Origin of the sequence: Pseudomonas sp. L13, from assembly GCF_009935965.1 — a bacterium.
Taxonomy (GTDB): domain Bacteria; phylum Pseudomonadota; class Gammaproteobacteria; order Pseudomonadales; family Pseudomonadaceae; genus Aquipseudomonas; species Aquipseudomonas lactis.
The window spans coordinates 1-41,095 of record NZ_QODJ01000055.1; the positions used below are offsets into that span (position 1 = coordinate 1).

The 41,095-nt window shown below is 60.5% G+C and carries 40 protein-coding genes, 4 tRNA genes, 2 pseudogenes and 1 riboswitch; of the genes and pseudogenes, 21 read left to right on the forward strand and 25 right to left on the reverse strand.

Going from position 1 to position 41,095, the window contains the following annotated elements; translation table 11 throughout:
- Positions 1 to 282: 282 nt before the first annotated feature.
- From asd to leuC, 5 genes are all read right to left on the reverse strand, one after another.
- Positions 283 to 1,395, reverse strand: coding sequence for an aspartate-semialdehyde dehydrogenase (asd, locus tag DK871_RS22590; protein WP_161906689.1), 1,113 nt, complete (start codon positions 1,393 to 1,395; stop codon positions 283 to 285).
- Positions 1,396 to 1,459: 64 nt separating this feature from the next.
- Positions 1,460 to 2,542 carry a 3-isopropylmalate dehydrogenase gene (gene leuB / locus DK871_RS22595; RefSeq protein ID WP_003192555.1) on the reverse strand — a complete coding sequence of 361 codons (1,083 nt, stop codon included), beginning with the start codon at positions 2,540 to 2,542 and terminating at the stop codon, positions 1,460 to 1,462.
- Between the two features lie 53 nt (positions 2,543 to 2,595).
- Positions 2,596 to 3,360, reverse strand: coding sequence for a class I SAM-dependent methyltransferase (locus DK871_RS22600; protein WP_161906690.1), 765 nt, complete (start codon positions 3,358 to 3,360; stop codon positions 2,596 to 2,598).
- A 129-nt stretch (positions 3,361 to 3,489) separates the two neighbouring features.
- A complete protein-coding gene (leuD, locus tag DK871_RS22605; protein ID WP_161906691.1) occupies positions 3,490 to 4,134 on the reverse strand; it encodes a 3-isopropylmalate dehydratase small subunit in 645 nt (214 codons plus the stop codon).
- A 10-nt stretch (positions 4,135 to 4,144) separates the two neighbouring features.
- On the reverse strand, positions 4,145 to 5,563 hold the full coding sequence (gene leuC, locus DK871_RS22610) for a 3-isopropylmalate dehydratase large subunit (RefSeq protein WP_003192562.1): 1,419 nt from the start codon (positions 5,561 to 5,563) through the stop codon (positions 4,145 to 4,147).
- Positions 5,564 to 5,703: 140 nt separating this feature from the next.
- On the opposite strand from leuC, the gene DK871_RS22615 reads away from it, so the two are divergent.
- Both DK871_RS22615 and DK871_RS22620 read left to right on the forward strand, forming a co-directional pair.
- A complete protein-coding gene (locus DK871_RS22615) occupies positions 5,704 to 6,594 on the forward strand; it encodes a LysR family transcriptional regulator (protein ID WP_120248924.1) in 891 nt (296 codons plus the stop codon).
- A 66-nt stretch (positions 6,595 to 6,660) separates the two neighbouring features.
- A complete protein-coding gene (locus DK871_RS22620) occupies positions 6,661 to 9,960 on the forward strand; it encodes a PAS domain S-box protein (RefSeq protein ID WP_161906692.1) in 3,300 nt (1,099 codons plus the stop codon).
- On the opposite strand, the gene DK871_RS22625 is transcribed toward DK871_RS22620, so the two are convergent.
- The 10 genes from DK871_RS22625 to uvrB form a co-directional block, all read right to left on the reverse strand.
- Complete coding sequence (locus tag DK871_RS22625) at positions 9,920 to 10,879, reverse strand: tRNA-dihydrouridine synthase (protein ID WP_161906693.1); 960 nt, start codon at positions 10,877 to 10,879, stop codon at positions 9,920 to 9,922. The genes DK871_RS22620 and DK871_RS22625 overlap by 41 nt on opposite strands.
- Positions 10,880 to 10,934: 55 nt before the next feature.
- Positions 10,935 to 11,369, reverse strand: a complete 435-nt coding sequence (locus DK871_RS22630) for a thioesterase family protein (protein ID WP_161906694.1) — start codon at positions 11,367 to 11,369, stop codon at positions 10,935 to 10,937.
- Between the two features lie 38 nt (positions 11,370 to 11,407).
- Positions 11,408 to 12,241 carry an alpha/beta hydrolase gene (locus tag DK871_RS22635; RefSeq protein WP_161906695.1) on the reverse strand — a complete coding sequence of 278 codons (834 nt, stop codon included), beginning with the start codon at positions 12,239 to 12,241 and terminating at the stop codon, positions 11,408 to 11,410.
- Between the two features lie 15 nt (positions 12,242 to 12,256).
- On the reverse strand, positions 12,257 to 12,796 hold the full coding sequence (locus tag DK871_RS22640; RefSeq protein WP_161906696.1) for a TetR/AcrR family transcriptional regulator: 540 nt from the start codon (positions 12,794 to 12,796) through the stop codon (positions 12,257 to 12,259).
- Positions 12,797 to 12,979: 183 nt separating this feature from the next.
- Positions 12,980 to 13,055, reverse strand: a tRNA-Glu gene (locus DK871_RS22645).
- A gap of 81 nt (positions 13,056 to 13,136) precedes the next feature.
- Positions 13,137 to 13,212: transfer RNA gene (locus DK871_RS22650), tRNA-Ala, on the reverse strand.
- Positions 13,213 to 13,262: 50 nt separating this feature from the next.
- Positions 13,263 to 13,338: transfer RNA gene (locus DK871_RS22655), tRNA-Glu, on the reverse strand.
- A 79-nt stretch (positions 13,339 to 13,417) separates the two neighbouring features.
- A tRNA-Ala gene (locus DK871_RS22660) sits at positions 13,418 to 13,493 on the reverse strand.
- 147 nt (positions 13,494 to 13,640) lie between these two features.
- Positions 13,641 to 15,122: a glutamate--tRNA ligase gene (gene gltX, locus DK871_RS22665; RefSeq protein ID WP_032896132.1), complete on the reverse strand. Its 1,482-nt coding sequence runs from the start codon at positions 15,120 to 15,122 to the stop codon at positions 13,641 to 13,643.
- Positions 15,123 to 15,308: 186 nt separating this feature from the next.
- A complete protein-coding gene (uvrB, locus tag DK871_RS22670; protein ID WP_003192575.1) occupies positions 15,309 to 17,324 on the reverse strand; it encodes an excinuclease ABC subunit UvrB in 2,016 nt (671 codons plus the stop codon).
- A 343-nt stretch (positions 17,325 to 17,667) separates the two neighbouring features.
- On the opposite strand from uvrB, the gene DK871_RS22675 reads away from it, so the two are divergent.
- Positions 17,668 to 18,864: an amino acid aminotransferase gene (locus DK871_RS22675; RefSeq protein ID WP_161906697.1), complete on the forward strand. Its 1,197-nt coding sequence runs from the start codon at positions 17,668 to 17,670 to the stop codon at positions 18,862 to 18,864.
- Between the two features lie 101 nt (positions 18,865 to 18,965).
- A complete protein-coding gene (locus DK871_RS22680) occupies positions 18,966 to 19,175 on the forward strand; it encodes a hypothetical protein (RefSeq protein WP_161906698.1) in 210 nt (69 codons plus the stop codon).
- A gap of 106 nt (positions 19,176 to 19,281) precedes the next feature.
- On the opposite strand, the gene DK871_RS22685 is transcribed toward DK871_RS22680, so the two are convergent.
- On the reverse strand, positions 19,282 to 20,154 hold the full coding sequence (locus DK871_RS22685; protein WP_161906699.1) for a LysR family transcriptional regulator: 873 nt from the start codon (positions 20,152 to 20,154) through the stop codon (positions 19,282 to 19,284).
- 103 nt (positions 20,155 to 20,257) lie between these two features.
- Between DK871_RS22685 and DK871_RS22690 the strand changes: the two genes are divergently transcribed.
- Positions 20,258 to 21,652, forward strand: a complete 1,395-nt coding sequence (locus DK871_RS22690; RefSeq protein WP_161906700.1) for an aldehyde dehydrogenase family protein — start codon at positions 20,258 to 20,260, stop codon at positions 21,650 to 21,652.
- A gap of 51 nt (positions 21,653 to 21,703) precedes the next feature.
- Here the strand turns inward: DK871_RS22690 and DK871_RS22695 are convergent, their stop codons facing one another.
- Together DK871_RS22695 and DK871_RS22700 are read right to left on the reverse strand one after the other, a co-directional pair.
- Entirely contained in the window at positions 21,704 to 22,009 is a 306-nt protein-coding gene (locus DK871_RS22695) for a protealysin inhibitor emfourin (protein WP_161906701.1), read from the reverse strand.
- A 29-nt stretch (positions 22,010 to 22,038) separates the two neighbouring features.
- Positions 22,039 to 23,100: a M4 family metallopeptidase gene (locus DK871_RS22700; RefSeq protein WP_138762927.1), complete on the reverse strand. Its 1,062-nt coding sequence runs from the start codon at positions 23,098 to 23,100 to the stop codon at positions 22,039 to 22,041.
- A 136-nt stretch (positions 23,101 to 23,236) separates the two neighbouring features.
- Between DK871_RS22700 and DK871_RS22705 the strand changes: the two genes are divergently transcribed.
- The 4 genes from DK871_RS22705 (at position 23,237) to DK871_RS22720 (ending at position 27,369) form a co-directional block, all read left to right on the forward strand.
- Positions 23,237 to 24,166 (forward strand): DNA/RNA non-specific endonuclease, encoded by a 930-nt coding sequence (locus tag DK871_RS22705; protein WP_161906702.1) that lies wholly within the window; start codon positions 23,237 to 23,239, stop codon positions 24,164 to 24,166.
- A gap of 122 nt (positions 24,167 to 24,288) precedes the next feature.
- Positions 24,289 to 24,482, forward strand: a riboswitch (cobalamin riboswitch).
- Between the two features lie 114 nt (positions 24,483 to 24,596).
- Positions 24,597 to 25,607, forward strand: coding sequence for an ABC transporter substrate-binding protein (locus tag DK871_RS22710; protein WP_161906703.1), 1,011 nt, complete (start codon positions 24,597 to 24,599; stop codon positions 25,605 to 25,607).
- Positions 25,604 to 26,608, forward strand: a complete 1,005-nt coding sequence (locus DK871_RS22715; protein ID WP_161906704.1) for an iron ABC transporter permease — start codon at positions 25,604 to 25,606, stop codon at positions 26,606 to 26,608. Before DK871_RS22710 ends, DK871_RS22715 begins: the two co-directional genes overlap by 4 nt.
- Positions 26,605 to 27,369 carry an ABC transporter ATP-binding protein gene (locus DK871_RS22720; protein WP_161906705.1) on the forward strand — a complete coding sequence of 255 codons (765 nt, stop codon included), beginning with the start codon at positions 26,605 to 26,607 and terminating at the stop codon, positions 27,367 to 27,369. The genes DK871_RS22715 and DK871_RS22720 overlap by 4 nt, the downstream gene beginning before the upstream one ends.
- 171 nt (positions 27,370 to 27,540) lie before the next feature.
- Here DK871_RS22720 and DK871_RS22725 read toward each other — a convergent pair.
- A pseudogene (locus DK871_RS22725) lies at positions 27,541 to 28,469 on the reverse strand (alpha/beta hydrolase).
- On the reverse strand, positions 28,469 to 28,909 hold the full coding sequence (locus tag DK871_RS22730; protein ID WP_014719179.1) for a TspO/MBR family protein: 441 nt from the start codon (positions 28,907 to 28,909) through the stop codon (positions 28,469 to 28,471). The pseudogene DK871_RS22725 and the gene DK871_RS22730 overlap by 1 nt, the downstream one beginning before the upstream one ends.
- Before the next feature lie 191 nt (positions 28,910 to 29,100).
- On the opposite strand from DK871_RS22730, the gene chrA reads away from it, so the two are divergent.
- Complete coding sequence (gene chrA / locus DK871_RS22735) at positions 29,101 to 30,297, forward strand: chromate efflux transporter (RefSeq protein WP_161906706.1); 1,197 nt, start codon at positions 29,101 to 29,103, stop codon at positions 30,295 to 30,297.
- A gap of 18 nt (positions 30,298 to 30,315) precedes the next feature.
- Here the strand turns inward: chrA and DK871_RS22740 are convergent, their stop codons facing one another.
- Positions 30,316 to 30,882, reverse strand: a complete 567-nt coding sequence (locus tag DK871_RS22740) for a nucleotidyltransferase family protein (protein WP_161906707.1) — start codon at positions 30,880 to 30,882, stop codon at positions 30,316 to 30,318.
- Positions 30,883 to 31,310: 428 nt separating this feature from the next.
- On the opposite strand from DK871_RS22740, the gene DK871_RS22745 reads away from it, so the two are divergent.
- The 5 genes and pseudogenes from DK871_RS22745 to DK871_RS29320 all read left to right on the forward strand — a co-directional run bounded on the left by DK871_RS22745 (position 31,311) and on the right by DK871_RS29320 (position 34,398).
- On the forward strand, positions 31,311 to 31,541 hold the full coding sequence (locus DK871_RS22745) for a DUF6124 family protein (protein ID WP_161906708.1): 231 nt from the start codon (positions 31,311 to 31,313) through the stop codon (positions 31,539 to 31,541).
- Positions 31,542 to 31,835: 294 nt separating this feature from the next.
- On the forward strand, positions 31,836 to 33,011 hold the full coding sequence (locus DK871_RS22750; protein WP_161906709.1) for a MerR family transcriptional regulator: 1,176 nt from the start codon (positions 31,836 to 31,838) through the stop codon (positions 33,009 to 33,011).
- Positions 33,012 to 33,058: 47 nt separating this feature from the next.
- Complete coding sequence (locus DK871_RS22755) at positions 33,059 to 33,316, forward strand: YjhX family toxin (protein ID WP_161906710.1); 258 nt, start codon at positions 33,059 to 33,061, stop codon at positions 33,314 to 33,316.
- Between the two features lie 14 nt (positions 33,317 to 33,330).
- Positions 33,331 to 33,882: pseudogene (locus DK871_RS29315) on the forward strand (HD family hydrolase); the annotation flags it as partial.
- A gap of 9 nt (positions 33,883 to 33,891) precedes the next feature.
- Positions 33,892 to 34,398 carry a GNAT family N-acetyltransferase gene (locus DK871_RS29320; RefSeq protein WP_256677514.1) on the forward strand — a complete coding sequence of 169 codons (507 nt, stop codon included), beginning with the start codon at positions 33,892 to 33,894 and terminating at the stop codon, positions 34,396 to 34,398.
- Positions 34,399 to 34,690: 292 nt separating this feature from the next.
- On the opposite strand, the gene DK871_RS22765 is transcribed toward DK871_RS29320, so the two are convergent.
- Positions 34,691 to 35,206 (reverse strand): GNAT family N-acetyltransferase, encoded by a 516-nt coding sequence (locus tag DK871_RS22765; protein WP_161906712.1) that lies wholly within the window; start codon positions 35,204 to 35,206, stop codon positions 34,691 to 34,693.
- 120 nt (positions 35,207 to 35,326) lie between these two features.
- Here DK871_RS22765 and DK871_RS22770 point away from each other — a divergent pair, with 120 nt between their 5' ends.
- Entirely contained in the window at positions 35,327 to 35,821 is a 495-nt protein-coding gene (locus DK871_RS22770) for a GNAT family N-acetyltransferase (RefSeq protein WP_161906713.1), read from the forward strand.
- Between the two features lie 6 nt (positions 35,822 to 35,827).
- On the opposite strand, the gene DK871_RS22775 is transcribed toward DK871_RS22770, so the two are convergent.
- Entirely contained in the window at positions 35,828 to 36,061 is a 234-nt protein-coding gene (locus DK871_RS22775; RefSeq protein ID WP_057014716.1) for a hypothetical protein, read from the reverse strand.
- A gap of 160 nt (positions 36,062 to 36,221) precedes the next feature.
- Between DK871_RS22775 and DK871_RS22780 the strand changes: the two genes are divergently transcribed.
- From DK871_RS22780 to DK871_RS22790, 3 genes are all read left to right on the forward strand, one after another.
- Positions 36,222 to 36,764 (forward strand): GNAT family N-acetyltransferase, encoded by a 543-nt coding sequence (locus DK871_RS22780; protein ID WP_161906714.1) that lies wholly within the window; start codon positions 36,222 to 36,224, stop codon positions 36,762 to 36,764.
- A 33-nt stretch (positions 36,765 to 36,797) separates the two neighbouring features.
- Complete coding sequence (locus DK871_RS22785; protein ID WP_161906715.1) at positions 36,798 to 37,040, forward strand: hypothetical protein; 243 nt, start codon at positions 36,798 to 36,800, stop codon at positions 37,038 to 37,040.
- A gap of 722 nt (positions 37,041 to 37,762) precedes the next feature.
- Positions 37,763 to 38,128, forward strand: a complete 366-nt coding sequence (locus DK871_RS22790) for a hypothetical protein (RefSeq protein WP_161906716.1) — start codon at positions 37,763 to 37,765, stop codon at positions 38,126 to 38,128.
- 10 nt (positions 38,129 to 38,138) lie between these two features.
- On the opposite strand, the gene DK871_RS22795 is transcribed toward DK871_RS22790, so the two are convergent.
- Positions 38,139 to 38,858 (reverse strand): class I SAM-dependent methyltransferase, encoded by a 720-nt coding sequence (locus DK871_RS22795; RefSeq protein ID WP_161906717.1) that lies wholly within the window; start codon positions 38,856 to 38,858, stop codon positions 38,139 to 38,141.
- A gap of 185 nt (positions 38,859 to 39,043) precedes the next feature.
- Between DK871_RS22795 and DK871_RS22800 the strand changes: the two genes are divergently transcribed.
- Together DK871_RS22800 and DK871_RS22805 are read left to right on the forward strand one after the other, a co-directional pair.
- Positions 39,044 to 39,412: a cupin domain-containing protein gene (locus DK871_RS22800; protein WP_161906718.1), complete on the forward strand. Its 369-nt coding sequence runs from the start codon at positions 39,044 to 39,046 to the stop codon at positions 39,410 to 39,412.
- A 201-nt stretch (positions 39,413 to 39,613) separates the two neighbouring features.
- Positions 39,614 to 40,168, forward strand: a complete 555-nt coding sequence (locus tag DK871_RS22805) for a cytochrome b (RefSeq protein WP_161906720.1) — start codon at positions 39,614 to 39,616, stop codon at positions 40,166 to 40,168.
- 69 nt (positions 40,169 to 40,237) lie between these two features.
- Here the strand turns inward: DK871_RS22805 and DK871_RS22810 are convergent.
- Positions 40,238 to 41,095: DUF6396 domain-containing protein (locus DK871_RS22810; RefSeq protein ID WP_161906719.1), on the reverse strand; the 858-nt coding region annotated here is incomplete at its 5' end.

Sequence of the window (41,095 nt, forward strand, 5' to 3'; positions counted from 1 at the left end):
GCCGAGTGGTGGGGCAAGAGCGTTTTGCTTACTTTTGCGCTTTTTCAAAAGTGAGCCGCCGTCAGGGCGGAACCCTAGGTGGCCGTTACCTAAATAACGGATATGTACCCGGTCCAGCTGTGTTGACTGTTAGGCCGTCTTCGCAGGCAAGCCAGCTCCCACATTTTGACCTGTTAATACATTCAAGTGTGGGAGCTGGCTTGCCTGCGATAAGGGCCTCAAAGGCAACAAAAAACCCGCGCCTGTCACCAGAACGCGGGTTTCTGTTATTGCCTCAAGCGATCAACGCTCCAGCAAAATCCGCAACATGCGACGCAACGGCTCAGCCGCGCCCCACAGCAGTTGGTCGCCGACGGTGAACGCGCCGAGGAACTGGCTGCCCATGTTCAGCTTGCGCAGACGGCCCACCGGTACATTCAGGGTGCCGGTGACCTTGGTCGGGCTCAGCTCCTGCATGCTGACATCGCGGTTGTTCGGCACCAGCTTGACCCAGGGGTTGTGCTGGCTGATCAGGCCTTCGATATCGGCGATCGGCACGTCTTTGTTCAGCTTGATGGTCAGCGCCTGGCTATGGCAACGCATGGCGCCAATACGCACGCAGATGCCATCCACGGGGATCGGGTTCTTGAAGCGCCCCAGGATCTTGTTGGTTTCGGCCTGGGCCTTCCACTCTTCGCGGCTCTGGCCGTTAGGCAGTTCCTTGTCGATCCATGGGATCAAGCTACCGGCCAATGGCACGCCGAAGTTCTCGGTCGGGTAGGCGTCGCTACGCATGGCTTCGGCCACACGGCGGTCGATGTCGAGGATCGCACTGGCCGGGTCAGCCAGTTGATCGGCGACAGCGGCGTGGGTCGCGCCCATCTGCTTGATCAGTTCACGCATGTTCTGCGCGCCGGCACCGGAGGCCGCCTGATAGGTCATGGCGCTCATCCACTCCACCAGGCCAGCTTCGAACAGGCCGCCCAGGCCCATCAGCATCAGGCTGACGGTGCAGTTGCCGCCCACGTAGTTCTTGGTGCCGGCATCAAGTTGCTGGTCGATGACCTTGCGGTTGACCGGGTCGAGGATGATCACCGCGTCGTCCTGCATGCGCAGGCTCGAGGCGGCGTCGATCCAGTAACCCTGCCAGCCGGCTTCGCGCAGCTTGGGGAAGACTTCGCTGGTGTAGTCGCCACCCTGGCACGTCAGGATCACGTCGAGGCTCTTCAACTCTTCAATGCTGTAGGCATCCTTGAGCGGGGCAATATCCTTGCCCACGGACGGCCCTTGGCCACCTACGTTCGAAGTGGTGAAAAACACCGGCTCAATAAGATCGAAATCCTGCTCTTCCAGCATCCGCTGCATGAGCACGGAACCGACCATACCGCGCCAACCGATCAGACCTACACGTTTCATCGCAACTACACCTTGTTAAAAAGTGGGCCGCCTTGCAGCAACAACTGCAAGCGGGCCCGAGAGATTACAGATTCCGCAGCGCGGCGACTACTGCGTCGCCCATTTCTTGCGTCCCGACCTTGGTGCAACCCTGGGACCAGATATCGCCAGTACGCAGGCCCTGATCCAGCACCAGGCTGACGGCCTTCTCGATGGCGTCCGCGGCATCGCCCAGGTTGAAGCTGTAACGCAGCATCATCGACACCGACAAAATGGTCGCCAATGGGTTGGCAATGCCCTGCCCCGCGATGTCCGGCGCAGAACCGTGGCACGGCTCGTACATGCCTTTGTTGTTGGTATCCAGGGATGCCGACGGCAGCATGCCGATGGAACCGGTGAGCATCGACGCCTGGTCGGACAGGATGTCGCCGAACAGGTTGTCGGTGACGATCACGTCGAACTGCTTGGGCGCGCGCACCAGTTGCATGGCGGCGTTGTCGACGTACATGTGGCTCAGTTCGACATCCGGGTAATCCTTGGCGACTTCTTCGACGATTTCACGCCACAGTTGGCTGGAGGCCAGCACGTTGGCTTTATCCACCGAGCAGACCTTTTTACCGCGCACGCGCGCCATGTCGAAACCGACACGGGCGATACGGCGGATTTCGCTCTCACTGTACGGCAGCGTGTCGTAGGCCTGGCGTTCGCCATTTTCCAACTCGCGCACACCCCGTGGCGAGCCGAAGTAGATACCGCCGGTCAGCTCGCGCACGATGAGGATATCCAGGCCCGCTACCACTTCCGGCTTGAGGCTCGACGCGTCGGCCAGTTGCGGGTAGAGGATGGCCGGGCGCAGGTTGCCGAACAGGCCCAGTTGCGCACGAATTTTCAGCAGGCCACGCTCAGGGCGGATATCACGCTCGATCTTGTCCCATTTCGGCCCACCCACGGCGCCGAGCAGCACGGCATCGGCAGCCCGGGCACGGTCGAGGGTCTCGTCAGCCAGCGGCACGCCGTGCTTGTCGATGGCAGCGCCGCCGATCACGTCGTGGCTCAGCTCGAAGCCCAGGCTGTACTTGCTGTTGGCAAGCTCAAGAACCTTGACCGCTTCGGCCATGATTTCCGGACCAATACCGTCGCCAGGGAGAATCAGAATCTGCTTGCTCATGCGTTCCTCATTTCATCAAGCGACCCGCCCGTGGGCAGGTCGGGAAAAATCAATCAGCGTTCGGCGAAGACCACCAGCACATCGGTGCTGAAGGTGCCGTCGGCTTGAACTTCGTAATAATCGCGTACTTCCTGGCCCATCGCCTTTTGCAGCTCAAGGATTGCTGCACGCAGTACCTCTGGCGTGCGCATGCGCTCAACCCACGAGGTGTACTCCAGGCGCAAGCGCTGGCGACTGCTGTTGCGCACGTGCAGGCCGGCCTCACTCAACTGGCGCATCCACTCGGCACCGGAGTAATCACGCACGTGGCTGGTGTCGCGCAGCACTTCGACGGTTTGCAGGTAAGTGTCCAACAGTGGGCTGCCCGGTGACAAGACATCCACAAATGCCGCCACGCCGCCCGGCTTGAGCACCCGGCGCACTTCACGCAGGGCCAGGCCGAGGTCGCTCCAATGATGGGCCGAGTAGCGGCTGAACACGAAGTCGAACTCACCGTCAGCGAAGGGCAGGCGCTCGGCGGCGCCGTGCACGGTGCGGATGTTGGCCAGGTTGCGGTCTTTGGCGGCGGCGGCCACCACGTCGAGCATAGGCTGGGACAGGTCGTAGGCCACCACCTCTTTGACCAGAGGCGCCACGTGGAAGCTGACATGACCGGCACCGCAGCCCAAGTCCAGCAGTCGCGCAGCGCCCTGCCCTGCCAGTTCGGCTTGCAGCACGGCGAATTCGGTGCCTTGGGCGTGCACGGCACTGCTCAGGTAGGCCGAGGCTTGCTCGCCGAATTGTTTTTGCACGACTTGGGTGTGGGCGGGGGTGGTCATGGTGGCTTTCCTTGGGTTTGTGGTGGTTGCACTGGCGCTATCGCAGGCAAGCCAGCTCCCACAGTTGGAATGCACTCCAATGTGGGAGTCGGGCTTGCCCGCGATGGGGCCCGCACGGTTTACCGCAAATCAGGCATCGCGAAACAACCAGGGCTGGCTCGCCCGGTGCTTGGCCTCAAACGCAGCAATCGCATCGCCGTCCTGCAAGGTCAGGCCGATGTCGTCCAGGCCGTTGATCAGGCAGTGCTTACGGAAGGCATCCACCTCAAAGTGATACACCTTACCGTCCGGGCGGGTCACGGTCTGCGCGGCCAGGTCCACCGTCAACTGGTAGCCGACATTGGCTTCCACTTGCTGGAACAACTCGTCCACTTCAGCGTCGCCCAAGATGATCGGCAACAGGCCGTTCTTGAAGCTGTTGTTGAAGAAGATATCGGCATAGCTCGGCGCGATGATGCTGCGAAAGCCGTACTCTTCCAGGGCCCACGGGGCGTGCTCGCGGCTGGAGCCGCAGCCGAAGTTTTCCCGGGCCAGCAACACACTGGCGCCTTGGTAGCGCTCGGCGTTGAGCACAAAGTCCTTGTTCAGCGGGCGCTTGGAGTTGTCCTGGTAGGCGTAGCCCACGTCCAGGTAGCGCCACTCATCGAACAGGTTGGGGCCGAAGCCAGTGCGCTTGATCGACTTCAAGAATTGCTTGGGGATGATCTGGTCGGTGTCTACGTTGGCACGGTCCAACGGCGCTACAAGGCCTGTGTGTTGGGTAAAAGCTCTCATCGGGTTTTCCTCAGATCAATTCGCGAACGTCGATGAAACGACCGTTGACGGCAGCGGCGGCGGCCATGGCCGGGCTCACCAGGTGGGTACGCCCACCCGCGCCTTGGCGCCCTTCGAAGTTACGGTTGGAGGTCGATGCGCAATGCTCGCCCGACTCCAGGCGGTCCGGGTTCATCGCCAGGCACATCGAGCAGCCCGGCTCACGCCATTCAAAACCGGCCTCGAGGAAGATCTTGTCCAGGCCTTCGGCTTCCGCCTGGGCTTTAACCAGCCCGGAACCTGGCACCACAATGGCTTGCTTGATGGTCGAGGCCACCTTGCGGCCCTTGGCGATCACCGCCGCGGCGCGCAGGTCTTCGATCCGCGAGTTGGTGCAGGAGCCGATAAACACCCGGTCCAACTGGATATCGGTGATCGCCTGGTTGGCGGTCAACCCCATGTATTTCAAGGCACGCTCGATGGAGCCACGCTTGACCAGGTCGGCCTCTTTGGCCGGGTCCGGCACGTTCTGGTCGACGGCCAAGACCATTTCCGGCGAAGTGCCCCAGCTGACTTGTGGCTTGATCTGCGCAGCGTCGAGTTCGACCACGGTGTCGAACACCGCATCGGCGTCGGAGACCAGGTCTTTCCAGGCTTCGACGGCGGCGTCCCAATCGGCGCCTTGTGGCGCGAACGGGCGGCCCTTGACGTATTCGACGGTCTTTTCGTCCGCCGCCACCATGCCCACGCGGGCACCGGCTTCGATGGACATGTTGCAGATGGTCATGCGCCCTTCGATGGACAGGTCGCGGATTGCACTGCCGGCGAACTCGATGGCATGGCCGTTACCGCCCGCGGTGCCGATCTTGCCGATCACGGCCAGTACGATGTCTTTGGCCGTCACGCCAAACGGCAATTGGCCTTCGACGCGTACCAACATGTTCTTCATTTTCTTGGCCACCAGGCACTGGGTGGCGAACACATGTTCCACCTCGGAGGTGCCGATGCCATGGGCCAGAGCGCCGAACGCGCCGTGGGTGGAGGTATGGGAGTCACCGCACACCACAGTCATGCCCGGCAAAGTTGCACCCTGCTCCGGGCCGATGACGTGGACGATGCCTTGGCGCACGTCGTTCATCTTGAATTCGGTGATGCCGTACTCGTCGCAATAGTCGTCAAGGGTCTGCACCTGCAACCGCGAAACCTGGTCGGCAATGGCTTCGATGCCGCCCTTGCGCTCAGGGGTGGTCGGCACATTGTGGTCCGGCGTGGCGATGATGGAGTCGACGCGCCAAGGCTTGCGCCCGGCCAGTCGCAGGCCTTCGAACGCTTGGGGCGAGGTCACTTCATGGATGATGTGACGGTCGATATAGATCAGCGACGATCCATCATCGCGACGTTTCACTTCATGGGAATCCCAAAGCTTGTCGTAAAGCGTTTTGCCGGCCATCAGTCGGTCCTCATCAGCGGTGCTTCTATACGCCGGGCTTTTCAATAACCCTTTGGCTTGTGAGGCTGATGGTATGGCGCTACATTAAATAACTCAAATTCATATTTTTTATGCTTTGGATTACCAACTGGAATAGCACCATGGACCTGGCCAACCTCAACGCCTTTATCGCCATCGCCGAGACCGGCAGCTTCTCCGGTGCCGGCGAACGCCTGCACCTGACCCAGCCGGCTATCAGCAAACGCATCGCCGGCCTGGAACAGCAATTGAAGGTACGGCTGTTCGACCGCCTGGGCCGCGAGGTCGGCTTGACCGAGGCCGGGCGGGCTTTGCTGCCACGCGCTTATCAAATCCTCAACGTGCTGGACGACACCCGCCGCGCCCTCACCAACCTCACCGGCGAGGTCAGCGGGCGCCTGACCCTGGCCACCAGCCACCATATTGGCCTGCACCGTCTGCCACCGATCCTGCGCACTTTCACTCGGCAATACCCGAATGTGGCGCTGGATATTCAGTTTCTGGATTCAGAAGTGGCCTACGAAGAAATCCTCCACGGCCGTGCGGAAGTCGCGGTGATCACCCTGGCGCCAGAGCCCCACAACCTGGTGCAAGCTACCCGCGTGTGGGACGACCCGCTGGATTTTGTGGTGGCGCCCGAACACAGCCTGATCAGCAACGGCTCCGTCAGCCTGGCCGATATCGCCGGGCATCCGGCGGTGTTTCCCGGCGGCAACACCTTTACCCACCATATTGTCAGCCGCCTGTTCGAGGCCCAGGGCCTCACACCCAATATCGCGATGAGCACTAACTACCTGGAAACCATCAAGATGATGGTCTCCATCGGCCTGGCCTGGAGCGTGTTACCGCGCACCATGCTCGATGATCAGGTGGCAAGTATCGCTTTGCCGGGCATACAGCTCAGTCGCCAGCTAGGCTATATCGTGCACACCGAAAGGACGCTGTCGAACGCTGCGCGGGCTTTCATGAGCCTGTTGGATGCACAGGTCGATCTGCCAGGGTTACCGGCATGACACTGTGCGGGCCAGGGGTTTAGGTCAAACCGCGCGGTTTTCTCAATGAGCCAAGGCCCTTTGATAATGCGCAACCCCGTTGACCCGGTTCCACCCCTGCCCCGCATCTACGCCCTGGACCCTCAAGCGGCGGAACAAAGCTGGGACAGCGCCCCGCAACTGCTGACGGCCCTCAATGCCGCGCGGCTGGGTGCCTGGTCCTGGGAAATCGACACGGGAAGAATCAGCTGGTCACGGGGCACCCAGGCGTTATTCGGCTTTGACCCGCGCCAGCCTCTGCCCAAGGACCTCGACTACCTCGACCTGCTGGCCCCGCAAGACAGTGCGCGAGTGGTGCGCGGCTTTCATGCGGTGCTCGCCGGAGAGCCGCTCGACCGCGCCATGCACCACCGCATCCAATGGCCCGACGGCAGCCAGCACTGGCTGGAAATCAGCGGCAGCCTGGTTCCCGACAAAGCCGGACGGCGGCGCATGATCGGGGTGATCCGCGAGATCACGCACCAACGCGACCGTGAACACGCCCTCAGCCATTCGGAAAAGCGCTTTGCCACCCTGTTCCACCTGTGCCCGAACATGGTACTGCTGACGCGCCAGGCTGACGGCTTGATCAGCGAAGCCAACCAGTATTTCGAGATGCTGTTCGGCTGGCCGGTGGCCGATGCCATCGGTCGTACCACCCTGGAACTGGGCTTGTGGCGCCACCCGGAACAGCGTGCGCTGCTGGTCAAAGCCACGCAGCGCAAGGGTGAACCCATCACCATGGAAGTGCAGTTCTGCGCCAGCAACGGCCAGATCCATGACGGCACCCTCAGCGCGCAAAAGGTGGAGCTGGACGGCGAGGCGTACCTGATCAGCACCTTTCTGGACATCACCGAACGCAAAAACGCCGAGCAAGCGCTCAAGGAAAGCCAGGAACGCCTGGACCTGGCCCTGGATTCCGCACAACTGGGCACCTGGGATTGGCACATCCCCAGCGGCATGCTTTATGGCTCGGCGCGTGCCGCCCAGCTACATGGGCTGGAGCCCGCGCCGTTTCATGAGTCGTTCGATGCGTTTTTCGAGGGTATGTCCGATGAGGACCGCGAGGGCATGCGCCATGCGTACCGCAGTTTGCGCGAAGGCCCGGACGGCAACTATCAGCTGACCTATCGCGTGCAAATGGAAGACGGCAGCCCGCGTTATCTGGAGAGCCGCGCACGCCTGTATCGCGATGAGTCAGGCAAGCCCCTGCGCATGGCCGGCACCTTGCTGGATATCACCGACCAGGTCGAGCGCGAGCAACGGCTGACCGCCTCGGAAGAAAAGTTCGCCAGCCTGTTCCAGGCCAGCCCCGACCCGATCTGCGTCACCCGCATGGACAGCGGCGCCTTTATCGAAATCAACCCAGCGTTTACCCAGACGTTTGGCTTTACAGCCGCCGAAGTGCTCGACAAAAGCGCCGAACAAATCGGCCTGTGGGACGATTCCAGCAAGCGCCTGCAGCGCATCGAGCAAGTGATTCGCGAACAGGCTCTGAGCAATGTGGCTATCGTAGTGCATCACAAGGACGGCCAAAGCCTGACCTGCATGATTTCCAGCCGCTTGATCAAGGTCAGCGACCAGCCATGCATCGTCACCACGCTGCGCGATATCACCCAACAGCAACGCTCGGAAGCCGCACTCAAGGCCAGTGAAGAGAAGTTCGCCAAGGCGTTCCACTCCAGCCCCGATGCGATTTCCATCACCGAGCGCGACACCGGCCGTTATGTGGAGGTCAACGACGGCTTTTGCCGCCTGACCGGTTACCGCACCGAAGAGGCCATCGGCCTGACCCTGTACCAGATCGGTATCTGGGCCGACGAGAACCAGCGCGCCGCACTGTTGGCCGAGTTGCAGATCAAGGGGCGTATCCACCACCTGGAAATGCTCTGGCGCAACAAGCGTGGCGAGGTGCTGGCGGTGGAGGTCTCGGTGGAGCCGATCACCTTGAACGAAACCCCCTGCCTGCTGCTGACCGCGCGGGATGTGAGCCTATTGAAGAATGCCCAGGCGCAGATCCGGCACCTGGCCTATCACGACCCGCTGACCAACCTGCCGAACCGTGCGCTGCTGATGGACCGCCTGAGCCAGCAGATCGCCCTGCTCAAGCGCCATAACCTGCGCGGTGCCCTGCTGTTTCTGGACCTGGACCACTTCAAGCACATCAACGACTCCCTCGGCCACCCCGTTGGCGACACCGTGCTGAAAATCGTCACCGCCCGCCTGGAAGCCAGCGTGCGCATGGAGGACACCGTGGCGCGCCTGGGCGGCGATGAGTTTGTGGTATTGCTCAGCGGTCTGGAAGGCACCCGCCAGACGGTCAGCACCCAGGTGCAAGCGCTGGCCGATACCCTGCGCGAACTGCTCTCGGAACCGATGTTTCTCGACGGCCATCGGCTGCAGGTCACGCCCAGCATCGGCGTGGCGCTGATCCCCGACCACGGCACCACCCCTGCCGATCTGCTCAAGCGCGCCGATATCGCCCTGTACCGCGCCAAGGACTCCGGGCGCAACACCACGCAGATGTTCCACAACAGCATGCAAAAAACCGCCAGCGAACGCCTGCGCATGGAGACCGACTTGCGCCTGGCCTTGTCCCGCGGCGAATTCAGCGTGCATTACCAGCCCCAGGTGGATGCGCGCGGCAACCGGATAATCGGCGCCGAGGCCCTGGTGCGCTGGCAGCACCCACAATTGGGCGCGCAGTCGCCGACGGAATTTATCAAGGTATTGGAAGACAGCGGTCTGATCCTGGAGGTGGGTACCTGGATTCTCGATGAAGCCTGCGGCGCCTTTGCCCAGTTGATTGCCGACGGCCTGGTGGACCCGCTCAATTTCAGCCTGTGCGTGAACATCAGCCCCCGGCAGTTTCGCCAGAACGACTTTGTGGAACGGGTGGAGCACAGCCTCAAGCAACACGGCTTGCCGTTCAGCCTGCTGAAACTGGAAATTACCGAAGGCATCGTGATCCAGAACCTGGACGATACCGTGGTGAAGATGCGCCGCCTGAAAAAACTCGGCGTGAGCTTTGCGATGGATGATTTCGGCACCGGCTACTCATCCCTGACCTACCTCAAGCGCCTGCCGGTGGACGCGCTGAAGATCGATCAATCGTTCGTGCGCGACGCAACCCACGACCCCAATGATGCGGAAATCATCCGCGCCATTGTGGCCATGGCGCGCAGCTTGAACCTGGAAGTCATCGCCGAGGGGGTGGAAACCCTGGAGCAGCTGGCGTTCCTGCAAAAGCTGGGCTGCCATTTATTCCAGGGGTATTTGCACAGCCGGCCGTTGCCGATCGAGGGGTTCAGGCGGCTGCTGGATGAGGCATGCCCAGCAGGCGGCTGACTTGGCCCAAGTCCGTCTCGCGGCGCAGGGCCGCAAACAACTCCACTGCCTCCGGGTAGTTACGCGTGAGCATCGCCAGCCATTGCTTCAAGCGGCCAGGCGCCTGCTTTTCCGTCAGTTGCGCCACCGACTGGCGCCAGAACTTCTGAAGCATCGGCTGCATCTGCGCCCAGGTCATCTCGACCACCTCTTCGCCGGCCTTGGCCGCCACAATCTGCCGGGCCAGATCGGGCCGCGCTACCAGGCCACGGCCCAGCATGATGTCTTCGGCGCCGCTGATTTCGCGGCAACGCTTCCAGTCTTCGACGCTCCAGATATCGCCATTGGCAAACACCGGCACCTTGACCACGTCCTGCACCCGCGGGATCCACTCCCAATGGGCCGGCGGCTTGTAGCCATCGGCCTTGGTGCGCGCATGCACCACAATATGCGCCGCGCCGCCTTCGGCCAAGGCCGTGGCGCACACCAGCGCGCCATCCGGGCTGTCGAAGCCCAGACGCATCTTGGCGGTCACGGGAATATGCGCGGGTACGGCGCGGCGCACATGCTCGACGATCTGGTTGAGCAGCTCCGGCTCCTTGAGCAGCACCGCGCCACCTCGGGATTTATTCACGGTCTTGGCCGGGCACCCGAAGTTCAGGTCGATCACCTCAGAGCCCAATTCACAGGCCAGGGCGGCATTTTCCGCCAGGCACACCGGATCGGAACCGAGCAACTGCACCCGCAACGGCACACCCGCCGCCGTGTGGGCACCGTGCAGCAGTTCAGGCGCGAGCTTGTGGAAATAGGCAGGCGTGAGCAGGCGGTCGTTGACCCGGATAAATTCAGTCACGCACCAGTCGATACCGCCCACGTGGGTCAACACGTCCCGCAGGATGTTGTCGACCAACCCCTCCATGGGCGCCAAAGCAATTTGCATGGAAAACACTCAACAAAAATCGTGGCGCAGTTTACTGGGTTTCCTGCGGCAACCGTTAACCCCCTGTCAGGGCGGGGCCGTAACCTTCAATAAACTCGGTGGGCATGCGCTTGGGCTTGCCGCTGGACAATTCAATGCACACAAAGGTTGTTTGCGCACGCAGCAGGGTCGCGCCGTCGCGGGGGCGTACCAGCTGGAAACGACGGGTCATTTTCAGGCGTTGGTCCCAATCGACGATCCAGGTGGCCAGTTGTAATTCGTCGCCCTCATAGCCTGCCGCCAGGTAGTCGATCTCATGGCGCACCACGGCCATGGCGCGGTCCAGGCGGCGATACTCGGTGAGGTCCAGCCCCAGCCGCTGGGAGTGGCGCCAGGCGCAGCGCTCCAGCCATGAGACATACACCGCATTATTGGCGTGCCCCAGGCCGTCGATGTCCTCAGCCGCAACCTGCAGATCGATGATGAACGGCGTTGCCAAATCCCAGCCCATGCCTTGCTCCAGTCGATTGATGTCGGCGGGGCAGTGTATCAGGCGCTCTGGCGCTCCTGTAGACGGCAGCCGGCCAATAGCGCGAGCACAGCGTCGATCACCTGCGGGTCGGCGAGCACCTTCTGGTGGCCGCCCTGCTCCAGACGCAGCAGGCGGCTGTCGAACCAGGCTTCGTGAATGGCTTGAGCCGCCCTGACCGGAACGAAGGTGTCGTCTTCGGCGTGGACGATCAGACCGGGAATGTTCAATTGGTAGTGGGCCACGTCCAAATGCTTGAGCGGCATGCCCATGCTCAACTCTACCTCCTGGATAAAGGCTGAGCGTGCCCGTGGTGGCAAGCCGACCATGCGGGTGAACCCACGCAACACATCCAGAAAGCGCGACGGTGCGGCAATACTCACCAGTGCCTGTGTACGCAACCCCAACTGCACCGCCAGCATCGCACTGGCGCCGCCCATGGAATGGCCGACCACCGCATACAGCGGCGGCAGCTCGGCCGCCGCCTCAAGCATGGCGCGGGCAAACAGCAACACATGGGCTTCACGCCCTGGCGAACAGCCGTGGGCGGGACCGTCCAGGGCAATCACCGAATAGCCGTTGTCGACTAACACCGTAATCAAGCTGGCGAATTGAGTCGGCCGGCCTTCCCAGCCATGCATCAGCAGCACCGCCGGGCCATGCCCCCATCGCAACGCCGACAGGCCGAAACGCAGGGTGATGCGCTCCGATTGGGCCAGCAGCGGCAGCTCCCAGTCACGCGGCGGCAGATCGCGCGGGGTCATGAAGGTGCGACGCATCTTGCAGGCGACCGCATGCGGCGCAAGACGCCCCACCGTGCCATTGAAACCACGAACCCAGGTCAATGCGCCCATCTTGCGTCCCCTTTTTCAGCGTACCGCCGACTTGGCCGCACGTATCACCCGATCCGATAACTCGCCCGGCCCTAGCGCCCGCGCCAGGGTCAGCCCGCCCACCATCAAGGCCATGTCCGCCAAAGCCTTGTCGACCTCTTCGGGGCTGCCGGCCAATTGCGCGGCCATCAACTCGACGTGCTCGTTCAAAACCTCGCGAAAAGCGTCCGGCAAGCGCCCCATCTCCCCCACTGTCGCGGGCAACGGGCAGGCCTGGGTCGTGGAGTCGCGGTGCTTGCGTGACAGATAAAATGCGGCGACCAGCGTGCGGCGCTCTTCGCCGGTCAGCTGTTCGTCCAAGTCATCGATGGAGGCGCGACGCTGCGCCAACAACTGCTTGAACGCTTCCAGCATCAAGGCGTCTTTGCTTTCAAAATGCGCGTAGAAGCCTCCGACCGTCAGCCCCGCCGCCCCCATCACTTCACCCACACTGGGCTCAGCCGGGCCACGCTGGATCAATGCCGCGCTGGCAGCCTGCAAAATACGTTCGCGGGTTTGCGCTTTTTTATCGCTCATCGAAGCCTCCGTCTTTCATGGGTTGAATATTATTACCATAATAATATTTGGCAAGCGATAAGCACGACCGCCGGTCAGAACAGAAAATGGGTGATAAAGGAGGGAATTGGCCAAACGCCAGACAAACAAAAGGGCCATTCAATAATTGAATGACCCTTAAAAATCCCGCAGAGCGGGTAATCGTGGCGTCCCCTAGGGGACTCGAACCCCTGTTACCGCCGTGAAAGGGCGGTGTCCTAGGCCACTAGACGAAGGGGACACAAACCTTCTATACAACTGATCAGCGCTGAGAACTGATCGATTCAAGGACGGTGTGGCCGGAACCTTGAACCTGTAAAATTGGTGGAGCTAAACGGGATCGAACCGTTGACCTCTTGCATGCCATGCAAGCGCTCTCCCAGCTGAGCTATAGCCCCGGATTTTTCGTCTCGCGACGCAGCAGACCTTTCGAGCTGCTTGTTGAAACTGGCGTCCCCTAGGGGACTCGAACCCCTGTTACCGCCGTGAAAGGGCGGTGTCCTAGGCCACTAGACGAAGGGGACAAAACCTTCTGTACATCTGATCAGAGCTGAGACCTGATCAATTCAAGGACGGTGTGGCCGGAACCTTGAACCTGTAAATTGGTGGAGCTAAACGGGATCGAACCGTTGACCTCTTGCATGCCATGCAAGCGCTCTCCCAGCTGAGCTATAGCCCCTCATCGGTGAGGACGGGGCGAATCTTAATGGCGGTTTGGAAACGTGTCAAATTTATTTTCAACAATTTCCAAAATTTTTTGCCGGGATAACAATCACTTACCGACGAAACCCCGGAAAACCGGGGTTTCGTGCCGCAAGCGGCCTGCTTAAGCGATAGCGCCCAGCAGCTTTTCCCATTCCTTGTTTTCTTTCTTCGACACACCACCAAGCAAATCAAGGGCTTGGCGCAGGCGGAAACGGGTCAGGTCCGGGCCGAGGATTTCCATCGCATCCAGCACCGACACCGAACTGGCCTGCCCGGTGATTGCGGCAAACATCAGCGGCATGGCATCGCGCAGTTTCAGCTCAAGGGATTCCACCACCGCCTGGATCGTCGCGGTAATTGCATCCTTCTCCCACTGACGCAGGCTTTCAAGCTTCCACAGGATCAACTGCATCAGCTGGCGAACCTGGTCACCGGAAAGCTTCTTGGACTCGAACAGCTTGGGATCGGGATTCACGCCGCCAGCAAAGAAGAAACTGGCCAAGGGTGCGACTTGGCTGAAGGTCTCTACCCTGCCCTGCACCAGCGGCGCGATCTTCATCATGTACTCGGGGTTCAACGCCCACTGCTGCACGCGGCTGGCGAACTCTTGCACCGGCAGGTCACGCAGCCACTGGCCGTTGAGCCACGAGAGTTTCTCGATATCGAAGATCGGCCCGCCGAGGGAGACGCGGGACAGGTCGAAGTTGTCGACCATTTCCTGCAGCGAGAACTTCTCGCGCTCATCCGGCATCGACCAGCCCATGCGACCCAGGTAGTTGAGCATCGCCTCGGGCATGAAGCCCATGCGCTCGTAGAAGGTCACCGAAGTAGGGTTCTTGCGCTTGGACAGCTTGCTCTTGTCCGGGTTACGCAGCAGCGGCATGTAGCACAGCTGCGGTTGCTCCCAGCCGAAATATTCGTACAGCAGAATGAGTTTCGGTGCCGATGGCAGCCACTCTTCGCCACGCAGCACATGGGTGATGCCCATGAGGTGGTCATCGACCACGTTGGCCAGGAAGTACGTCGGCAAGCCGTCGGTCTTCATCAGCACCTGCATGTCCATGCGGTCCCACGGGATCTCGACGTCACCGCGCAGCATGTCCGGCACCACGCACACGCCTTCGCTTGGCACCTTCATGCGGATGACGTGAGGCTCACCAGCCGCCAGGCGCGCAGCCACTTCTTCCTTGGACAACAGCAACGCACGGCCATCGTAGCGCGGGGTCTCGCCACGGGCCTGTTGCTCGGCGCGCATCTGGTCCAGCTCTTCGGCGGTGCAGAAGCACGGGAAGGCATGGCCCATATCGACCAGTTGCTGGGTGTACTGCTTGTAGATGTCGCTGCGCTCGCTCTGGCGATACGGGCCATGCGGGCCGCCGACGTCCGGGCCTTCGGCCCAGGTAATGCCCAACCAGCGCAGGGCATCGAAAATCTGCTGTTCGGACTCACGGGTGGAGCGCAGTTGATCGGTGTCTTCGATCCGCAGGATGAACTCACCGCCATGCTGCTTGGCAAAGCAGTAGTTGAACAGGGCGATGTAAGCAGTACCGACGTGGGGATCCCCAGTGGGCGATGGCGCAATGCGCGTGCGGACGGTGGTCATGGCAGGTCTCGAATGGGCGATATAACTGAAAATTGAAACAAGGGGCGAATGGTAACAGCCTGGGTGATTTCTGGAAAACCGAGGCGCCGCCATCGCAGGCAAGCCAGCTCCCACATTTTGACCGCGTTCACAGATCGATGTGGGAGCCGGGCTTGCCCGCGATGGGGCCAGCCCAATCAACGCAAATCAAACGGCCAACAGACGCTCTCGCAACTTGCCAATCTCATCGCGTGTCTGCGCCGCCGCTTCAAACTCCAGATCCCGCGCCAACTGATACATCTTCTCTTCCAGCTGTCGAATACGCTTGGTGATCTCACTCGGTGAGCGCAGTTCGTTCTCGTACTTGGCGCTCTCCTCGGCAGCCTTGGCCATGCCCTTGCGCTTCTTGCTGCGCGAGCCGGGCACGGTGGCGCCTTCCATGATGTCGGCCACGTCCTTGAACACGCCTTTGGGGGTGATGCCGTGTTCCAGGTTGAACGCGATCTGCTTGTCGCGACGGCGCTGGGTCTCGCCAATCGCCCGCTCCATGGAGCCGGTGATGCGGTCGGCGTAGAGAATTGCGCGGCCATTGAGGTTACGCGCTGCTCGGCCGATGGTCTGGATCAGCGAGCGCTCGGAGCGCAGGAAGCCCTCCTTGTCCGCATCCAGAATCGCCACCAGTGACACTTCTGGCATATCCAACCCTTCGCGCAGCAGGTTGATCCCCACCAGCACATCAAAGGTGCCCAGCCGCAGGTCGCGGATGATCTCCACGCGCTCCACGGTGTCGATGTCCGAGTGCAGGTAACGTACGCGCACGCCGTGGTCGGCCAGGTAGTCGGTCAAGTCTTCGGACATGCGCTTGGTCAGGGTGGTAACCAGCACCCGCTCTTCCAGGGCCACGCGCTTGTTGATTTCCGAGAGCAGGTCGTCGACCTGGGTCAGCGCCGGGCGAATTTCGATTTCCGGGTCCACCAGGCCGGTGGGTCGCACCAGTTGCTCGATAACGCGGCCCGCGTGCTCGGCTTCATAGTTGCCGGGCGTGGCCGAGACGAAGATGGTCTGCGGGCTGATGGCTTCCCACTCGTCAAAGCGCATCGGCCGGTTGTCCAGCGCCGACGGCAGGCGGAAACCGTATTCCACCAGGGTTTCCTTGCGCGAACGGTCGCCCTTATACATGGCGCCCACCTGCGGCACGCTGACGTGGGATTCGTCGATCACCAGCAAGGCGTCCGGTGGCAGGTAGTCATAGAGCGTCGGCGGCGGCGCCCCGGAGTCACGGCCCGACAGGTAGCGCGAGTAGTTTTCGATGCCGTTGCAGTAGCCCAGCTCCAGGATCATCTCCAGGTCGAAGCGGGTGCGCTGCTCCAGGCGCTGGGCTTCCACCAGCTTATTGTTGGAGCGCAGGTATTCCAGGCGCTCGGCCAGCTCGACCTTGATGCCCTCGATGGCGCCCATCAGGGTTTCGCGCGGGGTCACGTAGTGGCTTTTGGGGTAGAAGGTAAAGCGTGGCAGCTTGCGGATCACTTCACCGGTCAACGGGTCGAAGGCTGACAGGCTTTCGACCTCATCATCGAACAGTTCGATGCGGATGGCTTCCAGGTCGGATTCGGCCGGGTAGATGTCGATCACATCGCCGCGCACCCGGAAGGTGGCGCGGGCAAAATCCATGTCATTACGGGTGTACTGCAGGCTCGCCAAGCGGCGCAACAGTTCGCGCTGGTCGAGTTTGTCGCCACGGTCAACGTGCAGCACCATCTTCAAATAGGTTTCCGGGCTGCCCAAGCCGTAAATGCACGACACTGTGGTGACGATGATTGCGTCTTTGCGCTCCAGCAGGGCCTTGGTGGCCGACAGCCGCATCTGCTCGATGTGGTCGTTGATCGACGCATCTTTCTCGATAAAGGTATCGGAGGACGGCACATAGGCTTCGGGCTGGTAGTAGTCGTAGTAGGAAACGAAATACTCCACCGCGTTGTTCGGGAAGAACGCCTTGAACTCGCCATAGAGCTGCGCCGCCAGGGTTTTGTTCGGCGCCAGCACCAGGGTCGGGCGGTTGGTCTGGGCGATCACGTTGGCGATGCTGAAGGTCTTGCCGGAACCGGTCACCCCAAGCAGCGTCTGGTGCGCCAGGCCGGCTTCGATGCCTTCGACCATCTGACGAATGGCTTCCGGTTGGTCGCCGGCGGGTTCAAAACGGGTAACGAGCTGGAAATCCGACATAACGTACCTCGTGAAGTCACCCCAGACTCGACACCGCCAGGGACGAAATAGCTCAGCAACCCGCGAATAATCATCGCAGGTTGCAGGAAAAAACCATGATAGCTGTAGAAGTGGTGTCGAATGTGACGGGTTTCAAGGCCATAGTCCTACACGACCTTTCTCGCCAATGTTGCAATAAGACTAACGGTCAGCAAATAAACCGAAAAACATGGCCGAAAAGCCGTTTCCGTTGTCGCTCTCAGCCGTGATGGCCTCTATACTAGCTCCCCGTTTGTGCACCGCTCTAGTGCATTCGGCTGGAGCGCGACACGTCCCTCCTACCCCCCATAGAGCTGCCGCAAAAATGAGCCTGTTCTCCGCTGTCGAAATGGCACCACGCGATCCAATCCTGGGCCTCAACGAAGCATTCAACGCCGACACACGAACCACCAAGGTGAACCTTGGCGTGGGCGTTTACTGCAACGAGGAGGGGAAGATTCCACTCTTGCGTGCCGTTGCCGAAGCGGAAGCCATTCGTGTGGCGCAACACGCCGCCCGTGGCTACTTGCCGATCGACGGCATCGTGGCCTACGACCAGGCCGTGCAAAAGCTGCTGTTTGGCGCTGAGTCGCCGCTGTTGAGCGCCGGCCGTGTGATTACCGCCCAGGCCGTGGGCGGCACGGGCGCGCTGAAAATCGGCGCCGACTTCCTCAAGCAACTGCTGCCCAACGCCGTCGTTGCCATCAGCGACCCGAGCTGGGAAAACCACCAGGCGCTGTTTGAAAAAGCCGGTTTCCCGGTGCAGACCTACCGCTACTACGACGCGGCCACCCACGACGTGAACCGTGCCGGCCTGCTCGAAGACCTCAACGCCCTGCCGCCACAGTCCATCGTGGTGCTGCACGCCTGCTGCCACAACCCGACCGGCGTCGACCTCAGCCCGGCCGACTGGCAAAACGTGCTGGACGTGGTCAAGGCCAAGAACCTGGTGCCGTTCCTCGACATGGCCTACCAGGGCTTCGGCGATGGCATCCACGAAGACGCCGCCGCGGTGCGCCTGTTCGCGGAATCGGGCCTGACCTTCTTTGTATCCAGCTCGTTCTCCAAGTCGTTCTCGCTGTATGGCGAACGCGTAGGCGCGCTGTCGATTGTCAGCGAGTCCAAGGAAGAAAGCGCGCGCATCCTGTCCCAGGTCAAGCGTGTGATCCGCACCAACTACTCCAACCCACCGACCCACGGCGCGGCCATCGTTGCAGCGGTGCTGAACAACCCAGAGCTGCGCGCTCAATGGGAAGCCGAACTGGCCGAAATGCGCCTGCGCATCCGTGGCATGCGCGAGCAGATGGTGGCCGAGCTGGCCAAGGCTGCTCCAGGCCATGACTTCAGCTTCGTCGGTCGTCAGCGTGGGATGTTCTCCTACTCCGGCTTGAGCGTTGAGCAAGTCACCCGCCTGCGTACCGAGTTCGGGATCTATGCGTTGGATACCGGGCGTATCTGTGTGGCGGCGCTGAATCAGTCGAACATTGGTGCAGTGACCAAGGCGATTGTCGAGGTGCTGTAAGCCGGCAAGCGTTATACGAAGGGGGAAGCCATGGGCTTCCCCCTTTTTATTGGCGAACACACTAGACTGAACACCGACTGCCCCCTTGCTGTGAGAGCTTTATGAGAAACGACGACCTGGACCTGCGCGCCGACCGCGACGAACTGCACGACTACGCCCCACGCGCACCGCAAGCCAAGCGGCAGAAGAGCTTGGTGCTGCAGGTAGCGCTGGGAGTATTCCTCGGTGGGTTGGCGTTATGGCTGATACAACTGGGCGCGACGGCAATCATGGCCAAACTGGCCATGGGCACCCTGCAATTTGGCGGCTGATGTAAGACACCTGTGGGAGCTGGCTTGCCTGCGATAGCGGCGGTTCAGTTAAAGATTCATTGACTGACACTCCGCTATCGCAGGCAAGCCAGCTCCCACATTTGATCTAGGGTGCTGGCAGATTGCGTTCTTCCAGCAGTTTTACGAAACTGTTCAAACTCTGTGACACCGTGCCCCGCCGCCAGATCAGCCAGGTATTGAGCAGTCGAAAGCTGTCGGTCAACGGCCACACGCTCACCGCCCCGCACCCCGGCATACTCTCCAGCATGCTGCGTGGCATCAGCGCCAGCCCGGCCCCGGCGCTGACACAGGCCAACATGCCGTGGTACGACTCGATTTCGAAGATCCTGCCCGGCACCGCGCCATCCTGTGAGAACCAGCGTTCGAAGTGATGCCGGTACGAGCAGTTGGAGCGAAACGTATAGATGTTCTCGCCATTCACCTCCTGCCCCCGTGTGATCGGCGCGTGATGCAGCGGCGCAATCACCACCATCTCCTCCTCGAACACTGCCACGCCTTCCAGCGTGGAATGCAGCACCGGCCCGTCGACAAAGGCCGCCGTCAGCCGGCCCGACAGCACGCCTTCGATCATGGTGCCCGAGGGGCCGGTGCTCAGGTCCAGCTCGACCTTGGTATATTGCTGGTTATACGCCGCCAGTAACGCCGGGATACGCACCGCTGCCGTGCTCTCCAGCGAGCCCAGAGCAAAGGCGCCCTGAGGCTCCTCCCCCGCCACCGTCGCACGGGCTTCTTGCACCAGATCAAGAATGCGCCGCGTATAGCCGAGGAAATTCCACCCGGCCGGCGACAGGCGCAGGCGGCTTTTCTCGCGGATAAACAATTCCACGCCCAGGTCCTGCTCCAGTTGCTTGATGCGCGTGGTGAGGTTCGATGGCACGCGATGAATCAACTGCGCGGCGGCGCTGATGCTGCCTTGCTCGGCAACGGCCTTGAAGATTTCCAGCTGCACCAGATCCAAATCATTCTCCATTCATGAACGTATCGCTTAATATTATTCAGTTTCCAGAAAATATACAGCCCCGTACGCTGGCTCCATTCCACTCATTCAGCCGGACGGTGCCATGAACAATGCTATCTCCCATCAGACCCACGCCCTGTCGATCAACCCCGCCAACGGCGAGACAGTCGGCAGCTACCCCTATGAAAGCGCAGAACAACTGGATGCCGCCCTCACCCGCGCGTCCGAGGCCTTCCGTACCTGGCGCCGCACTTCGGTAAGCCAGCGCGCCGAATACCTGCTGGCCCTGGCTGCCGCCCTGCGTGAGCAAGCTGAAGACATGGCGCAAATGATCACCCTGGAAATGGGCAAACCCATCGCCCAGGCCCGCGCCGAAATCGAAAAGTGCGCGCAACTGAGCGAGTGGTACGCCGCCCACGGCCCTGCCATGCTCGCCCCTGAGCCCACCCTGGTGGACAACGGCAGCGCCCGGATCGAATACCGCCCACTGGGCCCGATCCTCGCGGTGATGCCGTGGAATTTCCCGGTATGGCAAGTGCTGCGCGGGGCGGTGCCGACCTTGCTTGCCGGCAACACCTACGTGCTCAAACACGCGCCAAACGTAATGGGCAGCGCCTACCTGATCCAGCAAGCGCTGCGTAAAGCCGGTTTTGCTGAAGGCGTGTTCGAAGTGATCAACGTGACCCAGGACGGCGTGTCCACCGCTATAGCCGACCCACGCATCGCCGCTGTGACCCTCACCGGCAGCGTGCGCGCAGGCATCGCCATCGGCTCCCAGGCCGGGGCCGCGTTGAAGAAATGCGTGCTGGAACTGGGTGGCTCCGACCCGTTTATCGTACTCAACGACGCCGACCTCGACGCCGCCGTGCAAGCCGCCGTGATCGGCCGTTTCCAGAACAGCGGCCAAGTCTGCGCCGCCGCCAAGCGCCTGATCATCGAGGCCGGCGTGGTGGACGCCTTCACCGCCAAATTCGTTGAAGCCACCCGCGCCCTGGTGATGGGCGACCCAGCGTCAGCCAACACCTATGTGGGCCCGATGGCCCGCTTCGACCTGCGCGACGAGCTGCATGGTCAGGTGCAGGCCACGCTGGAAGAAGGCGCTACCCTGTTGCTGGGCGGTAACCAAGTCGCCGGCGCCGGCAATTACTACGAGCCGACGGTGTTAGCGAACGTCACCGACCAGATGACCTCGTTCAAACAGGAACTGTTCGGCCCCGTGGCCTCGATCATCACCGCCCGCGACACCGAGCACGCCGTGGCCCTGGCCAATGACAGCGAGTTTGGCCTGACTGCGAGCATCTTCACCAGCGACGCGGCAAAGGCGCGGGCTATTGCCGATCAGTTGGAAACCGGCGGGGTCTTTGTCAACGCGTTCAGCGTCTCAGACCCTCGGGTGGCGTTTGGCGGCGTGAAGAAGAGCGGTTTTGGTCGTGAGCTGTCGCACTTCGGCGTACGCGAGTTCTGCAATGCGCAGACGGTGTGGCTGGATCGTAAGTAGCTTGCCAAGAGCCACAACAAGCTCCCTGGCCACAAAATCAGCTTTGGCGCTTCAACAATTAATATGTCGCCGTACGCACTGCACCAACCCGTCCAGTGCCGGGGGATTCACCGGCGCGAGCACACAAACCGTGTGCTCACGCTTGCCCTCCGCCACTGTCAGGGTGTAATGCACCCGGCCTGGGTTGCCAGGCTCGGGATCGGTACTTTGCGGCAACTTGAAAAACTCGGAGGCTTCAATCAGTTGCCGCAACTCCTGCTGGTCAGGCTCGGGCAGCGAGTCCAGCTCGACCGTACGCGGCTTGGCCAGCCCCGGAAAATACGCCGCCCCGCCGCTTTCCTTGATCGAAATTCGCATGGCTGTTCCTCGCCGCACAGGCGGCTTCGTCAAACGTTAATGCCCACCGCTTTCCAGCCCGCCTTGACCGCCTTCTGCTCATCCTTGTTCACGCCATAAAGCTGGCCGGCAATGTCGTGGGTGATGCGTGCAAACCGCAAAAACCCGGAATTGGGCCGCAACCGCGAATCACGCAGTGCGTCGTACCATATACGCCCGGCACGCTCCCAGGCGAACCCGCCTATATTGATTGCCACCTGGTAGAACGCATGGTTGGGAATGCCGGAATTGATATGCACGCCCCCATTGTCCTCGTAAGTTTGCACAAAATCATCCATGTGCCCCGGCTGCGGGTCTTTGCCCAGCAGCTTGTCATCAAAGGCAGTGCCAGGCGCTTTCATCGAACGTAGGGCAGTGCCTTTGATCTTTTTGGTAAACAGCCCCTTGCCGATCAACCAGTCGGCGTCCTCGGCCTTTTGCTTTAACGCGTACTGCTTGATCAACGAGCCGAACACGTCCGACAACGACTCGTTCAGCGCGCCGGACTGGTTGAAGTACATCAGCTTGGCCTCATCCTCGGTCACGCCGTGCGCCAACTCGTGGCCGATGACATCGAGCGCCACGGTGAAGCGGTTGAACAACTGCTGGTCGCCATCGCCGAACACCATCTGCGTCGAATTCCAGAACGCATTGTTGTAGTCCTGGCCAAAGTGCACGGTGGCGTCCAGGGCCATGCCCGCGTCGTCGATGGAGTTGCGGTCGAACACTTGGTCGAAAAAGTCGAAGGTTGCGCCCAGGCCATCATAGGCTTCATCCACCGCGGCATCGCCACTGGCGGGCTGCCCTTCGCCGCGAATCAGCTTGCCGGGCAAGCTGTCGGTGTTGTTGGCGCTGTAGATCGAGCGCTGTTTTTCGCTGCCCGCCGCCAATGCCATCCGCGCGGGGCTTTTGGCGGGTTCGGCGACCATGCGCAACGAGCGAAACGTGCTGTCCTTGGCACGCGTGCGTAATGCGACTTCCCGTTGCGCTTTGTCGCCGTGGCGTGCGATCTGGTCGAGCATGTAGGGTGGGATCAGGCAAAAAATCGGGTTGCGCGGTTGGCGAACACACATGAGCTGGCTCCTTTTTGGCGTGTGATGAACGTCCGGGTAACGCTTTTCAGGATAGCCCTGGGATCGCCACCCGGGCCAAATTGTCATGAGTTTGTGTTTCAGTGATGTTTATCCGAGGCCCATAAGGAACATGCCCATGCCCGCCCGCACAGTCAAAATCGACCTGAAGCACCGTCCCAGGCTTGCCGACCTGCGACCGTTGATCGCGGCCAACCCCAGTCTGCTGGAAGCCAGAGCCGCGACGCCACGTGTCACAGCGGCCAAGGACCTCAAAAACCGCGTTGGCTATGCCGACGATTTCCTCAGTGACTTCGTGGTGCCATGGCCCACGGTTGGCGAGCCACTGGCGGCCGACGTGCAACCCAAGCGCCTGGACTACACGCATTTCTCCATCACCATGTCGCGCGCTCGACGACTGGCGCTGTACGTGGGGGTGAATATCGACGGCGCCAAGCATGTGGACATCGTGCGCAGCAACGACACCTGGGCCTACGATGGCCGCCTGCCCACCGACGCCCAGGTCGGTGAAGACCTGTACGCCGGCAATGGCCTGGACCGCGGCCACCTGGTGCGGCGCCAGGACCCCAACTGGGGCGACGACGCGAACACGGCCAACCTCGACACCTTCCACTTCACCAACTGCTCGCCACAAATGAGCGGCTTCAACCAGAAGACCTGGCTGGAACTCGAGGACTATATCCTCGACAACACCCAGCGCTGGAACGCCCGGGCCACGGTGTTCAGCGGCCCGGTGTTCAGCGACAACGACCGCGTGTATCGCGGGGTAAAAATCCCCCAGGCATTCTGGAAAGTGGTGGCCTACCTCAGCGACGACGGCAAACCGTCTGCCAGCGCCTACATGATTGACCAGCGCCGCGAGCTGGACCAATTGGACCTGGTGTTCGGCCAGCTCAGAACCTACCAGCGCAGTGTGATTGCGATCGAGCAATTGACCGGCATTCGCTTCGGCCAACTGGCTGACTACGACGGCTTCAGCAACGAAGAGCGCGCCACCGGCACGCGCATCGAAGCCCTTATCCGCGGCCCCCAAGACATTCGACTCTAACCAGTGCCCCTTGTAGGAGCGAGCTTGCTCGCGAAGACCGTCAACGATAACGCAGGGGCGCCTGATGCCCTGCGGTGTTCTCAAGTTCTTCGCGAGCAAGCTCGCTCCTACAGGGCGTGATCGCTTACCATACCGGTGCCGGTTCCCACGTGGGACTAATAGGGAATTCGAAACGCCGCCCAGGCGTCAATCGAAACTGCCCCCGCAACTGTAGGTGCTGAGCCTGCCCCTGAATGCCACTGGACGTCGTCCGGGAAGGCGGGGGCGTGGCGATGACGCATCAGTCAGGAGACCTGCCGGCCCAGCAACATCACTAACCGGCGGGGTGTCCGGGAAGGACATCCTGGCCCTGCGCATCTGTAGCGTCCCAGGGCGTATTTCCGAGCCGTAACTCCCCAGCTGCACCCCTGGCTCACTCGGAGATCGCCCCATGCTGCCACGTGTTACCGCCCTGATCGCAGGCCTGAGTGCCTGCGCCCTGGCCCACGCCGCGCCAAGCCACTACCCACTGACCGTGGAAAACTGCGGCAGCAGCCTGACCTTCCAGCAAGCACCCGCTCGCAGCGTGAGCATCGGCCAGGCCGCCACCGAGATGCTCTATGCCTTGGGCGTGGGCGATAAAGTGGTGGGCACCTCGCTGTGGTTTAACAACGTGTTGCCACAGTACAAGGCGCAGAACGACCGCATCGAGCGCCTGGCCAACAACGAGCCAAGCTTTGAAGCAGTGATCGCCAAGCGCCCGCAACTGGTGGCGGCCGAACTGGAATGGGTGGTGGGCCCGCAAGGCGTGGTTGGCACCCGTGAGCAATTCCATGAGTTGAAGATCCCCACCTACGTGCTGCCGTCCGATTGCGAGGCCAAGGACAACCTGGTCGGCGCAGACGGCACGCGGTTGCAGCCGTTTCGCATCGAGACGATTTACCAGAGCATCCACCAGCTTGCGCAGATTTTCGACGTGCAGGCGCGCGGCCAACAGTTGAACGATCAGCTCAAGGCGCGCCTGGCCGCATCCATCGCCACCGCCCAGGGCAAAGGCTTGAAGCAGGCCAGCGCACTGGTGTGGTTCTCCAGTGCCGAGATGGCCAGCGACCCTTATGTGGCCGGCCATAAAGGCGTGCCGCAATTCATGCTGCACACCCTGGGCCTGCACAACGTGGTGCAGTCCGATGAAGAATGGCCCGCCGTCGGCTGGGAAACCATCGCCAAGGCCAACCCCACTTTCCTGGTGATCGCGCGCATGGACCGTCGCCGCTACCCCGCCGACGACCACGAGAAGAAACTCGCCTTCCTGCGCAGCGACCCCGTCACCCGCAACATGGACGCGGTGAAACACAACCGCATCATCATCCTCGATGCCCTGGCACTGCAGGCCAGCCTGCGCACGTTCGACGGCCTGGAACAACTCGCTACCGCCATCGACGGCTACGACCTGGGCCAATGATGCGCACCCTCCTTGCCCTCGCCCTGCTGTTGCTCGCGCTGCTCGCTGGCGTGGCCATCGGCGAAACCGCCATCGAACCGCAGGTGGTGTTGCAGGTGCTCGCCAATAAGCTCTGGGCCGCGGGCTATGCGCTAGACCCGATCGATGAAGGCGTGGTGTGGAATTACCGCCTGACCCGCACCCTGGTGGCCGCAGCCTGCGGTGCCGGGCTGGCGACCTGCGGGGTGATTCTGCAATCGTTGCTGCGCAACCCGCTGGCAGACCCGTACCTGTTGGGCATCAGCGCCGGCGCCTCCACCGGTGCGGTGCTCGTTGTGCTGATCGGTGTGGGCGGCGGGCTGGTGTCGTTGTCGACAGGGGCATTTGTAGGCGCCATGGCCGCGTTTGCGCTGGTGATTCTGCTCGCCCGCGCCAGCGGATCGTCCAACGGCACCGGGCAAATCATCCTCGCGGGCATTGCCGGCTCGCAATTGTTCAATGCCCTGACCGCATTCCTCATCACCAAGTCGGCCAGCTCCGAACAAGCCCGCGGCATTTTGTTCTGGCTGCTGGGCAACCTCAGCGGCGTGCGCTGGCCGTCGGTGTGGTTGGCGGTGCCGGTGGCGGCGTTAGGGCTGGCGGTGTGCCTGTGGCATCGTCGCGCACTGGATGCGTTCACCTTTGGCAGCGACTCGGCGGCCTCCCTGGGCATTCCGGTGCGCCGCGTGCAATTTGTGCTGGTGGCCTGCGCCGCGTTGGTCACGGCGGTAATGGTGTCCATCGTCGGCTCCATCGGCTTTGTCGGCTTGGTGATTCCCCACGCTGCGCGCCTATTGCTCGGCACCGGGCATTCGCGCTTACTGCCGGCCAGCGCCTTGGGCGGCGCGCTGTTCCTGATCGCCGCCGATGTGCTGTCACGCACCCTGATCAAGGGCCAAGTGATTCCCGTTGGGGTGGTCACGGCGCTAGTGGGCGCGCCGGTGTTTGCGCTGATCCTGATTGGCCGGAGGAACGCCCGATGAGCGTGCTCAGTTGCCGCGGTCTGGGTTTCAAGGTGCGTGAGGCGCAGTTGCTGCGTGACATTGACCTGGACGTGCAGTTGGGTGAAACCCTCGGCATCGTCGGGCCCAATGGTTCGGGCAAATCCACCCTGCTCAAATTGCTCGCTGGATTACGTGTGCCGGCCAGCGGTGATGTTCGCCTGGGTGGCAAGCGGCTCGGTGAGTTGTCGCGCCGCACCATCGCGCAACAGCTGGCGGTCGTGGAGCAACAGGCCGACACCGACGACGCCATCCGCGTGTTCGACGCCGTGGCCCTGGGCCGCACGCCGTGGCTGTCGGCGCTGAGCCCGTGGTCGCGTGAAGACGACGCCATCGTGCACCAGGCGCTGCACGACGTAGACGCCACCCACCTGAGCCAACGCGCCTGGCGCAGCCTCTCCGGTGGCGAACGCCAGCGCGTGCATATCGCCCGTGCCCTGGCGCAACGGCCGCAGATTTTGTTGCTGGACGAGCCGACCAATCACCTGGATATCCAGCATCAACTGGCGATCCTCAAAGGCGTGCAAGGCTTGCCGGTGACCACCCTGATTGCGCTGCACGACCTGAACCAGGCGCTGACCTGTGACCGCCTGGCCGTGCTGGATCGCGGTCGGCTGGTGGCGCTGGGTAAGCCACTGGAAGTGCTGACGCCACGCCGTTTACAGGAGACATTCGGGGTGCAGGGGCATTACCTTACCGACCCCTTCGACGGCGCACACATCCTGCGCCTGCGCTCCAACTGAAGCCCCGAATTTGTAGGAGCGAGCTTGCTCGCGAAAAACCCACAGGCGCCGCATTCATCCAGGAAAAACGCGTTATCGTTGACGTTTTTCGCGAGCAAGCTCGCTCCTACAGAAGCCGATCAAGCCCACAGAAGTCGGTGCATATGGGTTGTCCCTTTTGCCGCCTGAATGCTAAAGGCCATTGCCAAGAATGCGACCTGTTATCCACTGGCGGCTGTACGCCAACACCCTGTCGGCCATCGCCACCGGAAAATGAATAAAGCCATGGGCCGCCTCCGGCAGCAGGTGCGCCTCAACGCCCGCCCATCGCTCGGCGATCAGCAGGGTGTCATCCTTGAGCGGGTCCAACTCGCCCACGAACATCAGCGCTGGCGGCAACCCCTCAAAGTCCCCATGCAAGGGCGACAGCGGTGGCTGCCGGCGCACCTCGTCGCTGATCCCCGGCGTTAGCAGACGCAGCGCCTGGACCATGCCCGGCCCGTCCAGCAACAAGGTGTCCGGCCCGGCGGTGCGTACGCTCGGTGTGCCGGTCAAGTCGTAGACGCCGTAATACAGCACCGCCCCGCTCACCCGTTGCAGTAACTCGGGCCATGCTTGAGCGCCAACAAGGTGGCCGCCGCCAAGTGCCCGCCGGCCGATTCACCGACAAAAAACACTGGCAGGCCGGCAAACTCCGGGCAGTCGGCCAACAGCCAACGCGCCGCCACCAGGCAATCATCCAGCAGCCCCTCAATCGGTGTATCGACCGCCAGCCGGTAATCCACCGACACCACCGCAACGTCACAGGCGTTGACCATGCCGAGGTTCAAGTCGTCATCCATTTGCGCATTGCCGATCACCCAGCCACCGCCGTGGATATCCAGCACCACGCCTTTGGGCTTGCCGCTGGGGCGCAGGATGCGCACGGGCACCGTGCCTACCTTTTTGAGCTCCACCACAGGCGCCTTCTTGAACGTCTGGCTGGCGCGCAGCAGTGCCTGGATCAGGCGCGGCGTGACGCGGTTGCGGATCTTGAACCGCGGCGTCCACGCCAGTTTCTGATTGAAGCGGCGCATCTGCGCCCGTTCGGGCTCGCTGGCGGGCCACTGCTGGTAGGCCATCAGCGGTTATTACGCAGGATCGAGAAGTTCAACGCCGCGGCCACGCACAGCCACACCAGATACGGGAACAGAATCAGGCCGGTAATCAGGTCCAGGCGCACGGCCAGCAGCACCATCGCCGCCACGGTGAGCCACAAGAGCACGATAATCACCATCCCGGCGAACAACCGATGGGCACCGAAAAACACTGGCGTCCACAGCGTGTTCAACGCAATCTGCGCCGCCCACAGGGCCAACACCATTTCGCTGCCGGGAATCAGGGTCAAGCGGTAACCGGCCCAGGCCAGCAGCAGGTAGATGATCGTCCAGGCCACTGGGAACAGCCAATTGGGCGGGGTAAAGCTGGGCTTGACCAGGGATTCGTACCAGGCGCCGGGTTTGAAGATCACGCCGGTACTGGCGGCGGCGGCGCAGGCGAGCAGGAAGATAAAAAAGGTCATGGTCGGTCCTTGAGGTCGAGTGGGTGGAAAACAACGCTCTGCTTTCAGTGACTCAAATCAGCGCCCATAAATTCAATGTGGCGCGCAAAAATGACATGCGGGCGGCCTCTTCTACGCGTCATAAAAAATGGTTAAGGTTCTGAAACCCTATCGATCTGCGCCGTATCGAATAGCTCGCCACGAGGCATCCCTTGCCCCCTATCGCCGATCACCGTAGCAGCCCCTGGTCAGTATTTCTGATCTTCCTGCGCCTGGGCCTCACCTCCTTTGGCGGCCCGATTGCACACCTGGGTTATTTTCGCGAAGCGTTCGTTATTCAGCGCCAGTGGCTGAGCGAGCGCAGCTACGCCGAACTGGTCGCCCTGTGCCAATTCCTGCCCGGCCCGGCCAGCAGCCAGGTCGGCATTGCGCTGGGCCTATCACGGGCGGGCTACAGCGGCGCCGTGGCGGCCTGGGCCGGGTTCACCTTGCCGTCGGCCATCGCCCTGATCCTGCTTGCCTTGGGCCTGGCCCACTACGGTGGCGCGCTGCCCAATGGCGCGCTGCATGGCCTGAAAGTCGTCGCCGTGGCCGTGGTGGCCCAAGCCGTGTGGGGCATGGCGCGCAGCCTGTGCCGGGACGCTTTACGGGTGGGGTTGATGTTGATTGCCGCAGCCGTAGTGCTGCTGGCACCCTCCGCCTGGGCTCAAGTCGGGGTCATGATCGCCGCAGGCGTGGCCGGCCTGCTGCTGTTCAAGCCCGAGACCCGTGCCGAAGCCGACGCCCTGCCCATCGCCATCAGCCGCCGTACCGGCGCCCTATCGCTGGTGCTGTTTGTGCTGTTGCTGATGGGCTTGCCGATGCTCGCCGGATGGGTGCCCAACCCCACGTTGGCACTGGTAGACGCCTTCTACCGCACCGGTGCGCTGGTCTTCGGTGGCGGCCACGTGGTGTTGCCATTGCTGCAAGCCGAAGTGGTGCCCAGCCAATGGGTGAGCAACGACGTGTTCCTGGCCGGCTACGGCGCCACCCAGGCCGTGCCCGGCCCGCTGTTCACCTTCGCCGCGTTCCTTGGCGCCTCCATGAGCCACGCCCCGAGCGGTTGGCTTGGCGGCGTGATCGCGCTGCTGGCGATCTTCGCGCCGTCGTTTCTGCTGATCTTTGGCGCCTTGCCCTTCTGGGCCAGCCTGCGCAAAAGCCCACGCACCCAGGCGGCGCTGGCCGGCGTCAATGCGGCGGTGGTCGGCCTGCTGCTGGCGGCGTTGTATCAGCCGGTCTGGACCAGCGCGATCTACAACGGCTACGACCTCGTCCTGGCGTTACTCGCATTGGTCGCGCTGATGGTGTGGAAGCTGCCGCCCTGGCTGGTGGTGATAGGTTGCGGCCTACTCGGCGCGGCACTTCTGTAGGAGCGAGCTTGCTCGCTCCTACAGCATTGGGGCTACAATCTTGAGCCACGGCCAACGCGCCTGATAACTCCTGGCTTTGTCTAAAAACAGCTCCGGCTCCGGATGCAAGGGATTGATGCGCAACACCCCCTGCTCCACATCCTCCAAGCCATAAGGCGCATACACCTCGCCCGAGGCAATCTCCAGCGCAATACACGTGCCCGCCACCAGGTAACGGTCAACCCCCTGCCGAGCCGAATGCAACTGCGGGTAAGGCCGGCCAAACCGCTGGCCGTACCAAAGGTGAACCCGCGCCTGATTCCTGACCTCCACGTTCACGCCCAGGTCTTGGAATAGCACCTGCGCCGCACGAATTACCGCGTCCTCTGCCTCGTAAGAAAGGTCCTCGTCAAAGTAAAAAACGTCGTAGTCCTTCACGCCCTGAGCCGCCGGCAAATTCGCCTGATGATTCCACACCGCCTGGAACAAACAGCCCGCCGTGAGCATGCACTGCTGCACGCCAAGCTCCGGCAGCCGCGCCGTGATTTGCGCATTGATCGGATTGGCCATGGCCAATTCGAGCAGGGTGTCGACCGTCAATGTCATGTTCAATCCTCCATCGTCAGCGCCAACCATAACACCGGAATATGGCACTTCTGTAGGAGCGAGCTTGCTCGCGAAAACCCCAAACGATAACGCAGCGCCTGAAGGCAAAATCCGATTCCCCTGCCGCACCTTGCTCCATTGCCTACGCCTGCGTCAGAATCCGGCGGCTTGTGCGCTGAGGTGGCCGTCTCTAAGGTGGCTCGGTCGCTGAATTGTTCAGTGATCGGGTTTAGTAGCCCACCTTGGACCTAACAAGTGCACACGCTTCATCCATCAGACGCTCCCGTCTGTGCTTGATGGTGGCTGTGCGTAGGGCGTCCTCGGACGCGCCGGTTTTGTTAGGTTCCACCGGTCTACTAACCTGCGTACAGCTACCGCCCTTATTGTTTAGTAGCGATGGGGAAGTGGCCCAAGCAAGGAACTTAACCATGGTTAACGATTCAACCACGCTCTTCAACGTCGCCCCCAACGCCAGCAACGAAACCCTCATCACCAACAGCTACGAAACCTTCACCAGCGTCAGCACCCTGCTGCTCGACCTGTCTGAAGACCTCAACGGCAAACAACGCGACATCGCCCTGGCTATTCACCAACTGAGCGAGCTGGGCGTGCTCCTCACCGCCAGACTCCTCGACCGTGAAGCGCCCTGCCCTGGTTGATGATCGTCTCGTCAACTCATTAGCCTGAGGACTCGCCGCGTCGTTGTAAGCTGCATACGACGACTCGGCGATTTAGCACTTGACGGCCTTGGTGTATTCAGCCTCGGCACAAAGCCCTTTACGATGACGAAGGCGACGGCTGCTTTCGGCCAGAAGCGGACATTCAAAGCACAAACCGCTCCAGTCAAAGCACTGACGTTGTCGCAAAGAAAAAAGCTCCTTCAGTAAATTTACCTCTTTACCTGTCTACAGCTTCATAGTTTATGTTGTACGCCATGGAACGAGGGACAGGTTATGTATCGCATTTCCGAGTTGGCGCTGAAAGTGGGTTTGAGCCGTTCGACGCTGCTCTATTACGAAAAGCTGGGGTTGATTACCTCCACGCGCCAGGCCAATGGATATCGCGCCTATTCGACGCATGATCTGCAACAGTTGAAGTTGCTGCAGCAGCTGCAAGCCGGTGGGCTGACTTTGAAAGAGTGCCAGGCGTGCCTGGACACACGCATCGACAGGTCATTGTTGCTTGAGCGGTTACAGACGCTGGAACACGAGATTGCGCAGAAGCAACAATCCCGGGATCTACTGGCCGCCATGCTGGGGCAAGCCTCGATGCGTGGCTGGCACCAGGCGCTGGAGAACCAGGCCCCAGGCGCGCATCTGGCCTGGTTGCTCAAACAGGGCTTCAACGAAAAGCAGGCATTGCGCTTGAAGTGGTTATCAAAGGATATGAATGAGCATGACCACTATATGGCCGATTTCGAGCGACTCTTTGATGGCTTGGATCGCCTGGGACCGGGCTCTGCCGAAGACACACTGGCAGCCCTGAGTGCGTTGCCCGCCGTACCGAAGACGCTGTTGGACGTCGGTTGCGGCCGAGGGGCGAGCACGCTGTTATTGGCCCGCCATACCCAAGGGCAGGTCACCGCCGTGGACAACGACGAATATAGCCTGGCTCACGTGCAGGCGGCCGTCGCGGCCAATGCGTTGGAGCAGCGCGTCCGGCTACTAAGCGCTAGCATGACTGAACTGCCCTTTGAAGACGGTTCATTTGATGCCATTTGGGCCGAAGGCAGTGCTTACATCATGGGGTTTGGGCTGGCGCTCAAAAGCTGGAGACGGCTTATCAAACCGCAAGGTTTTCTGGTCGTCAGTGATTTGATCTGGCTAACCGATAGCCCGCACGCTGAAGCGTTTTCCTTCTGGAAGAAAAACTATCCGGACATGACGACGCTTCGGGACCGAGTTTCCAGCTTGGGCCCACTGGGTTATCGGGTCCTGCACAGTTTTCCCTTGAGTCGCCATGCGTGGGAAAACTACGTGGCGCCTTTGCGTAAAAAAGTCGCAGAAGTGTCTGCAAGCGACTTTTCCTCAAATGCTCTGGCAGACATCAAGGACGAGTTGGCTATCCACGAACGTTTTCTGGATGACTACGGCTATCAGTTTTTCGTGTTGCAGAAAAACAGCGCCTAGTACCGACGCAGCGTTCATTAGCTTCTGACACTTATTGGGTGGACAGTATGAATATTTCCAAATCGGAACAACGGACGCTGCACGTCCTCGCAAAAGGCGGGCGCATCTCTCACCAGCGCGACGCATCAGGTCGAGTGAGGGCAGTGGAATGCTATACCCGAGAAGGCTATTTGCTTTCTGACTGCACGCTCAGCGTGTTTAACAAACTAAGGGCCAAGAGGTTGCTCAAGTCCACGGACGGCCAGCCTTATCGCGTCAACAAGTCAGGGTTGCAGGCGGTGCGTCCGCAACTGGATAACCGTTAATCTTCGGAGTTGTCATGAATATCGAAACACTGAAAGGACGCCTGGACTTCCTGCGCGAAGCGGAGCAACTCAAAAGTGTGCTCAGAAGTGCCCACACGTCATCCGGCCGCCAAGAAAGTACCGCCGAGCATAGTTGGCGATTAAGTCTGATGGCGATGGTGTTCGCTGACGAACTCAAAGGCCTTGATCTGTTGAAAGTGCTCAAGCTCTGCCTGATTCATGATCTGGGTGAGGCCATAAGCGGCGATATACCCGCTGTGAGCAAGAACGACTTTCCAGATAAAACCGAGCAAGAGCGCGCCGACCTCTTACAGCTCACTCGTTCGCTGGATGAAGGTTTGCGCGCACAAATAATGACGCTGTGGGAAGACTACGAAAACGCCGGCTCCCCTGAGGCCCAGGCTGTTAAAGCACTGGACAAGCTGGAGACGATCCTGCAGCACAACCAAGGCATGAACCCACGTGGTTTTGATTACGCATTTAACCTGACCTATGGCGACCAGTACACAAAAACCACTGATCTGTTCCGCACGCTGCGGGACCTGATTGATCAAGACACCCGAGAGCACTTCAATATGAGCCTGAATATCCGCAATGAACTACCTGAAGACAGCAAACGTATATCCGCAGTGACGGCGCAGGCATTCGAGCGGGAAGCACATTCCAGCCACACCGAGCAATTCATTGTCGATGCACTACGCCAAGCCGGGCAATTAACCGTTTCGCTGGTGGCAGTAGTGAATGATGAAATCGTTGGGCACGTCGCCATTTCCCCAGTCACCGTGTCTTCTGGAGCTGCGGGTTGGTATGGGCTGGGGCCGATATCCGTATTGCCTGAGCTCCAAGGCCTGCGGATTGGTTCATCCTTGATGAAAACCGCGCTCGCCAAGTTGCAAAGTAAAGGCGCAAATGGCTGTGTTGTGTTGGGCAATCCTGACTACTACGGTCGCTTTGGCTTCAAAGCTCACGCTGGCTTGGAGCTGACTGGGGTTCCCCAGGAGTATTTCCAAACGCTGTCTTTTGGCGGTGAGTTACCAACAGGCACTGTGCAATATCATGAGTCTTTTGACGCGACAGAGTGAATCTTGAGGGCTGCCACTTTTCATCCTGACCGTGTTCGGCTAACCCCGCTGAATTTCTCGGAGGTATACCAATTCTTCGAGGAGATTTCAGTCGTTAGTAGCAGGTCGCAAGGGGCGTTTTAAACTCCGCTTTTGGCCGACAGTTGCCCTTTGCGAAGGGCAGCTTGGGGTCGATAGCAGTCGATCATGACCGACCGCTTCTGGCCGATAGCGGCCCCCAAGAGAAAGGGTGACTGCTGGCCGATTTCTGCCGTTCGTGAAGGGCAGCAATCGGCCAACCTGATACCCCGAGTTAAACCACCGGTATCTGATACACAACCGAATCATATTTCTCCGCCATCCGCCTCTCGATGACCACTCCCCCCAAAGCTTCGGCAATACGTCGACTCGCACTATTCTGCGTCGCAACAGGATAGATGAAGCTCTCTGCCACCACCCACTGGCTAGCCCACTGAACAACCGCCCGCACCGCTTCACCACCAACCCCCAACCCATGTTTATCTTCACGAATCCAGATACCCAACTCCGGTGTTTCACTACCGGTATCGTGCAACCCAACCAAGCCGGTAAAACGGGCATTCACCAGCTCCCTGACCGTGAACACGATGTCGCTGCCATCCGCTATCGCAGGCAGCCACCGCCCCCAGACTTGCGCGTACTCTTCTAGCGAGGCAGGCGGTTCCCAGGACACGTAGCGAGTCAAAGACGGTGTGATACAAGCGAAAGACTCAGCAGCGTCCTGCTCGCAGAAGGGCTCAATGCTAAGGCGTTGCGAGAGAATGCGGATTGGGTGAATGTCCACTGGCATGGCAATGTCCTTCCTGGGGTACCGTTACTCCATGTATGCCGTGAACATACCATGCGGGTCGCTTCATCAATCTCAGACTCTCTATACTGAGCCCCCAGGATGGTAGTTGGAGCACACCATATGCCCGTCGCACCCAATCAAAATTCCCCCATCATTTTGGTCCCTGCTCAACAAAGCGACTTGGATGATCTTGTAGCCATTCGAATTGAGGCCACGCGCGAAAGCCTGGAGCGTATTGGGCGATTTGATCCGGTCCGTGCGCGGGAGCGGTTTCTTGGCGGCTTTGAAGCTCGCGACACACGCTATATCGAGGCAGCTGGAGAGAGAGTGGGTTTCGTAGTGGTCAAACATCACCCCAATGAACTCTTGCTCGACCACTTGTATGTAAGGCCGAGCGCGCAAGGTTCAGGGGTAGGGTCGGCTGTTCTCACGCAGATTTTCAGAGAGGCGGATGCGGCTGCGCTGCCTATTAAAGTGGGGGCTCTCAAAGAAAGCGCTTCGAATCGCTTTTATACCCGCCATGGCTTCCAGTTCATCGAAAGCAGTGAATTCGACAATTATTATGTTCGTCAGCCTATTCCGGCGATTGGCGCTCATTCCGCAACCATGGGCTGACGTGCACTAGCCCTTCAGTTCACTAGCCCGATTGCTCGCCGCGTCGTCATACGCCACATACAACGACTCTGCAATTTGGCTTTTGATCGCCTTGGTGGACTCCAAACCCAGCACAAAACCCTCGGCTTTACCGCCAGCACGGTTAAGTTCTTCATGGGTGGAGGCGCCAGTAATAGCGTCAAGCAGCTTGGCGGCGTGAGGGCCGACGCCTTTGGGGAGGGAGATTTGGTCGATGGACATTATCGCTACCTTGAAAAAATGAGTTCGGAAGCGAGTGGAACCACTGCCGGGGCTGGCATGGTAGACCTGTTTGCCTTGAAAGGGGTCGCTTTACGCGCAGCGGCGCTATTCTTTGCGGCTACGCAGTCAGATGGGGCCATTGGTAAATCTGGAGGGGTTTATGGAGTATTGCGTTGAGGGCTACTGTCTTCGGCCTTTGTCACGTGATGATTTCGAGAGCATCAGCCGTTACGAACGCGTCAACCGCAGGCATCTGCAACCCGGGGAGCCGCTCAGGGACGAGGAATACTTCACCATTGGCAACGCCAAGGCCAGGGTCGAGCAGCAGGTAAACAATATGCACGCTGGCAACGCTCTGTGTTTCCTCTTGCTTGAACCCGAGAGCGGAGAGGTTCTAGCGCGGTGTAACTACACGAACATTGTGAGGGGCGTTTTTCAGGCCTGTCATCTCGGCTTTTCGTTGGCGGAATCTGCCCAGGGCCGTGGCCTGATGAAAAGCACACTTCAGGTCACTAACCGTCATTGCTTTGAGCAGTTGGGTCTTCACCGGATCATGGCCAATCATTTACCCCGCAATGTGCGAAGTGAACGCCTTCTGGAGTCGCTGGGGTTTGAGAAGGAGGGACATGCGCGAGCCTATTTGAAAATTGCTGGCGTCTGGGAGGACCATACGTTGAGATCGTTGATCAACCCTGGACAATAAGCGCCCCACCCTCCCCACTCAGAAAAAAAGCTAATGCCCACCGAGCCCCTCTGCCTGGTTTTTGTCCCTGCCCTCGCTGCCGTGCTGACCGCCGCCGAATCGAAAAAAGGCGCCCCGCTCAGCGAAGTCGAAGTGTGCGATCTCCGCGACCAGGCCACTTGCATTGCGGTAACCTTCTCCACCGCGTTGGCGATGGAACAAGAACGGGATTACCCGGATATCGTTGCCGAGGATTGCTGGAATGAGTGGCAACGGTTGCGTCCCGCGCTTCAATAGCGCCCGCTCTGATCAGCATAGGTATCCAGACAACTCTGTAGCGCTCAACGGTAACCACGATGCGAAGCGAGTCGCTGTTGATCTGCTTTTGATCTTAGGCGCCCCGTTAAACCACGCTGGCCGAACGCAGGCTTGAATTCGTGGGTAACCCGGCAGGACGCCGGGTTAGCCGCCCCGCGCCATGGATGGCGCGTGGCGGCGGCCCACGGATTCAAGACTGTGTTCGGGCACACCGAGCCTAGGCGAGGTGCCGAGTGGTGGGGCAAGAGCGCTTTGCTTACTTTCGCGCTTTTCGAAAGTGAGCCGCCGTCAGGGCGGAACCCTAAGTGGCCGTTACCGCAGGAATGGATATGTACTCGGTATAGCTGTGTCGCCTATAAGGCCGCCTTCGCGAGCAAGCCCGCTCCCACAGTTTGATTGCGGGGTGTCAGGTAGATTGGCGTCGGCTGGTAGGCCGCCATCGCAGGCAAGCCAGCTCCCACAGTTGATCGTGGGGTGTCAGGTAGATTGGCGTCGGCTGGTAGGCCGTCTTCGCAGGCAAGCCAGCCCCCACATTTAGATTTCGGAACATCAGATGGATATGCATCGGCCGTCAGGCCGTCACGGGAGCAAGCTCCCTCGCCACAGATTTAGCGTTGTGCCGAAGTTGTGTAGATAGCTATGCTCTGATCAGCCTATCGTCTAACGCCCCAACCCACTCCCAGGACTCACAGACTTCCTTTATGCCACCTGCCTCACGCGACCACGCCCGTATCGAACGCCGCCTCATCGCAGCCCTGACCGACGCCTGCGAAATCGCGAAAGCTGAAATCTCGGGCTTCGAATGGCTGACGCACACCGTCGACTACCGCGCCTTCCCTCAAAGCCTGCGGGTGATCTGGGTGTTCGACAGCCGTGCGAGCAAGGAGCACGCCCTGTCCACCGGGGCCGACGCACGCATGCGCGAGCTGACCGCCGCCGCGCTGGATGACGCTGGCGTGCAGGTGACGCACATGGCCCGTTGCGTCAGTTTCGACTCCGAAGAAGAATGCCATCGCCAGCATGGCGGCGATTGGCGCCGACGATTGACCAATGTACGGGCGATCTGAAGTTGGCCATTTACTTCCCCGCTTTGCACGTCAACCAGGCTCCCCAGAAAAGGCTGCTAAAGAAACGCGTCGCGTCGCCAAACCCGGCGTCGTGCAACAGCTTCTGAACCGCGGCCTCAGAATGGGGCGGGTCAGCGCCTTGAAGGATTTTGCCGAGCTTGGCCTTCACTTCGTCCGGGGTGGCTCCGTGCTGACGCCACCGTTGGCCCCACGCCGCCAGCAGCAACGGCTGGCTGGCATAGGCATAGTGATTGCCCGCGACGATCAGCGGCGCCCCCGGTTTCAGGTGCGCCCGAATCGATTGCAGCATCCGGGCCTTGGCGTCATCACCCTCCAGATGGTGGAGCACACCGATCAAGGTGGCGGCGTCGTATGATGCGTCTGCTGGCAGGTCTTCGAGCTGCCCGAGATGCAGGGTGGTTCTATCAAGCAAGTGGTTGGCTTCCAACTGCTGCCTTGCCGCGTCCAACATCGGCTGGGAGGGATCAACGGCCATGAAGCGCCAGCCCGGTTCAAGGCTGGCCATGGCGATGATCTCCTGCGCCGTACCGCCAGCGCCGACCACAAGTACCTTGGCCGAAGGGGCATCGCCAAGGCTCGCCGCAAGCATGCAGGCTGCCAGATCCTGGCACGCGTCATAGCCCGCCAGCGCGATACGGCTTTGTCGTGCGTACTCGTTGGCTCTTGAGGTATCGAATTTGTCAGCAGGGTTGGGTGAGGATGAGTTCAAGGCGGTTCTCCGTGGCCTTGACGCAAATTACGTTAACCGTGGCAGTAAGAAAAATGCATTAATTTTATGTGCTGCATTCCCGTGGGGAATGCGGGGGGCGTGCGAATGGAGGGGTTGCAGGATCGTACAAGCCTATGACCGCTTGCTTGGATAGTCTGGCCTTCTCATCGACAGGAAGATCCCGCATGACTCAAGCACAGCCTGTAAACCTCGCGCACAAAGCCTCGCTCATCGACCAGCAATGGAGCCCAAGGGTGGTCGCCGAAATGAACGACTACCAGTTCAAGGTGGTGCGCATCGAAGGCGAATTCATTTGGCACTCGCACCCGGAAACCGATGAGGCTTTTCTGGTGCTTGAGGGCACGTTGCGTATCGACCTGCCGGGCGGCCCGGTGTATGTGAAACCGGGTGAGCTGTATGTGGTGCCACGCGGCATTGAGCACAGGACGGCGGCCGAGGGCGAAGCCAAGCTGATGATGATTGAGCCACGGGGCGTATTGAACACCGGGCACGAAGGTGGGGAGCGTACGGCCGAAAATGATCGGTGGATTTGAACAGACTACTCCCATGCACTTGGGCCTTCAGATCATCATTTGCAGGATGCATCTTTTCTTTATGTTTCGACACAGCCGCTGCCGGTGTCTCGTTGTATATGATCGGGTCGCCGCCAGACTCACTCTGGCCACTTTTCATCAAACAGCGCTTCAATGCGCTTAAAAAAAGAACGCGATGCGACTCGCCAGAAGGACAGAACAATGACGACTTGCGCCCCCCCTCTTCAGCCACATGAACACTACGACTCGGTAAGTCGCGCAGTGCATTGGCTGATGTTCTTGTTATTTGCGTGGATCTATTGCTCAGCCATAACTCACTACCTGGCGTCGGACTCTACGCTGGATAAATGGTTGTGGCCCTTTCACAAGCCCGTGGGGCTGTTATTGCTGATACTGCTAGTCCTACGTGCCGGCTGGAGTCTGCTGAGCCGACACCGCCGCCCACCGAGCATAAGCCGTGTCGCCGCCACCGGGCATGGGATGCTGTACGCACTGATGTTCCTGATCCCGCTTATCGGGATGATTCGCCAGTACGGATCCGGCCGGGCTTTTTCTGCGTTTGGCGTACCGGTCATGGACGGGTTCGAGGGGGAAAAAATCCAGTGGATGGTTGACCTGGGCAGCAACTTTCATAGTTTGCTGGGTTGGACAATGCTGGTGCTTATCCTGGGGCATGTCGGGGCAGTCATCGTGCACTATTGGCAGGGCGATGCTCAGGTACTGCAGCGCATGACAAGAGGGGGACGCAAGCACTGAAACGGCGCGGCCAGCCTCTCGGACGAAATGGAGACAGATTTATTTTCTAGAAATAAATCCGTCCCCTTTTCAGTCCTTGGCCAGTTGCTCAATCAAGGCTTCGGAGGGCTTGGGTGGCGGGACGTTGGCCAGGCGCGCTTCGACCCATTGCAGCTTGCCGTCCCAGGCCGGCAGTTTGGCCGGTGGTAGGGGGAGGATTTCATTGATTTCGGGGACTTTGGGGTTGGCGTAGGAATAATCACCCAGTACTTTGCCAACTTTCTCATAACGATCAGCGCGTTCCAGGTCTTCCTGTTGACCTAGGAAGTACAAGCGATCATCCGGTTTTGGATCACGAAAGCCATGTTCTAAGAAGGAAGTTGAAGACTCATTACCAGCCGCCACACCGAGTTGGAATGCTTCAAGCGCCTCTCTGTAACTCCCCTTTATCGACAAATTAATACCGAGGGCTGTAGCCGCCTCCCCGTTCCCCTGGTCGGCGGCACAACGATACATTTGGAGCGCAATGTCCGGGGCAATATCACTCGGCTCAAGTTTGCCGCCGACATAGTACTGGGCTTGTGCGCTACCCTGATCGGCAGCCTTGCGGTAGTAGCGCAGCGCCATGTCCGGATCCTGTTTCAGGCCCGCGGCTCCCTGCTGCAAAAAGACCCCCACGAAGTAATAGCCTGTCGCTACGCCCGCGTCGATCAGTTGCTGGCTCATACGCAGGTAGGTTTCGCCACTGAGCGTGAAGTTGCCGCGCATGGCGCCGTTCTGCAAGTTGATATTGGCCTTGTAATGACCGTTTTCGGCTGCGATGCGATACAGCCGCTCGATTTCGGCATCGACGCTTTTGTCCTGCTTGAGCTGGTTGTTCTTCTGCAACCAGCGGGCGTACTGGAACAGCACATCAGTTTCGGCGGACGGCGTGGGGATCTGTTCATG

What these genes read in the sequence shown, in the direction of transcription:
- asd (WP_161906689.1), bottom strand. Translation starts at nt 1,395, where the DNA reads ATGAAACGTGTAGGTCTGATCGGTTGGCGCGGTATGGTCGGTTCCGTG.
- leuB (WP_003192555.1), bottom strand. Translation starts at nt 2,542, where the DNA reads ATGAGCAAGCAGATTCTGATTCTCCCTGGCGACGGTATTGGTCCGGAA.
- DK871_RS22600 (WP_161906690.1), bottom strand. Translation starts at nt 3,360, where the DNA reads ATGACCACCCCCGCCCACACCCAAGTCGTGCAAAAACAATTCGGCGAG.
- leuD (WP_161906691.1), bottom strand. Translation starts at nt 4,134, where the DNA reads ATGAGAGCTTTTACCCAACACACAGGCCTTGTAGCGCCGTTGGACCGT.
- leuC (WP_003192562.1), bottom strand. Translation starts at nt 5,563, where the DNA reads ATGGCCGGCAAAACGCTTTACGACAAGCTTTGGGATTCCCATGAAGTG.
- DK871_RS22615 (WP_120248924.1), top strand. Translation starts at nt 5,704, where the DNA reads ATGGACCTGGCCAACCTCAACGCCTTTATCGCCATCGCCGAGACCGGC.
- DK871_RS22620 (WP_161906692.1), top strand. Translation starts at nt 6,661, where the DNA reads ATGCGCAACCCCGTTGACCCGGTTCCACCCCTGCCCCGCATCTACGCC.
- DK871_RS22625 (WP_161906693.1), bottom strand. Translation starts at nt 10,879, where the DNA reads ATGCAAATTGCTTTGGCGCCCATGGAGGGGTTGGTCGACAACATCCTG.
- DK871_RS22630 (WP_161906694.1), bottom strand. Translation starts at nt 11,369, where the DNA reads ATGGGCTGGGATTTGGCAACGCCGTTCATCATCGATCTGCAGGTTGCG.
- DK871_RS22635 (WP_161906695.1), bottom strand. Translation starts at nt 12,241, where the DNA reads ATGGGCGCATTGACCTGGGTTCGTGGTTTCAATGGCACGGTGGGGCGT.
- DK871_RS22640 (WP_161906696.1), bottom strand. Translation starts at nt 12,796, where the DNA reads ATGAGCGATAAAAAAGCGCAAACCCGCGAACGTATTTTGCAGGCTGCC.
- gltX (WP_032896132.1), bottom strand. Translation starts at nt 15,122, where the DNA reads ATGACCACCGTCCGCACGCGCATTGCGCCATCGCCCACTGGGGATCCC.
- uvrB (WP_003192575.1), bottom strand. Translation starts at nt 17,324, where the DNA reads ATGTCGGATTTCCAGCTCGTTACCCGTTTTGAACCCGCCGGCGACCAA.
- DK871_RS22675 (WP_161906697.1), top strand. Translation starts at nt 17,668, where the DNA reads ATGAGCCTGTTCTCCGCTGTCGAAATGGCACCACGCGATCCAATCCTG.
- DK871_RS22680 (WP_161906698.1), top strand. Translation starts at nt 18,966, where the DNA reads ATGAGAAACGACGACCTGGACCTGCGCGCCGACCGCGACGAACTGCAC.
- DK871_RS22690 (WP_161906700.1), top strand. Translation starts at nt 20,258, where the DNA reads ATGAACAATGCTATCTCCCATCAGACCCACGCCCTGTCGATCAACCCC.
- DK871_RS22695 (WP_161906701.1), bottom strand. Translation starts at nt 22,009, where the DNA reads ATGCGAATTTCGATCAAGGAAAGCGGCGGGGCGGCGTATTTTCCGGGG.
- DK871_RS22700 (WP_138762927.1), bottom strand. Translation starts at nt 23,100, where the DNA reads ATGTGTGTTCGCCAACCGCGCAACCCGATTTTTTGCCTGATCCCACCC.
- DK871_RS22705 (WP_161906702.1), top strand. Translation starts at nt 23,237, where the DNA reads ATGCCCGCCCGCACAGTCAAAATCGACCTGAAGCACCGTCCCAGGCTT.
- DK871_RS22710 (WP_161906703.1), top strand. Translation starts at nt 24,597, where the DNA reads ATGCTGCCACGTGTTACCGCCCTGATCGCAGGCCTGAGTGCCTGCGCC.
- DK871_RS22715 (WP_161906704.1), top strand. Translation starts at nt 25,604, where the DNA reads ATGATGCGCACCCTCCTTGCCCTCGCCCTGCTGTTGCTCGCGCTGCTC.
- DK871_RS22720 (WP_161906705.1), top strand. Translation starts at nt 26,605, where the DNA reads ATGAGCGTGCTCAGTTGCCGCGGTCTGGGTTTCAAGGTGCGTGAGGCG.
- DK871_RS22730 (WP_014719179.1), bottom strand. Translation starts at nt 28,909, where the DNA reads ATGACCTTTTTTATCTTCCTGCTCGCCTGCGCCGCCGCCGCCAGTACC.
- DK871_RS22740 (WP_161906707.1), bottom strand. Translation starts at nt 30,882, where the DNA reads ATGACATTGACGGTCGACACCCTGCTCGAATTGGCCATGGCCAATCCG.
- DK871_RS22745 (WP_161906708.1), top strand. Translation starts at nt 31,311, where the DNA reads ATGGTTAACGATTCAACCACGCTCTTCAACGTCGCCCCCAACGCCAGC.
- DK871_RS22750 (WP_161906709.1), top strand. Translation starts at nt 31,836, where the DNA reads ATGTATCGCATTTCCGAGTTGGCGCTGAAAGTGGGTTTGAGCCGTTCG.
- DK871_RS22755 (WP_161906710.1), top strand. Translation starts at nt 33,059, where the DNA reads ATGAATATTTCCAAATCGGAACAACGGACGCTGCACGTCCTCGCAAAA.
- DK871_RS29320 (WP_256677514.1), top strand. Translation starts at nt 33,892, where the DNA reads ATGAGCCTGAATATCCGCAATGAACTACCTGAAGACAGCAAACGTATA.
- DK871_RS22765 (WP_161906712.1), bottom strand. Translation starts at nt 35,206, where the DNA reads ATGCCAGTGGACATTCACCCAATCCGCATTCTCTCGCAACGCCTTAGC.
- DK871_RS22770 (WP_161906713.1), top strand. Translation starts at nt 35,327, where the DNA reads ATGCCCGTCGCACCCAATCAAAATTCCCCCATCATTTTGGTCCCTGCT.
- DK871_RS22775 (WP_057014716.1), bottom strand. Translation starts at nt 36,061, where the DNA reads ATGTCCATCGACCAAATCTCCCTCCCCAAAGGCGTCGGCCCTCACGCC.
- DK871_RS22780 (WP_161906714.1), top strand. Translation starts at nt 36,222, where the DNA reads ATGGAGTATTGCGTTGAGGGCTACTGTCTTCGGCCTTTGTCACGTGAT.
- DK871_RS22785 (WP_161906715.1), top strand. Translation starts at nt 36,798, where the DNA reads ATGCCCACCGAGCCCCTCTGCCTGGTTTTTGTCCCTGCCCTCGCTGCC.
- DK871_RS22790 (WP_161906716.1), top strand. Translation starts at nt 37,763, where the DNA reads ATGCCACCTGCCTCACGCGACCACGCCCGTATCGAACGCCGCCTCATC.
- DK871_RS22800 (WP_161906718.1), top strand. Translation starts at nt 39,044, where the DNA reads ATGACTCAAGCACAGCCTGTAAACCTCGCGCACAAAGCCTCGCTCATC.
- DK871_RS22805 (WP_161906720.1), top strand. Translation starts at nt 39,614, where the DNA reads ATGACGACTTGCGCCCCCCCTCTTCAGCCACATGAACACTACGACTCG.